The following is a 57,671-nucleotide window of genomic DNA, read 5'->3' as shown; positions in this document are numbered from 1 at the left end:
CCGACCAGCTCGTCCAGCGCCTCGTCGGTACGGCCCGCGATCGGCGACCCGATCGGGATGTCCGTCCCCGCGCCCATCCGCGTCAGCAGTGTCGCCAGCGCCGCCTGCAACACCATGAACAGGCTGGCTCCCTGCGTGCGGGCCAGGTCGGCCAATGCTCGGTGCAGGTCCCCGTCGAGCTGGAAGAGCACGGTGTCGCCGTCGGCACCACCGATCGCGGGCCGCGGCCGGTCCGTCGGCAGCACCAGCTCGTCCGGCAGCCCGGCGAGCGCGCCGCGCCAGAACTCGATCTGCCGCGACACCAGGCTGCGCGGGTCGTCCTCGGAGCCGAGGAGTTCGCGCTGCCACAGCGTGTAGTCGGCGTACTGCACCGGCAGTTCGGTCCACTGTGGAGCAGCACCACCGCACCGCGCGGTGTAGGCCGTCACGAGGTCACCCATGAGCGGGGCCAGCGACCAACCGTCACCGGCGATGTGGTGCAGCAGCAGGCACAGCACGTGCTCGGTCTCGGAGATCTCGAACAGCGTCACGCGGATCGGCAGCTCGGTCGCGAGGTCGAACGCGTACCGCACGGCCGCTTCGAGGTCGGCCGCGACGTCCGTGGCGGCGACGAACTCCACCTCCGGCACCTCGTCGAGGATCCGGCAGGTCCGGCCGGTGTGGTCCGGGAAGATCGTCCGCAACGACTCGTGGCGCGTGACCACATCACGGACCGCGGCCCGCAGCGCCTGCACGTCGAGCACACCGGTGAGCCGCAGCGCGAACGGCAGGTTGTACGTGGGGCTCGGGCCCTCCAGCCGGTGCAGGAACCACAACCGCTGCTGGGCGAACGACAGCGGCACGTCGCGGCTGCGGTCGTAGCGCACCAACGCGGGCCGCGCCCGTTCGCTGGACGCGATCGCCGCGGCGAGGCCGGCGGGCGTCGGCGACTCGAACAGGTCGCGCACCGTCAGCTCGGCGCCCAGCACCGCGCGCACCTTGCTGACCAGCCGCGTCGCGAGCAACGAGTGCCCGCCCAGCTCGAAGAAGCCGTCGTCCACACCGGCCACGTCCACGCCGAGCACCTCGGCGAACAGGCCGCACAGGATCTCCTCGACCGGCGTGCGGGGAGCACGCGACACACGGGTCTCCGGTGCGGGCAGTGCCTTGCGGTCGAGCTTCCCGTTGGGCGTCAACGGGAACTCGTCGAGCGTCACGTACGCCGACGGCACCATGAAGTCCGGCAACCGCTTCGCCACGTCCTCGCGGTCCACCTCGCCGACCACGTAGGCGACCAGGACCGAGTCGCGGACCACCACGGCCGCCTTGGAGACGCCGGGCTGCGCGGTCAGTGCCGCCTCCACCTCGCCCAGCTCGATCCGGAACCCGCGCACCTTCACCTGGTCGTCGGCGCGGCCGAGGAACTCGAGCGACCCGTCGGCACGCCAGCGCACCAGGTCACCTGTGCGGTACATGCGGGATCCGGCCGGGCCGAACGGGTCGGCGACGAACCGCGACGCCGTCAGCGCGTGCTTGCCGAAGTAGCCGCGCGCCACACCGTTGCCGGCGAGGTACAGCTCCCCCGCCACACCGGTGGACACCAGCCGCAGGTGCTCGTCCAGCACGTAGATGCGGGTGTTGGAGATCGTGCCGTCGATCGACGACGTCGCTGGCCAGTCCGCCGGGTCGTCCGGCAGCGTGCTGGTGGTGACGGCGTGCGTCTCGGCGGGGCCGTAGACGTTGTGCAGCCTGCGTCCCGGCCTGGCGAAGAACTCGCGCACCCAGCGGCTCAGCGTCAGCGCCTCGCCGCCCTGGAGCACGTCGGTGAGCGCGGGTAGCTCGGCGCGCATCTCGGCGGCCGCCTCGCACAGCGACTCGATCACCAGGTTGGGCGCGAACAACTCGTTGACCTCGTTGGCGGACAGCCACTTCACGAGCTCCTCGGCACTGCGCCGGACGCTGTCGGACGGCACGGCGAGCGTGCGGCCGGTGACCAGCGCGGAGAGGATCTCCTGCACCGAGAAGTCGAACCCGATGGCGGTGAACTGGGCGGTCGTCGTGCCGACACCGCCGGGGAAGCGGCTGGCGTGCCAGGTCAGCAGGTTCGCCAGACCGGACGTCGGCATCACGACGGCCTTGGGCTTGCCCGTCGAGCCGGACGTGTACACGAGGTACGCCGGGTGATCGCGGTGCAGCCGTGAGGTGCGGCAGAAGTCGGCCGGGTTGTGGTCGGGCTGGTCCGCGAGTGCGCTGTCCCGCAGCAGCTCCGGCGTGATCACGACCTGCGGCTGGGCGTCGGCGAGCATGTACTCGATGCGCTCGGCCGGGTACTCGACGTCGATCGGCAGGTACGCGGCACCGGTCTTGAGCACCGCGACCAGCGCGACGATCAGGTCGGCCGACCTCGGCAACGCCAGCGCCACCACGGTCTCCGGCCCGGCACCGCGGCCGATCAGCAGGTGCGCCAACCGGTTCGCGCGCTCGTTCAGCTCCTCGTAGGTGAGCTTCGTGCCCTCGAACGTCACCGCGATGGCGTCCGGGGTGCGGAACGCCTGCGATTCGAACAGCTTGGGCACGGTGACCTTGGGAACCTTGCGCACGTCACCGCGTCCGGCGGCGAGCAGCTCGGCCTGTTCGGTGCGCAGCAGGTCGAACGTCCGCAGTGGACGGTCCGGCGCCTGCGCGGCGAGCTTCAGCAGCCGGATCAGCTTGTCCGCCAGCGCCTCGACCGTGGCCCGGTCGAACAGGTCGGTGCGATACTCCAGCGCGCAGTCGACCCCGGCGGGGGCACCGTCGGAGGTGACGCGTTCGGCCAGGCTGAGGTGCAGGTCGAACTTCGCGATGCCGACGCCGATGGTCTCCAGGCTCGCGGCCAGGCCGGGCAGGTCGAGGTCACCGGACACGGAGTTCTGGAACGCGAGCATCACCTGGAACAGCGGGTGCCGCGACAGCGACCGCTCCGGCGCCAGCCGTTCCACCAGCTTCTCGAACGGCAGGTCCTGGTGGGCGTACGCGGCCAGGTCGGTGGCCCGCACGCGGCCCAGCAGGTCGCGGAACGTCGGGTCGCCGGACGTGTCGGTCCGCAGCACCAGCGTGTTCACGAAGAACCCGACCAGGTCGTCCAGCGCCTCGTCGGTGCGACCGGCGATCGGTGAACCGATCGGGATGTCGGTTCCCGCGCCCATCCTGGTCAGCAACGCCGCCAGGGCCGCCTGCATGACCATGAACAGCGTGGCCTGCTCGGACTTCGCGAGGTCGAGCAGCGAACGGTGCAGGCCGGTCGAGATGCGGAACCCGAAGGCGTCGCCGTCGTGGGACGCCACTGCCGGACGTGGCCGGTCCGTCGGGAGTTCGATCTGCTCGGGCAAGCCCGCAAGCGCTTGCTCCCAGTACGCCAGCTGCGGGTTCAGCACCTCGTCGAGCAGGTCGCGCTGCCACAGCGTGTAGTCCGCGTACTGCACGGACAGCTCGGTCCACTGTGGAGCCTCCGCGCGAAGACGTGCCTCGTAGGCCACGCCGAGATCGCGCGACAGCGGTGCCCACGACCAGCCGTCACCGGCGATGTGGTGCAGCAGCAGGAGGAGGACGTGCTCGTCGGCGCCGAGGCGGAACAGCCACGCCCGCACCGGCAGATCGGCCGCCAGGTCGAACGCGTGCCGGGCGGCCTCACGCACCGCGTCGGCCAGCTCGTCCTGCCGGACGTCCACGATTTCGAGCACGGGCTCCGCCTCGTCCAGGACGTGCTGGTACGGCTCGCCGTCGGTCTGCGGGAACAGCGTGCGCAGCGACTCGTGGCGGGCCACGACGTCGGCGAGCGCGTGCCTCAACGCCTCCGCGTCGATCGGCCCGGACAGCCGCAGCGGCAGCGGGATGTTGTAGGTGGCGCTCGGTCCTTCGAGCTGGTTGAGGAACCACAGCCGCTGCTGGGCGTGCGACAGCGGGATCCGCTCGCCGCGTTCCCGGCGGACCAGCGGCGGACGGGCGTTGCCCGCACCGCTCATCAGCACGGCGAACTCGGCAGGGGTCGGCGCCTCGAACAGGTCGCGCACGGCCAGTTCGACGCCTGCCGCCGCACGGACGCGGCTGACCAGCCTCGTCGCGAGCAGCGAGTGGCCGCCGAGGTCGAAGAAGTTGTCGTCGACGCCGACCTCGGGCAGTCCGAGCACCTCGGCGAACAACGCGCACACGACCTGCTCGTCGGCGTTGCGCGGGGCACGTCGTTCGGCCGAGCGGAACTCGGGTGCGGGCAACGCCTTCCGGTCGATCTTGCCGTTCGGGGTCAGCGGCAGCTCGTCGAGCACGACGAACGCGGAGGGCACCAGGTGCGCGGGCAGCCGCTGGGACAGGTGGTCGCGGACCGCCCTGACCAGTTCGCCACCGCCGAGCGCACGGGCGGGATCGTTGGTGTGCGGGCGGTTCGGCTCGGGCAGGTGCACGTCGGTGAGCACGCCGTCGCCGGTCGTGAAGATCGCGTCCAGCTCGGTGTCGCCACACCACGTGACGGCGGCGGCACCCAGCTCGTAGAGCGTCTCTGGATCGACGCCGATGCCCTCTTCGAGCCTCCCGTTCGGGATGCCGGTGACGCGGACCAGTCCCTCCAACGACTTCAGGTCGTCGAGGCTCGTCCACGGCACCGTGCGGGCGTCGCGCGCCGACACGACGTTGTCGATCTGCTTGTGCAGCACGACGTCGTAGCGGTGGCGGGTCAGCTCGTTGTGGAACGTGCCGCGCTGCACCCGCACGTCGACCGCGGACACCCCGGGGATGGTGGCGAAGTAGCTCGGGTCGACGAGCAGCTCGCGTTCGGGCGCGGGCATCATGCCGCGGCCGCGTTCGACGGCGGCGCGGAACTGCGGCAACAGCCTCAGGTTCCGGACGTCGCCGACGAACACCCGGCCACCGGGCACGAGCAGCCGCAGCGCGCCCTCGATGACCTCGGTGAGGTAGCGGGCGTTCGGGAAGTACTGCGCGACCGAGTTGATGACGACCGTGTCGAACGTGGCCGGCAGCCCGTCGAGCTCGTGCGCGGCCTTGGCGTCCAACGAGACCTTGCCCGCGAACTCGGGCCGCGCCGCGATCTGGGCCCGCAACGAGTCGATCACCGAGTGTGAGAAGTCCGTGCCGACGTATTCGTCGACGTGCGGCGCGACCTTCGCGAGGATCAGACCGCTGCCGACACCCAGCTCCAGCACGCGCCTGGGCCGCCACGCGAGGATGCTGTCGACCGTGGCCTGCCGCCACTCCCGCATCTGCTCCAGCGGGATGGGTTCGCCGGTGTAGCTGGAGTTCCAGCCGTCGAACGTCTCACCGAACTCACCGGACGCGACGTCGGAGTAGACCGTCTCGTAGGTCTCCTGCCACTCGTCGACCTGACCGGCCTCCAGCGCGAGGTCCTCCCCGCTCGACGCCACGAGGTAGCCGACGAGCTGGTCGGCACGGGCGATCACGGCCGCCTGCGCCACCCCGGGGCACGCCGACAGCGCCGCCTCGACCTCGCCCGGCTCGATCCGGAACCCGCGCACCTTGACCTGGTCGTCCGCGCGTCCGACGAACTCCAGCTCGCCGTTGGCCGTCCACCTCGCGAGGTCACCGGACCGGTACATGCGGGACCCGGCCGGGCCGTAGGGGTCGGCGACGAAGCGTTCGCCGGAGAGGCCGGGGCGGCCGAGGTAGCCCACTGCCACGCCCGCCCCGGCCAGGTACAGCTCGCCCGTCACGCCGACGGGCACCGGACGCAGGAACTCGTCCAGCACATAGGTGCGCGCACCGACGATCGGCGTGCCGATGGTGGGAACGTCCACACCGGACAGAGGCCAGCTCATCGTGGCGCAGACGGTGGTTTCGGTCGGCCCGTAGGCGTTGATCATCACGCGGTCGCGGGACCACGCGGCGACGACGTCCGGCGGACAGGCCTCACCGGCGACCACCAGCGTGCCGACGCCCGGCCACTCTCCCGGCGACATCACGGCGAGCGCGGTCGGCGGGAGGGTCACGTGGGTGATGCGCTGCTCGTTGACCAGCTTGGTCAGCGGGTCGCCCGGCAGCAGGCGGTCGGCGGGGGCCACGACCATCGTGGCGCCGGTGAGCAGCGACATGCACAGCTCCCAGAACGCCGCGTCGAAGCTGATCGAGGCGAACTGGAGGACGCGGCTGCCTGGGCCGACGGCCAGCCGTTCGATCTGGGACTGGACCAGGGCGTGTGCGCCGAAGTGGGAGACGACGACGCCCTTGGGACGGCCGGTGGAGCCGGAGGTGTAGATGACGTAGGCGGGCTGGGCCGGGTCGATGTCGACGGCCGGGGCGGTGGCAGGGAAGGCCGAGGTGTCCTGGGTGCCGTCCAGCACCACCACCGGCTTGGCGTCCGCGAGCATGTACTCGATCCGCTCGGCCGGATAACCGGGATCCACCGGCAGGTAGGCCCCACCCGCCTTCAGCACCGCGAGCTGTGCGACGACCAGCTCGACCGACCGCGGCATGCGCAGCGCGACCAGGTCGCCGGCCGCCACCCCGGTGCTGATCAGCAGGTGTGTCAACCGGTTCGCCCGCTCGTCCAATTCGGCGTAGGTCAGCTCGACGTCCTCGAACACCAGCGCCGTCGCGTCCGGCCGCTCCGCCACCTGCGCGGCGAAGAGCGCGGGAACCGTTGCGGGAACCGGACCTTCCGTGGCGCTCCACGAGGTGAGCAGCCGGTCGCTCTCCCCGTCGAGCAGCACCTCGAACTCGCTGAGCCGCCGCTGCGGCTTCTCCACGAGCTGGACGAGCAACGCCCGCAAACGCGAGCCGAACGCCTCGATGGTCGCGCGGTCGAACAGGTCGGTGTTGAACTCGAAGTCACCGACCAGCCCGCCCTCCGGCTCCTCGCGCACCGCGAGTGCCAGGTCGAACTTCGCGAAGTCGACCCGCACCGGTTCCTGCGCCACCACGAGTCCTGGGAAGTCCAGCTCGCCCGCCGGCATGTTCTGGAACGCGAGCAGCACCTGGAACAGCGGGTTCCGCGACAGCGACCGCTCCGGGTTCAGCACCTCGACCAGCCGCTCGAACGGCAGGTCCTGGTGCGCGTACGCGGCCAGGTCGGCCGATCGCACGCGGCCCAGCAGCTCGCGGAACGTCGGGTCGCCCGACGTGTCGGTCCGCAGCACCAGCGTGTTCACGAAGAACCCGACCAGGTCGTCCAGCGCTTCGTCGGTGCGGCCCGCGATCGGCGAGCCGATCGGCACGTCGGTGCCCGCGCCCATCCGCGTCAGCAGTGTCGCCAGCGCGGCCTGCAGCACCATGAACAGCGTGGCCTGGTGGTCCCGTGCGACCTGGGAGAGCAGGAGGTGCAGCGTGGGATCGACGGTGAACGGCACGGTCTCGCCGCGGTACCTGGCGACTTCGGGGCGCTTGCGGTCGGTCGGCAGGTCGAGCTCGGCCGGTGCGCCGCGCAGGTGCTCGGTCCAGTGCGCGAGCTGCGTGCTGATGACGCTGTCCGAGGACTCCTCGGAGCCGAGCAGTTCGCTTTGCCACAGCGTGTAGTCCGCGTACTGCACCGGCAGCGGTGTCCACTGTGGAGCGGTGCCGGAGCGGCGAGCGGCGTAGGCGGAGGCGAGGTCGCGCAGCAGCGGGGCGAACGACCAGCCGTCGCCCGCGATGTGGTGCAGGAGCACGCACAGCACGTGCTCGTCCGGCGCGATCTCGAACACCGTGACCCGGATCGGGGTCTCCAGCGCCAGGTCGAACGGGTGCCGCCCGGCCTCGGCGATCTGGTCCGGCAGTTCGGACTCGGTGACGCTGCGCACCTCGAACGGCACCACCGGGGCGTCGAGAACCAGCTGGAACGGCTCGCCCGACTCGTCGGGGAACACCGTGCGCAGCGTCTCGTGGCGCATCACCACGTCGTCCAGCGCGGCACGCAACGCCGTGACGTCGAGGTCGCCGGTCATCCGCAGGCCGAGCGGGATGTTGTAGGTGGCGCTGGGACCTTCCAGCCGGTGCAGGAACCACAACCGCTTCTGCGCGAACGACAGCGGCACCAGCTCGTCGCGCTCGCGCACGGTCACCGGCGGACGCGTGGTCGACCGTCCGGCGATCAACGCCAGCGAGCCCGGAGTGGGCGCCTCGAACAGCTCGCGCACGGTCAGCTCGGCGCCGACCGCGGCCCGGATCTTGCTCACCAGCCTGGTCGCGAGCAGCGAATGCCCGCCCAGCTCGAAGAAGTTGTCGTCGACGCCGACCTCCGTGCGGCCGAGCACCTCTGCGAACAGCCCGCAGATGATCTCCTCCGACGCCGTGCGCGGACGGCGGGACGGAGCGGACTCCGGCGCGGGCAGCGCGGCACGGTCGAGCTTGCCGTTGGGGTTCAACGGGAACTCGTCGAGCGTCACGTACGCGGACGGCACCATGAAGTCCGGCAACCGCTTCGCCACGTCCTCACGGTCCACCTCGCCGACCACGTAGGCGACGAGCACCGAGTCACGGGCGATGACGGCGGCCTTCACCACGCCGGGCTGAGCGAGCAGCACGGACTCGATCTCGCCCAGCTCGATGCGGAACCCGCGGACCTTCACCTGGTGGTCGGCGCGGCCGACGAACTCCAGCGAGCCGGAGGCGTTGACCCTGGCCAGGTCGCCGGTGCGGTACATCCTGGACCCCGGCGCACCGAACGGGTCGGCGACGAACCGCTGTGCGGTCAGGCCGGGCCGCTTCAGGTAACCCTGCGCCAGCACGGCACCCGCGAGGTACAGCTCACCGGTGACACCCTGCGGCACCACGCGCAGCGCGGCGTCGAGCACGTACGCCCGCGCGTTGCCGATGGGCAGGCCGATCGGCGGACGGTCGGCGCTGTCCTGAGGAACCGAGGCGGTCGTGACGACGTGCGTCTCGGCGGGCCCGTAGTGGTTGTGCAGTGCGGTGGTCCGGTGGATCTCGCGCACGCGCTCGCTGAGCACGAACGCCTCACCGGCCTGCGCGATGTCCTTCAGCGCCGGCAGTTCCACGCCCAGCTCGGCCGCGGCCTGGCACAGCGACTCGATCACCAGGTTGGGCGCGAACAGCTCGTTGACCTCGTTGGCGACCAGCCACCGCACGAACGCGGCGGAGTCGCGGCGGGTCTCGTCGGACGGCACGGCGAGCGTCTTGCCGGACAGCAGCGCGGACAGGATCTCCTGCGCGGCCACGTCGAAGCTCAGCGTCGTGAACTGGGCGGTGACCGTGCCGGGACCGCCGGAACGCTCCCACCGCAACAGGTTCACCAGCACGCTCGCCGGCATGACGACGCCCTTGGGCTTGCCGGTCGACCCGGACGTGTAGATCACGTACACGGGGTGCTCCGGCCGCAGCGGGCGGACGCGATCGACGTCGGTCGGGTTCTCGGAGCACTCGAACTCGGTGAACCACTCGGGAGTCAGCACGCACAGCGGTGCGGCGTCGGTCAGCATCGCCTCGATGCGGGCGGCCGGGTACTCGGGGTCGACCGGCAGGTACGCGGCACCGGACTTCAGCACACCGACCAGCGCGGCGATCATGTCCAGCGACCGCGGCAGCTGGATCGCCACGATCTCGTCAGGGCCCGCACCGGCGGCGATCAGCTTGTGCGCCACCTGGTTCGCGCGCTCGTTCAGCTCCGCGTAGGTGAGCTGCGCACCCTCGAACGTCACGGCGACCGCGTCCGGCGTGCGCGCGACCTGCGCCTCGAACAGCTCGGGCAGCGTCTGCGCGACGGCCTCGCTCACGGGCCCGGCGAGCAGCTGACCCCGTTCGCCGGGGAACAACACGTCGATCCGGCCCAGCGCGGTGTCGAGACCGGCGGCCAGCGACGCGAGGAGGTGCACGAACCGGTCGGCGAGCAGCTGCGCCGCCGCGTCGTCGATCAGGTCGGCGCGGTGGTCGAGCCGCAGCCGCGTGGTCTCGCCGGGGATGACGAGCAGGCTCACCGGGTAGTGCGTGGCGTCGTTGACCTCGATGCCGGTCATGTGCACGCCGGCCGCCGACGACCGCAGAACGCCCTGGTCCAGCGGATAGTTCTCGAAGACGACGACGGTGTCGAACAGTTCGCCGTGCCCGGCGACGCGCTGGATCTCGGTCAGCCCGAGGTGCTGGTGGCTCATCAGCCGCGACTGCTGGTCCTGCACCTCGTGCAGCACCTCGCGCACCGACGCCGCCGGGTCGAGCTTCACCCGCACCGGCAGGGTGTTGATGAACAGGCCGAGCATCGACTCGATGCCGGGAACCTCCGGCGGGCGGCCGGACATCGTCGCGCCGAACACCACGTCGGTGCGGCCGGAGACCGAGCCGAGCAGCATCGCCCACGCGCACTGCACGAACGTGTTGACCGTGATTCCCGCGGTTCGCGCGGCAGTCTTCACGGCGGTGTTCACGTCGGCGGGCAGGTCGACCGAGAGCTGGGTGGGCAGCGCCGACGCACGACCGCGGTCAGCGCCCGCGATCAGCGTGGGCTCCTCCAGGTCCTGGAGCGCGGCACGCCACGCCTCGCGCGCGGTCTCCTGGTCCTGCTGGGAAAGCCAGCTGAGGTAGGCGCGGTAGGGCGTGACCGGCGGCAGCACCGACTCGTCGCCACCCGACCCGTACAGCGCGAAGAGTTCCTGCGTCAGCAACGGCATCGACCAGCCGTCGATCAGGATGTGGTGCGTGGTCAGCACGAGCCGGTGCTTCTCGGGCGCGAGGCGGATCAGCGCGGCCCGCAGCAGCGGCGGCTTGGCGAGGTCGAACCGCCGGACGCGGTCCTCTGCGAGGTAGGAGTCCATTTCGGACTCGCCGAGCTCGGTCCACGGCACGCGCGCCTCGTGCGGCACGATCTGCACGGCGCGGTCGAGGCCCTGTTGCCAGAACGCCGCCCGCAGGTTGGGGTGGCGGCGCAGCAACCCGTCGACCGCGGCGCGCATGGTCGGCGCATGCACCGGCCCGTCCAGGTCGAAGATCAGCTGGACGTGGTAGACGTCGATGTCCTGCTCGTCGTAGAGGGCGTGGAACAGCAGCCCTTCCTGCAACGGCGACAGCGGCAGAACGTCCGCGATGGCCTGCTGCGTCATGTCGAAACCCTCCAGGCTGCTTCGAGTAGGTCGATCTGCTCCTGGCTCAGCGAGACCAGCGGGAGATCGGAAGGCGTGTAGCCGCCGGCCGACCCGGCGTCGACGTGCTTGACCAGCGCTTCCAGTGCGCGGAACCACGTGCGGGCGAGGTCTTCTGCGTCCTTTTCGGACAGCAGTGCCGCTGGCCAGCTCCAGGTGGCGCACAGCCGCTCGCCGCGGGTCACCGCGTTGAGCTCGACCACGTGTGCCAGCGGCATGGCCGGATCGGCGCCGTCACCGAGCGCGTCCGAGTCGACCTCGGCGAACCGGCCCAGGTAGTTGAAGGCGAACTGCGGCTGGGGCAACGCGGCCAGCTCCGGTGCGGTCCGCGCGTTGAGGTGGCGCAGCAGCCCGTAGCCGATGCCCTTGTCCGGCACCGCCCGCAGCTGCTCCTTGACCTTCTTGACGGCGTCCCCCATCGCGGCGCCGCCGGTGAACGCGTCGCGGCGGTCGACCCCGGCGAGGTCGAGCCGGACGGGGTGCATGGTGGTGAACCAGCCGACCGTGCCGGACAGGTCCAGCTCGTGGTCGCGGCCGTGGCCTTCGAGGTCGAGCAGGACCGCGCTGTCGTCACCGTTGCCGCGGCGACGCCGCCAGTCCGCGACGGCCAGTGCGAACGCCGTCAGCAACGCGTCGTTCACGCCGCCGTGGAACGCCGTGGGCACGGTCGTGAGCAGCGGCGTCGTGATCTCCTCCGCCAGTTCGAGCGTGAGGTGACCGGCGGTGCCCGCGGTGTCCCTCGCCGGATCGAGCGGGTCGGAGATGCGCGCGTCGGGACGGCAGATGTCCTGCCAGAGCTGGAGTTCCGGAGCGCGCCGGGATGCTTCCTCGGTCAGGAGCCGGGAGTAGCGGCGGAACGAGGTCGTCACCGGAGCGAGGTCCTGCGCGGTCAGGTCCGGGAGGATCACCCGCCACGAGACGCCGTCCACGACGAGGTGGTGGATCACCAGCAGGAGCCGGCTCTCCGCCGGGAAGAACACCGCCTGCACCATCACGCCGTTTTCCGGGTCGAGCCGGTTGCGCGCCGCCGCGGCCTCACTCGCCACATCCGCCTGCGCCACCCGGAGCACCGACCTGGCATCGACCGCACCGGGCTCCGGGACGTGCAGGGCATCGCCGGTGTACCGGGCCCGCAACATGTCGTGCCGATCCAGCACCGCCTGCAGCGCGGCGACCTGGCGCTCGACGTCGCCGGTCACGTCCACCCGGACCGTCTGGCTGAAGTTGTGGATCGGCCCACCGCGGTCGCGCAACCAGTGCATGATCGGCGTGAGCGGGACCTCGCCGGTCGGGTCGTCCTCGACGGCCTCGACCGGTGCGTCAGTCCGCACAGCGGCCGCGATCGCCGCGACGGTCCGGTGTTCGAAGACGTCCCGAGGCGTGATCACGAACCCGGCCTTGCGGGCACGGCTGACCAGCTGCACCGACATGATGCTGTCGCCGCCCAGCTCGAAGAACCCGTCGTCGACACCGACCTCGGCGAGCCCGAGCACCTCGCAGAAGAGCCCGGCGAGGACGCGTTCGGCCTCCGTGCGGGGTTCACGCGCGGTGGTCGTGACCTCGGGAACGGGCAGCGCCCGGCGGTCCAGCTTTCCGTTGGTGGTCAACGGAAGCCGGTCCATCATCACGATCGTGGACGGGACCATGTAGTCCGGCAGAACGGTCTTCAGATGCGTCAGCAGCTCGGTCTGCGAGGCCGTGCCGACGACGTAGGCGACGAGACGCTTGTCGCCCGGCCGGTCCTCGCGCACGATCACGGCCGCCTGCGCCACCTCGGGACGTTCGGTGAGCCTGGCCTCGATCTCACCGGGCTCGATCCGGAACCCGCGCAGCTTGACCTGGTTGTCGGCGCGGCCGACGAACTCCAGCTCGCCACCGGTCGTCCAGCGCACCAGGTCGCCGGTGCGGTACATGCGTGCACCCGGAACACCGAAGGGATCGGCGACGAAGCGTTCCGCGGTGAGGTCGCCGCGACCGAGGTACCCGCGGGCGAGACCGGCTCCGGCCACGTACAGCTCGCCGGTCACGCCGATCGGCACCGGCCGCAGCAGGCCGTCGAGCACGTAGGCCTGCATGTTGTCGAGCGGACGGCCGATCGGCACACGCGTGCCCACAGGCGAGGAGGTGCGGCGGCTCGTCGCGAAAGTCGTTGTCTCCGTGGGGCCGTAGCCGTTGACGACGGTGACGCCGGGGCACTCGGCCAGCACGCGGTTGACCGAGGCGGGAGACACGACGTCACCACCAGTCCACACCTCGCGCACCCCGGCGAAGCACGACGCGTGCTCCTCCGCCATCAGGTTGAAGAGCCCGGAGGTGAGCCACAGGCCGGTCACACCGGAGCCGCGGATCAGCTCGGCGAGCAGTTCGGCGTCGGTCTCGCCGTCCGGGGCGACGACGATCCGGCCGCCGTTCAGCAGCGGCACCCACAGCTCGTAGGTCGACGCGTCGAACGAGTGCGGCGAGTGCAGCAGCACGCACCGGTGGGCCTCACCGCGGAACGCGCGGTCGAAGGCGAGGCTGACGACGTCCCGCTGCGTCACGGCAACGCCCTTGGGCACTCCGGTCGAGCCGGACGTGTGCATCACGTACGCCAGCTGCTCAGGGTGCACCGCGATGCCGGGGTTGCGCTGGTCCACTTCGGACACCGGCGACACCGCGGCGGCGTCGAGGCCGTGATCGGCGCGGTCGGTGATCACGACCCGGCACCCGGTCTCGATCACCGTCGACCGCATCCGTTCGACCGAGTAACGCGGGTTGAGCGGCACGAAGAAGGCACCGGTCTTGAGCACCGCGAGCAACGCGACGACGAGCGCGGGCGACCGATCGAGCAGCACGGCCACGCCGGTCTCGCCGCTCACCCCGCGCCGCACCAGCGTGCGGGCCAGGCCGTTGGCGCGCGCGTTCAGCTCGCGGTAGGTCAGGAACTCCTCCCCCGCCGTCACCGCCACGGCGTCCGGCGTGAGTGCGGCCTGCCGCTCGAACAGCTCCGCGATCCCCGCGTCCGGCACCTCGGCAGCGGTGTCGTTCCACCGCGTCAGCACCGTTTCGCGCTCGGTGGCGTCGACCAGCTCGACCGAGCTGATGGGCTGCTGCGGTGCGCGTGCCACCGCGGCGAGCACGTCGAGCAGCCGCCGCGCGATCATCGCGGCCGTCTCGGGTTCGAAGAGGTCGTCGCTGTACTCGAGGAATCCGCTGATGCCGCCGGGACGTTCGGTCAGCTCGACGGTCAGGTCGAACTTCGCCACGCCGACGTGCACCGGGGCCAGCTCGCCGACGACGCCGTTCATGTCGGCGAACGCGCGGTCGTTGTTCTGCAGCACCAGCATGACCTGGAACAGCGGCTGCCTGGACAGCGACCGCTCCGGGCTGATCTCCTCGACCAGGTGCTCGAACGGGAGGTCCTGGTGCGCGAACGCCTCCAGGTCGGTCGTGCGCACCCGGTGCAGCAGCTCGGCGAACGACGGGTCGCCGCTCGTGTCGGTCCGCAGCACCAACGTGTTGATGAAGCACCCGACGAGGTCGGCGGTGGCGGCGTCGGTGCGGCCGGCGACGGGACTGCCGATCGGGATGTCGGTGCCCGCGCCCATCCGCGTGAGCAGCACCGCGAGCGCCGCCTGCAGCACCATGAACAACGTGACCCGGTGCGTGCGGGCGACGTCGAGCAATGCGTGGTGCAACTCGGACTCGATCTCCAGCGGGATCGTGCCGCCGGTGTAGCTCGTGACGGCGGGCCGTTGCCGGTCGGTCGACAGCTCCAGGCCCTCCGGCAGCTCGGCGAGTGCGTCGGTCCAGTACGACGCCTGCTCGGCGGCCGGGCCGTTCGGGTCGTTCTCGGCGAGCAGATCACGCTGCCACAGCGCGTAGTCCGCGTACTGCACCGGCAGCGGCGTCCACTGTGGAGCTTCGCCTCGGCACCGGGCGGTGTAGGCGTGCGCGAGGTCGCGGCCGAGCGGTGCGAGCGACCAGCCGTCACCTGCGATGTGGTGCAACGCCAGCAGCAGCATGTGATCCTGCTCGTCGATCACGAACAGGTGCGCGCGCAACGGCGGTTCCGCAGCGAGGTCGAACGGCTTGCGGGCGGCGGCCTTGAACGCCGCGATGACGTCGTCACCGACCTGTTCCACGAACAGTGGCGGCGGCGTCGTGCCGATGTGCTGGTACGGCACCCCGTCCACGTCCGGGAACGTCGTGCGGAGGATCTCGTGCCGCTCGGCCAGGTCCGCGAGCGCGGCCCGCAACGCCTCGGCGTCGACGGCTCCCGGCAGGCGCAGGCCGATCGGGATCGTGTAGGTGGGGCTTGGCCCGTCCAGTGCGCTGAGGAACCACAACCGGCGCTGCGCGGGCGACAGCGGCAGCAGCTCGGGGCGGGGCACGGCCTCCAGGGGCGGCCGCGAGCCCGGCGCGCTGTCCAGCAGCACGGCCATGCCGGCGACCGTCGGCGAGTCGAAGACCTGGGTGACGGTCAGCTCGGCACCCAGCTCCGCCCGCACCAGCCGGGCGAACTTGTCCGCCAGCAGCGAGTCGCCGCCGAGCACGAAGAAGTTGTCGTCGACACCGACGTGCGAGACCCCGAGCACCTCGGCGACGAGGCCGCACAGCACCGTCTCGCGCTGGTCGTCCGACCCGGTCCTGCCGCCGTCCAGCACGGGCGCGGGCAGTGCGCGGCGGTCGAGCTTGCCGTTGGGCGTCAAGGGCAAGCTGTCCAGCACGACGAACGCACCGGGCACGAGGTGTTCGGGCACGAGTTCACCGACGTGCCGCCGCAACACCACGGTGTTGACCGCGGCCTCTCCGTTCGGCACGACGTACGAGACGAGCATCCGGTGCCCCGGCCGGTCCTCCCGCAGCAGCACCACGGTGTGCGCGACGCCGGGATGCGTGGCGACCGCGGCCTCGATCTCGCCGAGCTCCACCCGGAACCCGCGGATCTTGACCTGGTGGTCGGCGCGGCCGAGGTAGTCGAGCGAGCCGTCCTCGCGCAGCCGGGCGACGTCGCCGGTGCGGTACATCCTCGATCCCGGCGCACCGAACGGATCGGCGACGAACCGGAGCGCGGTGAGCGCGTGCTGCCCGAGGTAACCCCGGGCGAGTCCGGCACCGGAGACGTAGAGTTCGCCCGCGACACCGGGCGGAACGGGTTGCAGCGCCTGGTCCAGCACGTGCACCCGCAGGTCCGGGATGCCGACACCGATCGCGCTGGCCGCACCGGGCACCGCGTCCGCCGCCTGGAGGGCGCGGAAGCTGACGTGCACCGTGGTCTCGGTGATGCCGTACATGTTGACCAGCCGCGGCGCGTCGTCGGCGTGCAGCTCGTACCAGTCGCGCAGCCGTGCCAGGTCGAGCGCCTCACCGCCGAACACCACGTACCGCAGGGAAAGCTCGCGCGGCTGTTCCCGGTCGGCCTCGACGAGCTGGTAGAACGCCGACGGCGTCTGGTTCAGCACGGTCACGCGTTCGCGGGCGAGCAGGTCGAGGAAGTCCGCCGGCGAGCGCGACACGTCGTGCGGCACCACGACGAGCTTGCCGCCGTACAGCAGCGGTCCCCAGATTTCCCAGACGGAGAAGTCGAACGCGAACGAGTGGAACAACGTCCAGACGTCGCCTGCCCCGAAGCCGAACCAGTGGTCGGTCTCGGTGAACAGCCGGACGACGTTGCTGTGCGGGACGACCACCCCCTTGGGCTGTCCCGTCGAGCCGGACGTGTAGATCACGTACGCGGGGTGCTCCGGATCCCGTGCCACCACGGGATCTGCGGTGGGCCCGGCGATGTCGACGGAGGTCAGCACGTGCCGCGGCTGGGCGTTCTCCAGCAGGTAGTCGATGCGGGCCTGCGGGTAGGACGGATCGACCGGCAGGTAGGCCGCACCCGCCTTCACCACACCCAGCAGCGCCACCACGAGGTCGATCGACCGCGGCAGCTGCACCGCGACGAGGTCCTCGGCCCCGACACCGCGTGAGATCAGGTCGTGCGCCACTGAGTTCGCGCGCTCGTTCAACTCGCGGTAAGTCAGCTCAGTGCCGTCACACGTCACGGCGACCGAGTTCGGGAACTCTCGGACGCGCTGTTCGAAGATGTCCGGCAGCGTCCGCGGAACAGGCACGATCTCAAGCGGCTCAACAGCACGACGCTCGCGCGAGGCACGCACGTCGATCCGGCCGATCGGCATGTCCGGTGACGCGTCCGCGAGGGTGGTGAGCAGCCCGATCAGCCGCTCGGCGTGCCCGGTGACCGCGGCCTCGTCGTACGCCGCGGGATTGGCGTCGACGTGCACCCGCAACGCGGAACCGCTGGGGTGCACGGAGATCTTGATGTCGTCGACCGGCCCGGTGGACAGCTGCTCGGCACGCACCCGCGCGCCCGCGAAGTCCAGCTCGTCGAGGTCGAACGGCATGATGTTGACGACCGGCCCGTACAACCGGCGGTCGTCCCCCACCAGCTTGAGCTCGCGGCGCATGTCCTCGACGCGGTGCCGCTGGTGCCGCAACGCCGAACCCATCTCGGCGGACACGTGGTCCAGCAGCTCGCGCACCGACATGTCCTGCCGCACGGTGAGCCGCAGCGGCAGCACGTTGGTCACCATGCCGGGCGCGTTCCTCGTGGCCCTGGCGACGCGGGCCGCCACGGGGAACCCGAGCACCACGTCGGCCGACCCGGAAACCCGGCTCACGTACAACGCCGTCGCGGCAACGACAGCGACCGGCCATTCTTCGTCTACAATGGACACATCGGCGGTGTGCCGGAGGAACGTGTTGCTCATCGGCGCCGAACGGCCGGACAGCGTGGCGACGTCCGGCAGGTCGCCGAGCTTCTCCATCCAGAACGCGCGATCCGCGTCGGAACGGTACGACTCCGCGGCAACGAGCTCGTGCAGCGGTGTGAACGGCTCCACGGCGGTGCCGGAGTAGTGCGCGGCGACCCGTTCGGTGACGAGCCGGAAACCGACACCGTCGAGCAGCAGGTGATGCGCCCGCATGTACCACAGGACGGCGTCACCGACCAGGAACACCAGCTGGGCGCACAGATCATCGCCGGTCAGCCCGCAGGCGACGGCGAGGTCCTGGCGCATCCAGCCCTGCGCGGCCTCCCGCGGCGCCGCGGCCCCCCGAAGGTCGATGACCTCGACGCGGACATCGTTGTCCACCAACGACTGCCGCACGCCACCCGCGTCGTCCGCGAACCGCACCTTCAACGCGTCCGTCTCGGAGACCGTCCGCTCGATCGCCGCCACCAGCGCGTCGACGTCCACGGCACCGGTCAGCTCCACGCACTGCGCGGCGTTGAAGCCGGGGTTCTCCGGGTCGAGCCTGCTCGCATACCAGACGCCGAGCTGCGCTGCGGTCAACGCGATCGCGGCCATCTCGCTCCCCCAACCGAAAGGTTCTTCCCCGTACGGCAAGGAGTCTGGCTTCCGACGTTGACAAGGCCCTGATACGGCGCTGACACGCACGACGCACAAAGTGAAGCGCCCCTGAGCGGGGGAATGCTCAGGGGCGCTTCGGCCGTGCAGGCGGGTGAAGGGGGTTTGTCACCCGCGGCGCACGGTCACCGGGAGGGTCTTGGCTCCGAACAGGCCTTCGCGGTGGTAGGTCACCTCCGCGCCAGGGGTGACCCGCACGTCGGTGAACGCGTCGAGCATCAGCTCCACCGCGATCCGCCCTTCGAGGCGCGCGAGCGGCGCCCCGAGGCAGAAGTGGATGCCGTGCCCGAACGCCAGCTGCTGGGCGTCCTTGCGGTCGGGGACGAACCTGTCCGGCTCGGAGAACCTGCGCTCGTCGTGGTTCGCCGACAACAGCCACGGCATCACCATGGAGTTCGCCGGAATCGTCACCCCGGCGATCTCCACGTCCTCGGTCGTGACGCGGCTCGCGATCGTGATCGGCGCCCGGAAGCGCATGACCTCCTCGATCGTCGCGGGGATGAGCGACCGGTCCGCCCGCAGCCTGTCCTGCAGGCCGGGGTTGTCCTCCATGCACAGCACGGTGTTGCCGAGCAGCATCGTGGTGGACACGTGGCCCGCCATGAGCAGCAGGCAGGCGAAGTCGATCACCTGCTTGTCGGTCAGCCGGTCGCCGTCGAGCTCGGCCTCCACCAGCTTGGTGAGCAGGTCCTCGCGCGGCGTGGCACGCCTGTCGGCCAGATGACCCCCGAGGTAGGCGCGCATCTGCTGCATCGGCGTGCGGACCAGCGCGTCGAAGTCGGCGTCGTCGTTCTCGAACTGCATCGAGACCGGGTCGTCGAACTCCTTGGACAGCATCTTCTCCGACCACTCGCGGAACAGGTCGCGGTCCTGGGCCGGCACGCCGAGCAGCTCGGCGATCACGATCACCGGCAGCGCGTACGCGAACTCCTCGATCAGGTCGAACTGGTCACCGTCGATCTTCTCCAGCAGCTCTCGGCCCAGCTCGACGACGCGCGGCTCCAGCTGCGCCACCATGCGCGGCGTGAACGCCTGGCTGACCAGCCTGCGCAGCTTGCGGTGCAACGGCGGGTCGATCACCGACAGGATGTCGCGCGACAGCGGGTCGAGGTCCGGCATGATCCGGCTGATGTCGGAGGAGAACCTCGCCGGGTCGGTCGTCACCGCCACCACGTCGTCGTAGCGGAAGACGTGGTGGACGCCGTACTCGTCCCGCCAGACCGGAGCCTGGTCGCGCATGTCGCGCAGCCAGCCGAGCAGCGCGGCTCCACCGTCCTGAGTGGACGGACGTGCGGTCACCTGGTGCATCTCGGGTCTCCTAGGCGTGTTGGGGGACGGTGACGGGCTGGGACTTCTCCGCACGGCGCAGGAGGAACCCGGCGAGCAGGCCGCCGCACAGGACGGCGAGCGCGCCGATCAGCTGGCTGCTCGACATGCCGGCGGCGAACGCGTCCCGCGCCGCGGCCGCGGTCTCCGGGTGACCGGCCGCCGCGGACAACGCGGCGGGCAGCGACCTGCCCGCGTCCGGGCCGAGGTCGGCGGGCAGCCCGCCGACGAACCGGGCGGTCAGCACGGCACCGAGCACGGCCACGCCGAACGAGGCACCGATCTCCTGCAGGGTCTGGTTGATGCCCGACCCGGTTCCCGCGCGCTCCAGCGGGATCGCGCTCATCATGGCGTGCGCGGCCACCGGCATCGCCAGTCCGACACCGAGTCCGATGAGCACCAGCCCGCCGAACGTCGGCAGGTACCCGATGGCGGGGTCGACCAGCGCGATCAGCGTCAGGCCACCGGAGGCGACCGTCATGCCCGCCGCCATCGTCGGGCCCTGGCCGAGCACCTTGCCGACCCTGGCGCTGAGCAGACTGCTGCTGATCAGCACGCTGATGGCGAGCGGCGCGATGCGGAAACCGGCCTCCAGCGGGGAGAAGCGCAGCACGAACTGCAGGTGCTGGGTCAGCAGGAAGAGCGAGCCGCCCATGCCGAACGCCGCGAGCACACCGCCCGCCGCCGCGCCGTTGAAACGCGGATTGGCGAACATCGACAGCTCCAGCATCGGGTTGTCCGTCTTGCGCTGCCACCAGATGAACACCGCGAGCAGCACGACGCCGACGGCGAACGTGCCGAGCACCCGCGAGTCCGTCCAGCCGTGCTCGGAACCCGAGATCACCGCGTAGATCAGCGCCGCCATCGACGCCGCGGACAGCACACCGCCGAGGATGTCCGGGTACTTGCCGACCGGGTCCTTGGACTCGGGCACCAGCAGGGCGACCGCGATGAACCCGATGACCGCGATCGGCACGTTGACCGCGAACACCGAGCCCCACCAGAAGTGCGCCAGCAGGAAGCCGCCGACGACCGGTCCGGCCGCGATGCCGAGCGACGACACCGCCGCCCAGATGCCGATGGCCTTCGCGCGTTCCTCGTTGTCGAACACGCGGACCAGCACCGCGAGCGTGCCCGGCGTCAGGAACGCCGCGCCGATGCCCATGACGGCCCGCGCGATGATCAGCTGGATCGGCGATCCGGCGAACGCCGCGACGAGCGAGCCGAGCCCGAACAGCGCCAGGCCGAACATCAGCGCGCGCTTGCGCCCGTAGCGGTCCGACAGGCTGCCCGCAGCCAGCAGCAGACCGGCCATGACGAGCGAGTACGCGTTGATCATCCACTGGATGTCCGAAGTGGACGCTCCGAGGCCGGAGCTAAGCGACGGCACCGCGACGTTGAGCACGGTGTTGTCCAGCACGACCACGAGCAAAGCGAGACAGAGCACGGCGAGAATCGCCCAGCGCTGCGGAAGTCGTTCGGTTTTTTGCACGGCAAATCTCCAAGTAAGGGCTTTTTCGACGCGATTGCGCCCCAGGCCGCAGAACGTCGTGCGCGCACGCCAAAGACGCCTGAGCTGCGGAAACGTGGGGATGCGAATGGCACGCCAAAGAGAGAAAGGACGAGGCGCAAGCCATTGAGAGGGGACGCCTGCGAGCGAGGCGGCGTCGAAAGAGACCTTAGTAGATCATGGAACTCATGATGCCACACTCTCCGCATTCGCACAAACACCGGGTGCGGTGGCCACCTGATCGGCGGAAACGAACCCCGTCGAGTCGAACACGGTCAGGTGCCGGCGGTGTTGTGCGGCCACGGCGGGTGAGGCGCACAGCCGCGCGATGCCCGGCCCGACCTGCGTCTCCCGCAACGACGCGCACTCCCCCGCGGCACGGGCGCGCTCGACGTGGTCGGGTGACACCATCGCGCGATCCAGCAACGCCCTCGGCAGTCGGCGACCAAGAGTGCTGATCGCGTTGACGTGCAGATGCCCGCGCGGATACCAGTACGGCAGCTCGGGGCCCGGCCCGACCACCGTGATGATGTCCGCGCCCGCCACGATGTCCTTCGGCTCCGCGACGGTCACCCCGTCCAGGTCCGGAACCTCCTGTCCCACCAGCACGTCCGTGAAGGTGAAGAGCCGGCTCAACGCGTGCAGGTGCACCCGCACCTCCGGCGTGCTACCGAAGAGCCCGAGCACTGAGCTGTTCGGCCGCGCGAGCAGTCTGCTCGCGACGGCGGCCATCGCGGCCGTGCGGGTCGGGCTCGCGGCGTCCGGCACCGCCGTCACCGGCGCCTGTTTGCGTCCCGCCGCGAACAACGCGCTCTGCGCGCTCGCGATGGCCCTGTCCATCAACTCGTCATGCTCGAGGCTCCACATCACACATCAAACTCCCCCGGTGGTAGGTGAGCAGAATGGTGCGGGATCCGGCTGACACGGCGCTGACAAACCAATGACGAGCAGCTGGCGCAATAGGGGAAGACAGCTAGTCTGACATGCCGTGAGCGAGATTCCCGGAACCAAGGAAGAACTCCGCGTCCTGATCGCGGAGAAACTGGAGGTCGACCCCGGTGAGATCGCCGACGACGACGATCTGATCGAATGGGGACTCAACTCCGTGACCGCGATGGGCCTGGCCGGTCAATGGCGTCGCGCCGGCGTGGAGATCGACACGAAGTCGCTGGTCAAGGACGTGACCGTGAACGGGTGGTGGGCACTGCTCGCAGCGGCCTAGGCGAGTGCTCGAACAGTGCTCGACAACGCTGAGACGCCCACCGGACGTCAGCTACTTTCGCCAGCATGAAATTCGGAATCAACTTCTTTCCAGTCGTCGATCCCGACGCCAAGACTGCCACCGACTACTACGACGAGAGTCTCGGACTCGTCGAACTGGCCGAAGAGCTCGGATTCGAGCACGCGCAGACGGTCGAACATTATTTCTCACCGTACGGCGGTTACAGCCCGGACCCCGTGACGTTCCTGACCGCGGCCGCCGCGCGGACCAGCCGGATCCGCATCGCGACCGGCGCCGTCATCGCCGCGTTCACCCACCCGGTGAAGCTCGCGGGCAAGCTCGCGATGCTCGACCACCTCTCGCACGGCAGGCTCGACGCCGGTTTCGGCCGGGGCTTCCTGCCGGACGAGTTCGCCGCGTTCGGCATCCCGATCCACGAGAGCCGCGCCCGGTTCGCCGAGACCGTCGAGGCCGTCCGTCGCCTGTGGACGGAGGAGAACGTGGTGTGGGACGGCGAGTTCCACCAGTTCGGCCCCGTCACGATGCTGCCGCGCCCGTACCAGGCGCCGCACCCGCCGATCTTCGTGGCGTCCGCGACGAGCCCCGAGTCCTGCGCCGCGTCCGGCTCGGCCGGCCACCACCTGCAGGTCGTGCCGTCGGTGACGTCACGGGAGACGTTGCAGGACAACATCTCCCGCTACCGCGCCGCCTGGCGGGACGCCGGTCACGCGGGCTCACCGCGCATCCAGATCAAGTACACCGCCTACCTCTCGGAGAACCGCGCCGAGGCGCTGGAGGCCGGCGAGACGTACGAGCGCAACTACATCGAGAAGATGGCCGGTGCGATCGCCTCGTGGGCCAGCACGCGCAGCGACCAGTACCCCGGTTACGAGAGCTTCGTCGACAAGGTCGGCGCCTACGACTTCGCCGCCTCGTTGCGGGACAACAAGGTTCTCGCCGGCACGCCGGACGACGTCACCGAGCAGATCGCCACGATCGCCGAGTGGTTCGGTGACGACCTGTGCGTGAGCCTGCAGTTCAACCCCGGCGCGATGCCGATCGCCCAGTCGCGCAAGGCGATGCACCTGTTCGGTGAGCACGTCATGCCGGCGTTCAGCGGCTCCCGTGTGCTGGAGGGCGCGCGATGAACCTCGACGCCGACGTCGCGGTCATCGGCCTCGGCGCGTGGGGCTCGGCCGCGCTCTGGCAGCTCGCCGCGCGCGGGGTGTCCGTGCTCGGCGTCGAGCAGTTCCAGCCCGGCCACGCCCACGGTTCCTCGCACGGCACCACCAGGATGTTCCGCACCGCGTGCCTGGAGCACACCGGACTGGTGCCGCTCGCCCAGCGGTCGCTGACGCTGTGGCACGAGCTGGAGAACGCCGCTGGCCGCCCGTTGTTCGACCCGACCGGCGGTCTGCTGATGGGTCCCGCGGACGGGCACGTCGTGTCCGGCACGATCGACGCGGCCCGCACGCACGGCATTCCCGTCGAGGTGCTGGACAACACCGCGCTGGCACAGCGTTTCCCGGCGCACGCGAACCTGCCGGCCGGCCACGTCGGCGTGTGGGAGCCCACCGCGGGCCTGCTGGCCGCCGAGGACACCGTCCGTGCCGCCGTCGAGGTGGCGCAACGGTTCGGCGCCAAGGTCTTCACCGGCACCAGGGTCACCGAGATCGACCTCGTCGCCGACGGCGTCGTCGTCCGCACGCCCGCGCGCGACCTCCGCGTGCGCCAGGTGGTCGTGACGACGGGACCGTGGGCGACCAAGCTCGTTCCCGGACTGCCGCTCGACCCGGTGCGCATGCCGATGACGTGGTTCCGCCCGACCGGCGACGCGGAACCGTTCGCGCTCAAGAACTTCCCGGTGTTCATCCGCGAGCTCGGCCACGACGGCGCGATCTGGGGCCACGGCTGGTCCGACGGAGAGACGCACGACGTCAAGCTCGGCCTGGAGGACGGCGGCCGCGACTTCCGGTCCATCGACCCGGACCACGCCGGCCACGCGGTGACGCCCGGCGACTGGAGCAAGCTCACCGGCCTGCTCACGGACGCGGTGCCCGGCCTGACGACTCTGCCGACGTCGGTGACGACGTGCATGGTGACCCGCACGCCCGACAAGCAGTTCCTGCTGGGCAGGCCCGGTGGCGACCGGCGACTGGTGCTCGGCGTCGGCTGCGGCGGACACGGCTTCAAGCACGCGAGCGGCATCGGGGAGGCGCTCGCGGACATCGTGCTGGGCAGGGACACCCGCTGCCCGCTGACCTTCACCGACCCGGACAGGTTCCGCTAGCGGACAGCCAGATGGGGGAGACTGTGCGACTTCGAATCCTGGGCCCGGTCGACGTCTACGACGAGACCCGCGGCAGGAAGACGACCCCGAACGGGACGAAGCAGCGGGCGTTGCTCTCGACCCTGATCGTGCGGCAGGGGCAGACGCTCTCGATGGACCGCCTGATCGAGGAGCTGTGGGGCGACGTCCCGCCGGGCAACGCGACCAACGCGCTGCAGGCCCACATCGCCCGCCTGCGCCGGTTGCTCGGCACGGCGGGCGGTGCGGCCGACATCGTCACCGACCCGCCCGGCTACCACCTCCGCCTCGGTCCACACGAGACGGACGTGGACGAGTTCCACCGGCTGTCGGGGCTCGCCCGCGAGATCACCGCGGAGGATCCCGAACGCGCTCTCGAGCTGTTCCGCCGCGCACTGGGGCTGTGGCGCGGCGCCGCGTTCGAGGGCTGCGTGACCGGCTCGATCCTGGCGGGCGAGGCGGCGTTGCTGGAGGAGCAACGCCTGACGAGCGTCGAGGGGATGTTCGACGCGCACCTGCGGACCGGCAGGCACGGCGAGATCGTCGGCGAGCTGGAGGAGATGACCGCGGCGCACCCGTTGCGCGAGCGGTTCTACGACCAGCTGATGGTGGCGCTGTACCGGTGCGGGCGGCAGTCGGAGGCGATCGGCGCCTACGACCGCGCCCGCCGCAACCTGTTGCGGGAGCTGGGGGTCGAGCCCGGTCCCGCGTTGCGCGGGCGGATGCAGGCGGTGCTCGCCCACTCCCCCTCACTGCTGCCCGGCGGCCGCGACCAGCTCACCCAGGAGATCGACCAGCTGCGCAGCCGGATGAACTCCCTGGTGCAGCAACAGGAAGCGCTGATCCGGATGGTCAGCCAGATGTCGGCCGCCGTGGGACTGAGCGCGTAGACGCGAGAGGAAGGACGACCATGCTCCAAGGATGTGTGCCGTGGCCTGACCAGGACGCGGCACGGTTCACCGACGCCGGCTACTGGCGCGGCGAGACGCTCGGCGCGCTGCTGCGCGACTGGGCCGCCCGGCACGGCGACAGGACCGCGCTCGTGTGCGGTGACCGGCGGATCAGCTACCAGCGGCTCGACGCGTGGGCCGACCGGCTCGCCGCCGGCCTGCGGGCGCAGGGCATCCGCTCCGGCGACAGGATCGTCGTGCAGCTGCCCAACGTGGCCGAGTTCGTCGCGCTGTGCTTCGCCATGTTCCGGCTCGGCGCGCTGCCGGTGTTCGCACTGCCCGCCTACCGCGCCAACGAGATCAGGCACCTGTGCGAGCTGTCGGGCGCGATCGGCATCGTCGTGCCGCGCGAGCACGCCGACTACGACTACGTGGCCTTGGCGAAGGAGATCGCCGGTGTGGTTCCGGCGATCGAGCACGTGTTCGTCGCGGACTCGTTGCCGGAGGCCGACCCGGTCGCGCTGCCCGAGCCCGACCCGCGCGACGTCGCGTTCTTCCTGCTGTCCGGCGGCACCACGGCGCTGCCGAAGCTGATCCCCCGCACGCACGACGACTACGCCTACCAGACGCGGATCACCGCCGAGATCAACGAGCTCGGACCGGACAGCGTGTACCTCACCGTGCTGCCGATCGAGTTCAACTTCCCGTGGGGCTGCCCCGGGATCATCGGCGTGTTCCAGGCCGGTGGCACGGCGGTCATGGCCCTCACCCCGGAGCCGGAGCCCTGCTTCGAGCTGATCGAACGCGAGCGCGTCACGATCACGTCGGTCGTCCCGACGATCACGCACCTGTGGCTCGAGGCCGTGCCGCACAGCAACCGCGACATGAGCAGCCTGGAGATCATCCAGATCGGTAGCGCGAAACTCCACCCGGAGGTCGCGGCACGTGTCCAGCCCGCGTTCGGTTGCCGTCTGCAACAGGTCTTCGGCATGGCGGAGGGCCTGCTGACGTTCACCCGCGCCGACGACCCCGAGGACGTCGTGCTCACCACCCAGGGCCGTCCGGTCAGCCCCGCCGACGAGATCCGCGTCGTCGACGAGTCCGGCAACGACGTGCCGGTCGGTGTCGCGGGCGAGCTGCTCACCCGTGGCCCGTACACGTTGCGCGGCTACTACAACGCGCCCGAGCACAACGCGAAGGCGTTCACGTCCGACGGCTTCTACCGCAGCGGCGACCTGGTGCGGTTCACCGAGTCCGGCCACATGGTCGTCGAGGGCAGGGTCAAGGACGTCATCAACCGCGGCGGCGACAAGATCTCCGCCACCGAGGTCGAGGCCCACCTGACCGCGCATCCCAACGTGGCCCAGGCCGCGGTGGTGGCCGTCCCGGACCTCGTGCTGGGCGAGAAGACCTGTGCCGTGATCATTCCCGACGGCGCCGCCCCGAAGCTGCCCCAGCTGCGCAAGCTGCTGCGGGAGCGCGGGCTCGCCGACTACAAGCTGCCCGACCGCGTCGAGGTGGTCGAGTCGTTCCCGCTGACCGGGCTCGGCAAGGTCGACAAGAAGTCGCTGGCCGCCACGATCGCGGGAGGCTCAGGTGGACGGTGACTTCATCGTTCCCTTCGCCCGCAGGGGAAGCATCGTCGGCGCCGACGAACTGACCATGATCACCGACCTCGTGCGGTCCGGGGACGTGCTGTCCGCGGGTGGCCTGCGCGACCAGTTCGAGGCGCGGTTCGCCAAGCACGTCGGCTCGCGCTACGCGTTGTCCGTGACCAGCGGCACCGTCGCGCTGGAGCTGGCCATCGAGATGCTCGACCTCGCGCCCGGCGACGAGGTGATCGCGACGCCGCAGACGTTCCAGGCGACGCTGCAACCGTTGCTGGACCACGACGTCCGCGTGCGGTTCTGCGACGTCGACCCCGAGACGCTGAACCTGGACCCTGCCCTGCTGCGGTCCCTGGTCACCGACCGCACCAAGGCGATCCTGCTGGTGCACTACGGCGGCTACCCGGCGGACATGGACCGGATCATGGCGATCGCCCGCCCGCGCGGCATCACGGTGATCGAGGACGCCGCGCACGCGCTGGGCACCGGCTACTTCGGCCGGCGTCCCGGCGCGCTGGGCGACATCGGCTGCTTCAGCTTCCACTCCACCAAGAACATCACCACCCTCGGCGAGGGCGGCATGATCACCCTCGAGCGCGACGACTGGGCCGAGCGCATCGACCGCCGCCGCAACAACGAGGCGGACGGCATCTACGTGCCGGAACCGGCGGAGGAACCGTTCCTGCTGCCGTGGATGAAGTTCTCGGCGGACGTGTACCGCTGGACGTGCGTCGGTGTGCGCAAGCCCGGCACGAACGCCACGATGGCCGAGGCCGCCGCGGGTGTGGGCCTGGCGCAGATGGACAAGCTGGACGAGCTGGTGGAACGCCGCCGCTGGATCGCCCGCAGGCTGGACGACGCCATCGCCCGTTTCCCCGGCACGCGGATCCAGCAGGTGCCGGACGGCGTCGAGCACTCGTACCACCTGTACACGTTCTTCGTGGACCACGGCCGTGACGACCTGGTCCGCGCGTTGCACCGGCGCGGAGTCGAGGTGCAGCTGCGGTACTTCCCGCAGCACCTGACGCCGGAATGGCGCTGGCGCGGCCACACCAGCGGGGAATGCCCGGTGGCGGAACGACTCTGGTTCACCTCGCACATGAACCTGCCGTGCCACCCCGGCCTCTCCGACGCCCAGGTCGACCACCTGGTCGCCGCCGTCGAGGCGAGCCTGCACGACCTGCGCCCCACCCACCAGCGCGCCAGCTGAGGAGTTGTCATGCCCTACATCGACGTGAAGCTGTTCGAGAGCAGGCTCACCGAGGCGACCGAGAAGGAGCTGATCGACCGCATCACCGCCGCGGTCGTCGACACGTTCGGCGAGGAGATCCGCGAGCAGACGTGGATCTCGCTGACCGGCATCCCCGGCCACCGCTGGGGAGTGGGCGGCGTCCGCCACTGACACGACAAAGGGGGAGGCACCGGGAGTTTTCCCGGTGCCTCCCCCTTTTTTGGCTCTTATTCGCGAGTGCGCAGGGAGGCCACAGCGGCGATGCCCGCCAGCACCACCGCGCCCACCAGAGCGGTGGCGTGCCGATCCCCTGCCGCCCCGAGCAGCACACCGGCGACGGCGAGGCCGACCGCGCCGCCGAGCTGCTGGGCGCTCGTGACGAGACCACCGGCGACACCCGCGTTCTCCGGCGCCACACCGGCCACCGCGAGCTGTGCCGTCACCGGCAGCACCGTGCTGATGCCGAAGCCGAAGACGACGAGACCCGGCAACAGGGCCCAGTAGCCGCCGAGCAGCACGCCACCGGCGAGCAACAGCCCGCCCAGCGCCACCACGAGGGTCGCGAGCAGCAGCAACCGTTGCGGCGCAATGCGCTGAGCCAGCTTCGCGGCGGTCTTGATGCTGGTGAACGAACCCAGCGCGAACGGCACGTAGGCAAGACCCGCGAGCACCGGCCCGAAGCCCAGCGTCCGCTGCAGCTGCAGCGTCAGCGTGAAGAACACCCCGAACAGGGCACCCGTGGCGAGCACGCCGGCGACCAGCGCGGCCACCCGGACCCTCGACGACAGCAACCCGGCCGGCACCAGCGGTGTGGTGCTCTTCTTCTCCGACACCACGAACAACGCGAACAGCACGGCCGCGAGGCCCAGGAACCCGGCGGTCCTGGCCAGCGAGTGCGCCTCGGCAAGGCCCAGCAGCCCGTAGACGGTCGCCGCGACAGCCCCCGTCAGCAGCACCGCGCCCGTCAGTCCAATTCGGACATCCCGGCCCGCCGTCGCGACGCCCTTCGTCAGCAGCGGCAGCAGCACCAGCGCGACGGCGGCCACCGGCAGGTTGATGTAGAACACCCACCGCCACTCGAGCAGCCCGGTGATCAGGCCGCCGAGCACGACGCCCGAGAGGCCGCCGGTCACCGCGACGCCGCCCCAGATGCCGAACGCCCGCCCGCGCTCGGCCGGGTCGCGGAACACCACGGTGATCAGCCCGAGCACGGTGGGTGAGGTCAACGCCGAGCCGATGCCCTGCACGAACCGCGCGGCGACCAGCTGCCACGGTTCCTGCGCCACACCGCAGGCCAGCGACGCCACCGCGAACAACGCCGTGCCGGCCACGAAGGTGCGGACCAGGCCGATGCGGTCGCCGATCCGGCCCGCGGCCACCAGCAGGCCGCCGAACGCGAGGATGTAGGCGTTGACGATCCACGGCAGTGTCGCCGGCGTGAACCCGAGATCGCTCTGGATGCTCGGCAGCGCGACGTTGACCACCGTGTCGTCGACCATGAGCATGAACTGCACCAGGCAGACCACGCCGAGGATCTTCCAGCGGTGCGCGAGCACCGCCGAGTTCGTGGTCGTCGCCTCAGTCATGACACAAACCTTCCGCTGATCTTCATTTGAGCCCTATCAGTTAACCGGCCCACTACCTCAGAACCCTCGCGTTCCGGTCGAGGTTCGCTCGAACCGCCGGTCACCGCCTCGAGTACTGCTCGACGTCCGCTCGAACGGGCATGTCCAGCACCAGCGGCGGCTGCGGTGTCCACGGAAAACCGGTCCGCAGGTGCACCTCGGGGATGTCCGGCCCGACCACCTCGACGGCCGCCGCCAGCAACGTCGACGCCATCGGTTCGAGCTCGACGAACTGCCAGCGTCCGCCCAGGTCGTCGCGCGGCGGGCGGAACGAGCGCAGCCGTTCGCCGTCCAGGGCGAAGGCGAACGAGTCGAACGGCAGGGCGAGCCCCAGCCCCCTGGCCTTGGCGTAGGCCTCCTTCAACGTCCAGAGGCGCAGCACACCGCGCCGCCGTGCGCCTTCCGGCAACCCGGCGAGCCACTGCTGTTCCTCCGGCGAGAACGCCTCCGAGACGGCGTCGATCGTCATCACGTCCTCGCGGTCGAGGCGTTCCACGTCGACGCCGACCCGCCGGTGGCTCGTGACGCCGATGACGTTCACGCCGCGGGTGTGCGACAGGTTGAAGTCGATGCCCTCGTCCTCGAACGGCCAGCCTCCGACGGGCGGTTCGAGGAACGGGCGGCCGCGGTGGCTGCGCCAGAAGCCCAGCTGGTTCTCCGCGACACCGGTGTGCAGGGCCAGCACCCGCCGCACGAGGGCGTGGGCGACGAGGTACTGACCGCGGTCGTGGTCGAACACGAACCGGCGCGCGGTCGCCCGTTCGCGTTCGTCGAGCCAGCGGCGTTCGAGGTCGACCGCCTCTGCCTCGGACAGGTCCTCGTTGCGGCACAACCACAACTGCACGGAGTCACCGACGATCAGCCGTTCAGCCGCCGTGGTGGGTGCCATCGCCGACCGCCTTCCGCACGTCCGAGACGATCCGGTCGACGAACTCCTTGACGTACGACCGGAAGTAGAAGTGGTCGCCCGGATAGAGGTGCAACCCCAGGTACCGCGTGGTGTGCTCGCGCCAGTCGTCCAGCCGCTGCGGGCGGACGACGACGTCGCGGTCACCGCCGAACGCCGAGACCGGCACCGGCAGCACCGGCGAGCCGTCCGCCGGGCGCCAGGTCTCGACGAGCCGGAGGTCGGTGCGCAGCATCGGTTCCAGGAACTCCCACCAGTCCGGGTCCTCCAGCACCTCGCGGGGCGTGCCGCCCATGTCGGCGAGCGAGCGGCGCAGCTCGGCGGCCGGCATCAGGTGCCGGGTGCGCAGGTCGAGGCCGCCGTCCGGCCTGGGTGCGGCCCGTGCGGAGAGTCCTAACCAGTCCGGCTGGCGCAGACCGTCCGCCACCAGCCGTTGCGTCAGCTCGTAGCCGGCCAGCGCGCCCATGCTGTGTCCGAAGAGGACGAACGGGCGGTCCAGCAGCGGGACCATGTCCTCCAGGAAGAACGAGACCAGGTCGGCGACCTCACCGATCAGCGGCAGGTCCGACAGCCTGCCGCGGCCGGGTGCCTCCAGCAGGCACACCTCCCAGTCGGCGGGGAAGTGCCGGACCCAGTCGCGGAACAGCAGGTGCGACCCGCCCGCGTGGTGCAGCAGGAACACCCGGCGGGTGGCGTCGGGCACCGGCTGCGGGCGGAGCACCGAACGTGTGGTGTGCGTGCTGATCATGCCGCGACCTTCACCTTCCTGATCTGGCGCACCATGCTGGTGAGCGTCGTGCCGCCGATCTCGACGAACTGGGCGTCGTCGCGTTCGGTCAGCGGTCCGATGGACTCCGCCCACCGGACCGGGTGGTCGATCTGCCTGATGAGCAGCTCCGCGATCCCGTTCTGGTGGTGCGGTTGCGCGGTGTGGTTGGAGATCACCGGGAACCGCAGGCGGCCGAACGCGGTGGCGCGCAGCACCGGTGCGAGCTCCTCGGCGGCGGGTGTCATGTAGCGCGAGTGGAACGGGCCGCTGACGGCGAGCTTCTTCGCCATGCGCGCGCCCGCGTCCTCCAGGATCGTGCCGAACTCGGCGAGGTCGTCGAGCGGTCCGGCGAGCACCGTCTGCTGTGGAGTGTTGAGGTTCGCGAGGTCGATCGTGTCGAAACCCGCGCGCAGCAACAGGAACCGGATCAGCGTCTCCTCCAGGCCGACCACCGCGGACATGCCGCCACCGGTGATCCGCGCCATCGCGGCGGCGCGGGCGTCGACGAGCTTGAGTCCCTCGGCGAAGGTGAACGCACCGGCGGCTTCCAGCGCGTTGTACTCGCCGAGGCTGTGGCCCAGCGCGAGGTCGGGCGGTGCCGACTCCTCGAGCTTCATCCGGTACGCCAGCGCGTTCACGACGTACATCGCGGGCTGGGTGTACCTGGTGTTGCCGAGCAGGCCGTCCGGGTCCTCCAGGCACAGCGTCCGCAGCGAGTAGCCGAGCAGGTCGCTCGCCTCGCGTTCGAGCTCCGGGTACCTCTCGAACTCGGTGCGGCCCATGCCGACCCGCTGGGCTCCCTGGCCGGCGAACAGGAAGATCCTGGTCATCGCTTGTTTCCTTCCCTGTGTCGGCGCACGGTCGCCGCGACCGCTCGCGCGAGCCGCTGTGCGTTGTCCCCGGTCAGCAGCGAGACGTGGTTGCCGGGGGTGATGTGCACGGTCAGCTCGGGGCAGAGGTCCTCCCAGCCGAGACCGGGCTTGCGGTAGTACTCGGCGGCGGCGGCGAAGTCCGCGTCACCGCCGAACGTCGTGTCGGCGGCGCGGAACAACGCGACCGGGCCGGTGTACGGCTGAGGTTCGTGCCGTTCGACCGCCGCGAGCGTGGTCGCGAGCAGCGCGTACGGATCGCCCTGGCCGGTGCCGGTCATCCAGTCCGCCACCGCAGCCAGCTCCGTGAGGTACGCGGCACCCTCCCCGGTCGCGGGACGCTCCGGGTCGTGGGCCTGCACCTGGCGCAGGAAGCTGTTGTCCGCCTGGGTGTCGGTGACCTCGCCGGTCGGCGCGGCGGCGTCGATGAGCAGCACCAGCGGGGTGCGTCCGGTCGCCTGCTGCACCAGCCTGGCCAGTTCCTGGGCGAGTACGCCGCCGCCGGAGAACCCGCCGAGCACGATCGGTGCGTCGGTGAGGCGGGGCAACAACATTCCGAGGTAGTCCTCGGCGAGCTCCCGCACCGTGCGCGGATCGGGCTCGCCCGGCACGTCGATGCGCGGGTCCCTGATGCCGAACACGGCCTCGGGTCCGTCGTAGCGGCGCGCGAACTCGGCGTAGCACGCGACCTGCCCGCCCGGCGGGTGGATCAGGTACAGCACCGGTTCCAGTCCCGGGCACAGCGGCACGAGCGGTGAGCGGGACGTTGTGGTGTGCCCGCCGAGTGCCGCGGCGAACGCGGCCGCCGTCGGATTGGTCAACAGGTCGTCGAGCCGCACGACGGTGCCGCACCGCTCGCCGACCTCTCGCAGGAACCGGCCGGCCAGCAGGGAATGGCCTCCGCACTCGAAGAAGTGGTCGGACGGCTCGACTTCACTCACGCCGAGAACGTCGCGCCACACCTGCCGCACGACCTCGGTGAGCGGGTGCTCCGGCCACTCGGTGATCGCGGACGTGCTCAGTACCTGCGGACGTGGTGCCACGACGGGAAGTTCGCCGAGGCCGTCGACGAGCTCGGCCACGGTGAGCCGGTCGAGACGGTCCAGCCGGGCCAGCACTTCCAGCCACAGCTCGGCGATGCGCTGCGCGGACTCCGTGCCGATGATCGTGCGGTCGTGCACGACCGTGAGCACGACGTCCTTGTCGTCGTGGTGCAGCAACAACGTGCACGGGTACGCGGTCTCGGCCCCGACGACAGTCGGCTGCTCCACGGCGATGCCCGCCTCGTCCAGCAACCGGCCGACCTCGCCGAGCGAGCTGGGGTAGTTCTCCACCACCAGCAGGCTTTCGAACAACGGGACGGTGCCTGGCCTGCCGCTCCAGTCGTGCACCTGGCCCGTGGACACCCACTCGAACGTCGCGGTGTCGAGCGCGGCCTCCCGCACCCTCCCCACGAGGTCGAGCACCTGTTCGTCCGGCCGCACTTCGACCGTGAGCGGCAGCGTGGTCATCAGCAGGCCCGGAATCCGTTCCACGCCGGGCAGATCGATGCCACGGCCGGACAACGTGACGCCGAATCCGACCGAAGCGGCCTGGCCACCGGCGAACCGCCACAGCAACGCGGCCCACACCGTTTGCAGCACGGTGTTCTCCGTGGCAGCCCGTGCCGAGACGACAGCGCGCAGCTCGGCCAGCTTGTCGGCGGGAAAGCGCACCTCGACTCGTCCGATGCCGTGCTCCGGCTCCGGATTCCCGGTGATGCCGGGCGCGGTCTTCACGTCCAGGCCGCACAGCCGGGACGACCAGAACGCCTCCGCGTCGGTCGTGTCCTGCGCCGCGAGCCACCTGGCGTGGGTGCGCGCGTCGGGCTCGTCCGGCTCGATCGGCCGCGGGTGGCCCAGGTAGTGCAGGTAGAAGTCCTCCAGCACCAGCGCTGTGCTCCACCCGTCGAGCAACGCGTGGTGGAAGCTCAGCAGGATGCGGTGCGCCTGCCCGTCCCGGAGGAGAGCGAGCCTCAGCAGCGCGGGCTCACCGAGGTCGAACCCGCGAGCGCGGTCTGCGGCCAGGAGGTCTTCCCACGTGGTGTCGTCGTGGACCCGGACCTCCGGTTCGACGTCCGGGTGCACCAGCAGGCAGGGCGTGCCGTCCCAGTTGAACGACGCGCGCAGGGCCGCGTGCCGACGTGCGGTGTGGCGCCACGCGGCCGTGAACCGCTCGACGTCCAGCGGCCCGTGCCACACCCAGCTCATCTGCTCGACGTACCGTCCCGTGCCGCGGCGGGCGAGCGAGTCGACTAGAACGCCGTACTGCTGCGGGTTCAGCGGCACCTGCTCCGGTTCCCGGTTGGCGGTCAGCTCGGAGATCGCCTTCGTCAGCTGTTCCAGCAACGCTTCCACGCCGTGCTCGTCGACGCCGTCGTGCTCGGCGGGAGCCCAGGTGGCGCCGAGCCGGAGCCTGCCGTCGCGGACGATGCCGTACAGCTCGACGGTGTGCGTGCGTTCGGCGCGCGGAGACCGTTCGCCCGGCACCGCGCCGTCGACGACCGTGAACCGCTCCCCCGCCGCCGTCGAGTCGATCTGGCCGAGGTAGTTGAAGCACACCAGCGCTTTCGGCAGATCGGGACGCACGATCCCGAAGGCGACGCCACCATCGGGAACCGCCGCGAGTTCCTCGCGCACGGCGGCGAGGTGCTGTGCGGGCTCCGCCGTGCGGTCGACGCCGAGCACCACCGGGTACAGCGCGGTGAACCAGCCGACCGTGCGCGAGACGTCGCCGGTCGCGGTCTGCCTGCCGTGGGTCTCCACGTCGAACGTGACGGTGCCGCAGCCGCGCCACCGGGCCAGCGCGAGCGCGACGAGCCCGGTCAGCACGTCGTGCACGGGCATGTCCGTGGTGAGCAGCTTCGCGGTGGTGTCCTCGCCGAGGATCGTCTCGGTGCGGCGGGTTTCGGCTTCGAGGGTGGTGGACGTGCTGGTGAGTCCGTCGATCGCCTGGCGCCGACGGGCCACCGACCGCCAGTAGGCGGCCGTGGCCTCGTCGGCGGCCAGCCCGGCGAGCCAGTTCCGGTAGGACTGGCCTTCCTCCGGCAACCGCGGCAGCTCGCCCTGTTCGAGCGAGGCCACGGCGAGGTCGAGGTCTTCCAGCAGGATGCGCCAGGAAACCCCGTCCACCGCGAGGTGGTGGACCACGAGGAGCAGCAGGTCCGTGCCGCTCGCCGGGTCGTGGAGGAGGCGGGCGCGCACGAGTTCCCCGTCGTCGGGGCTGAGTGAGCGCTGCACCTCGGTGATCGCGCGGTCGCGTTCCTCCTGGGAGGCGAACTCGACCGCGTCGAACACGCGCTTCGGGTCGCCCAGTTCGGGGTGAACCAGGGTCAGTGACTGGACCGCCAGGCTCAGCACCAGCCTGTCGATCGGCCGGGTCAGCTCCAGCAGCACCGACTGGTTCCAGTGGTGCCGGTCGGTGCGGACCGTGTCGAAGAACCACTCCTGGATCGGCGACCACTTCGGTGCCTCGGCAGGGGTGATCTCGACCTCGGTGCCCAGGGTGGCGGCCAGGTCGGCGAGGACCGGGCTGCGGTGGAGTTCACGGACGTCGAGCTTGAGTCCCTTGCGGCGCAACGCGGACACCAGCCGCATGGCGAGGATGGAGTCGCCGCCCGCGGTGAAGAAGTGCTCCTGGTCGCTCGCCGGGGCGCGGCCGAGCACGTCGGCCCAGGCGGCCCGCACGACTTCGAGGGCCGCGGTGCCGGCCTGAGCGCGGACGAGTTGCACCGGAGCGGGTGCGGGTGTGGTTGCCGGTGCGGGCAGCTGCTTGCGGTCCGTCTTGCCGCTGGGCAGCCGCGGGAACTCCGCCAACGCCACCAGGTGCGTCGGCACCATGTACGGCGGCACCCTGTCCACCATCACCGCGCGCACCGCGTCGACGTCCACATCGGACGGTGTCACGTACCCGACCAGCTGCGCGTGGCCGTCATCGTGGCGGCGCACCACCGCGACCGCGTCCCGCACACCGGGCGCGGCCAGCATCGCGGCCTCCACCTCGCCCAGCTCCACCCGGAAGCCGTTGAGCTTCACCTGGTGGTCGAGCCGCCCGAGGTACGACAGCCCACCGGACGGCAGCTCCCGCACCAGGTCACCGGTGCGGTAGATGCGTTCGGTCACACCGTCCAGCTCGATCTCGCGGAACTGCTCGGCGGTGCGCTCGGGGTCGTCGTGGTAGCCGTCCGCGAGCGCGTCCCCTGCCAGGCACAGCTCACCGGGAGCACCGGCCGGAACGGGTCGCAGGCGTTCGTCGAGGACGTGGCAGCGGATGTTGTCGAGCGGATCACCGATCGGAACGTCGGCCTGGGTGGTCCAGCGTCCCGACGGCGCGCTGGCGTCGAACACGGTGGCGTACACCGTGGCCTCGGTCGGGCCGTAAGCGTTGTAGAGCTTGGCTTTCGTGACTTCCTGGCACGCGCGGCGCAGGTGGTTGGTCAGCGCCTCCCCCGCGCTCACGACGGCGCGCAGGGCTGTGTTGCGGCCGAACGCCGGGCTGTCGGCGAGCAGCCGCAGCAGCGCGGGCACGACGTGCAGCAGCGTGACACCGTTGCGCCGCAACGTCTCCGCCATCACGTCGGGGTCGCGCTGCTCGCCGTCGGGCACGACGACGAGCAGCGCCCCGCACACCAGCGGTACGAACAGCTGGTGAAGCGTCACGTCGAAGCTGAGCGTGCCGGAGAACGCCATGACGTCGTCCGGCGTCACCTCGAAGTAGCGCCGGCTCCAGGCCAGGTGGTTGACGAACGCGCGGTGCCCGACGACAACGCCCTTCGGCACACCGGTCGAGCCGGACGTGAAGAGCACGTAGGCGGGCTCATCCGCGCGGTTGCCCGGCTCGATCGGCGGACCGGCGAGATCGGTGAGCTGAACCCCTTGCACGCCAGCGGGTGTGGCTCGATCGGACTCCTGCCTGATCACCAGAGCGAGCTCGGCCCTGCGCGCGATGTCGTCCAGCCGGTGATCGGGATGAGCCGGATCGAGCGGTACGAAAATTCCGCCCGCCCGCAACACCGCCAGCACGGCCAGTACCTGGTCCGCACTGCGCGGCAGCCACAGCCCGACCGTGTCGCCCGGCTGAACCCCTCGCGCCCGCAGTCCGGCAGCCAGCTCGGCAACCTGCTCGTCGAGCTGACGGTAGGTCCATTCGCGGGTGCCTTCGCGCAACGCGACCCGGTCGGCGAACTCCGCTGCCGCATCCCGGAGGAGCTGGTCGACATCAGCCTCGCGATCGAATTCGCGCGCCGTGTCGTCCCTTCGCACGGCCACATCGGCCAGGTCGCCGACAGCGACGTCCGCGACCACCATCGAGTCCACTGTGGATACAAGCTGTGCCGCGAACGCCTCGATCGTCTCGGGAGCGAGCTGATCGGTGGCGTACCGGAGCCGGCCGCGCAGCTTCGAGCCGTCGGCGAACATCTCCAGCGTCAGGTCACCCACCACGGGCTGGTGGATCTCCTCCAGCAGCCGGATCCGCAGACCGGGCACGCGATCGCCGAACGCCTCGCGGTCGTACCAGCTCTGGTAGGTGAACACGCAGTTGAAGACCTCACCGGTCCCCGCGAGTTCGGCGATGCGCGGGAACGGCAGCGCGGCATTGTCGATCGCCCGCGCGAGTTCGGCCTGCGACGCGCGCACGTAGTCCGCCGGAAGCAGGTCCGCGCTCTCCGGCGACCGCACCGGCACGGTGTTGACGAAGCACCCGACCACGCCGTCCAGCCGGGGATCACGCCGGGTGCTGACCGGCACCGCGACCGCGACGCGTTCCTGCCGGGCGTACCGGGAAAGAGTGCGCTGGTAGGCCGCGAGCAGGACCGCGAACACGCCGACGCGGTTGCGCCGCGCGAACGCGTTGACCGGTCCCGCGTCGATCTCCAGCTCGACGTCGGCGGTTCCCGGTTCGCCCGCGCCGTCGGAAGGCAGCTCCACGAGGCAGCCGCCTTCGACGACCTCGCGCCAGTAGTCGCGCAGCGGCTCCTGGTCGACGGCGGGAACGACGTAGACGTCCGGATCCGTCGGCTCCTCCGCGAGCGAGGTGCCGGAACGTTCGGCCGAGTAGTGCCGCCACAGATCCGCGACGACGACGCCGGAAGCCTCGCCGTCGAGCACGACGTGGTGCACCACGAGCATCAGGTAGTGCCGGTCCGGCGCGGCGGTCATGAGGACCGCGCGCGACATTCCGGTGGTGTCGATATCCAGCGGCGCGACCGACTCGGCGTGCAGCAGCGCGACGGCCTCGTCCCCGCTCAGCCCGGGAACCTCCCGCACGGACAACGGAACGGTCCGCCGCGGGTCCGCGTCCATCGTGAGATCCGCGGGGATCGCGGTCAGCACCGGGTGGCGGCGCACGAGTGCCGCCAGCGTCCGTTCCAGCGCTGGCACGTCCAGCTCACCGACGAGCTCGAACGCGATCGGCACGTTGTAACGCGCCGAATCGGGCTCGGTTCGGTGCACGTACAGCAGTCCGAGCTGCTCCTCCGACAACGGCAGCGCGGTCACTGGTTACCTCCGAAGGCGGCGACGGCGAGGTCGGCGATGTTGTCGGTCTCGAACAGCGTTTCCAGCGGCAGATGCCCACCACCCGCGGCGGTCACGCGGGCCGCGATCCGTTGCAGCTGCCTGCTCGTCACGCCCAGCGCGAGGAGGTCGGCGTCCGGCGGCAACGACGTCTCGGCGATGCCGGTCTCGGCGCGGACGATCTGCACCAGCCGGTCGAGCGCGACCGACACGTCCGGTTCGGGTGCGGCGACCGCCTTGCCGCGCAACCGCAACGGCGTCGGCGGCAGCGACACCCGGCGGACACCGGGTGCGACCGGCCAGTCGGCCTCGTTGCCGTCGAGCCACCAGCGGGCCTGCGGCGAGGCCTCGCCGACCACGCGGTCACCGCCGCGGATGGCCTCGGACAGCTGCCGCAGCCGTTCCGCCGCGTTCGCCCGCGTGGCAACGACAACGGCACGTTCCTCCCGCGTGACCCTGCCCTCGCGCAACGTCCGCACGACCGACGCGAGCGGCAGGTCGTCGATGACGCCGGCCAGCGACTCGGCCAGTGCCGCCAGGTTCGCCGGGGTGTCGGCGGACAACGGCAGCAGGTGCTCCTCGTCGTCCTGCGGCTGGGTGAACACGGGCGGTTCCTCGATCACGAGGCAGCCGTACGAGCCGGTGCCCGCGAAACCGTTGATCAGCGCGCGCTTCTTGAGCTCGCCGTCGGCGTCCGGGAGCGGCTGCCACTCCACCGCGCTGCGGGCCAGCTCGACGGACGGCACGCTCAGCACGTTGGGGTTGGGTTCGGACGTGAGCCGCGTCGGGTGGATCCGGCCGGCGCGGAACTGGCAGATCACCTTGCCCAGCTGGGCGAACACCGACGACGCCTCGAGGTGCCCGACGGCGGGCTTGACCGACCCGACCACGACGGGCTCGGTGAACACGTGGCCGAGCCCGGCGACCTCCAGCGCGTCCGCGAGCGCGGCACCGCTGGCGGCGGCCTCGACGTAACCGACGGCGTCCGGCGACACACCCGCGTCGTCCAGCGCGGCCCGCACGGTCTCCTCCTGGCGCTTGCGGCTGGGCAGCCCGAACTGCCGGGTCGTGCCCGAGTGCCGCACCGCGCCGCCGCGGATCACCGCGTGCACCGGGTCGCCGTCGGCAAGCGCTTGCGAGAGCGGCTTGAGCAGCACCGCGCCCACGCCCTCACCGACGATCCAGCCGCTGGCGCGGTCGGTGAAGGCGCACGAGTCGGTCTCCTCGGCGACGAGCCCGAGTTCGGACAGCACGTCGAGGTGGTCGGGGTGCAGCACCAGGTTGCTGGCGGCCGCGACAGCGCTCGTGCACTGTCCACTGCGGATCGCCTTGACCCCGGCGTCGATCGCGGCGAGGCCGGAGACGCAGCCGCTGTCCAGCACGACACTGGGCCCGGTGAGGTCGAACGCGTGCGAGATCCGGTGTGCGAGGCTGCCGCGAGTCGCGTGCGTGCCCGCCTCGCCGCCTGCCCGGCTGGTGACGCCGTACAGCGCGTGATCAGCCCACATCGCGCCGACGAACACACCGACCGGGCCACTTCCGGCGAGCCGTGCCTTCGTGACGCCGGCGTCTTCGAGGCACCACCGGGTGGTGGTCAGCAGGAGTCGTTCCTGCGGGTCGATCGCGGCGGCCTCGGCCTCGGTGATGCCGAACTCGTCGCCCTCGTAGGAGGTGACGTCGTCGAGGTAGCCACCGACCGTGGCACCGGCTCGTTTCGCGTTGAGGCGCAACGGGTTCCAGCGCTGCTGCGGCACCGGCCCGATGGCCGTGCCGCCGTCGGCGAGCAGGGCGTCGAGCTCGGCGAGCGAGTCGGCGCCGGGCAGCTTGGCCGCGAACCCGATCACGGCGATCGGTTCGGTGTCACGGACTTCGGGTGTGGTCTCTCCTGACGTCAGGGCCGCGCGGCGCCGCGTGTCGTCGGTGCCGAGCGCGCCGCCCCACAGCGAGACCAGCAGCTCCTGGTCGTCGTCGAGCTGGAAGTGCCTGCGGACGCTGCCGAAGTCCATCTCGCCGACCGGGCACATGCCCAGGCCGTGAGCGGGCGCGGCGGTCATCAGCAGCTGCGAGATGTGCCCCGCCTCCAGGCCGGAGTACTTGACCGCGAGCCGTTCGCCGTACGCGGGCGCGATGGCCGCAGGGGTCGACACCAGGAAGATCGCGAACGCCGCCCCGCCGACGAGCGCGCGGTTGTGCTGGACCTGGGTCTGCTCGGTCACGCTGAACCTGGAGTCGACGCGGACGAGCGTCCGTTCGCCGGGGTGCACGTAGTACAGGCCGCCGTCGATCCCGCTCACCCTGTCGTCGCGCACGTACACGTAGACCTGCACCGGGTAGAAGCCGCCCGCGGACGGGTAACGCCGCTTCACCCGTCCGTCGACCTCGCCGGACACGGTCAGCGCGACCAGGTCCAGCAACGCCTTGGCGGGCAACGGTTCCGCGGTGAAGTCGCGGAACGAGGAAGCGTCGAACAGGTCGAGCGGTGCCGGCGAGGTGAGCGGGAGCCGCGGCACGTCGTCCGCGATCCTGCGTTCGGAGATCTTGGCTTCCTTGAAGGCTTTCTTGGCCTCCGGGTCGAACGCGATCCGGATGTCCGCGGACTTCGGCTGCTGCTTCTCCGGCGCCGCACCGAGCCCGGCCGCGATGCCGCGCGGGGTCGGGCTGTCGATCAGCACGTCGACCGGGACGTCCGCGCCGTGCCGTTCCGACAGCGCCTGGGCCAGCCGGATCATCGTGAACGACGTGGCGCCCAGGTCGAACAGGTCGGCGTCCAGGCCGATCTCCTCGATGCCGAGCAGCTCGGCGGCGACCTTCGCGATCACCGCGGCGTCGAACCCCTGCTCCTCCCGCGGCGCGGCCACGCCGCCCAGCACCGCGACAAGTCCCGCGACCGTGGGCGTGTCGATCAACGCGTCGACCGGCACCGACGCGCCCGTGACCCGTTCGATCTCCTGCGCGATCCGGATGGCGGTGAACGAGGTCGCGCCGAGGTCGAACAGGTCCGCGTCCGGCGCGACCGCCGAGACGTTCAGCGCGCTGGCGACGATGCCCGCCACCGTGGCGAGCAGATCGCCACTCGCCGGCTCGGTGCGGAACAACGAGGTGGCGACCTTGCGGTCCAGCTTTCCGTTGGGCGTCAACGGCAACGCGTCCACGAACCGGTAGAGGTTGGGCACCATGTACGACGGCAGCACGTCCTTGAGCGCCTGCCGGAGCGCCGACACCGACGGTGCCGCACCGGAAGCGACGCAGATAGCGGCCAGGTTCGGCTCGTCGTCCTCACCGGTCACCGGCAGCACCCGCGCGTCGGCGAGGCCACCGCGCGACACCAGCGCCGCCTCGATCTCCTCCGGCTCGATGCGCAGGCCGCGCAGCTTGAACTGGTTGTCGATGCGGCCGAGGTAGCGGATCTCGCCGTCCGGCGCGACCATGCCGAGGTCGCCGGTCCGGTACAGCCTGGTGGCGTACGGGGTGGAGACGAACCGTTCGGCGGTCAGCTCCGGCCGGTTGTGGTAGCCCAGCGCGACGCCGTATCCGCTGATGCAGATCTCGCCCTGCTCACCGGGCGGCACCTCCCGCAGCGACGAGTCGACGATGTGGATGCCGATGTTGTCGATCGCGTGTCCGATGGGAACGGTCGGCTCGTCCCAGTCCTTCCGGCACGGCCAGTGCGTGACGTCGATGGCCGCCTCGGTCGGGCCGTAGAGGTTGTGCAGCTCACTGCCGCCGAGCACGTCGAAGAACGACTTCATGGTGCCGAGGGGTAACGCCTCCCCGCTCGCGAAGACGTACCGCAGCGAGGTGCACCGGCTCGCCGACGGCTCGCGCAGGAACATCCCGAGCACGGACGGCACGAAGTGCGTGATCGTCACCGACTCGGCGCGGATCAGCCCGGCGAGGTAGCTCGTGTCCACGTGTCCGCCCGGCCGGGCGACGACGATCGACGCACCGACCATGAGCGGCCAGAAGAACTCCCACGCCGACACGTCGAACCCGTACGGCGTCTTCTGCAGCACACGGTCTTCCGCGGTCAGCGGGAACGCCTTCTGCATCCACACCAGCCGGTTCGTCACGCCGCGGTGCGAGTTCGGGCAGCCCTTGGGCAGTCCGGTCGAGCCGGACGTGTAGATCATGTAGATCGGGTCGTCCGGCGTGACCTCGACGCCGGGCGCCGTGGCCTCCTCCTCGGCGAGCAGCGCCGCATCACGGTCGGGGCAGATCACGTGCGCTCCCGCCGCGACCTCGGCCCGCGCGCCGTCCGCGATCATCAGCCGCGCCCCGGAGTCCTCGACGAGGTACCGGACCCGGTCAGCCGGGTTCACCGGGTCGACCGGCACGTACACGCCACCCGCGCGCACCACCGCGACCAGCGCCACCACCAGGTCGGCCGAGCGGTCCATGTGCACGGCGACGTGGTCGCCCACCTGGCAACCGTGCCGGATCAGGTGCCGGGCCAGCTGCGCGCTGCGGCGGTCGAGCTCCGCGTAGCTGATCGTCTCGCCGTTCCACCTGATCGCGGGCAGAGCCGCGTTTCGCGCGAAGCTCTCCTCCAGGTGCTCGGTGATCGTCCACTTCGGAGCACCGACGAGCGAGCGCAGCCTGTTCTCGTACGACGCGAAGAGCTCGTCGAGCCTGCTCGCCGGCAGTGCGTCGGCGGCCGCGTCCCACTGGCAGACGACGGTGTCGCCGACCAGCAGCGGCACGTTGTCCAGCCCGACCTGCGCGGTCTGCGACTGGCTGACCCTGATCTCGACGGCGTCGCTGTGCAGATCGGCGGGCACGTCCGGCACGCGCGTGAACACCAGCGGCAACCGCAGCGCGCCCTTGGACCGGAACACCCGCTGCCGCAACTGCCCGAGTCCGGAGCGGGCCGCGCCGCACTCCAGATCAGCTTTGACGCGCGCCCAGATCTCCCTTGCACGGTCGTCGAACCGCGTCGGCAGCGTGTCGTCGACGACGAGCCAGGCGAGCCCGGTGAAGTCGCCGATGATCTGCGAGGTGCCCGCCGGGCGGTCCCACGACACGACGACGGTCGTGAACGGCTCGGTGAACTCCTCCCGCAACGCGTCGGTGTAGGCGGTGAGCAGCAGCATGTCCGCGGGCACGCCGATCTCTTCCGCGCGCTTGCGCAACGCCGTCCAGTCCATGTCGAACCGGCGATGCGTCCGTTCACCGCTGTCGGCGATCGGCGGCCCGGACGGCAGCGTCGCGAACTTCCCGGCCCACCGCGCTCCCGCCGCCTCGCCCTCCGCGCTGTTCGAACGTGCCGCGACGCCGCGCAGGTACTCGGCCAGCCCGCCGGCCTCGCTGCCGAGGACGTCGGTCCTCCCCGCTGACAACGCGAAGAGCTGCCCGAACAGCAACGCGAAGCTCTGCGCGTCGGCCAGCAGCGCGTCCAGCGCGGCGTGCAGCACGACGTCGCCGCCGGGCAGCAGGCTCGCCTCCAGCGCGTACATCGGGAAACCACCGAGGCCGAACGGCGTGTCACGCATCCGTTGCGCGACTTCGGCGAGCCTGCGATCCGTTTCGCCGACGCTGCACCCGGTCAGGTCGTGCCGCACGATCTCGTACGGCGGCACCTGCGCGCGGATGCTGAGCGTTCCGTCCGGCTGCACGGTGCCGCGCAACGCCGGGTGGTGGCTCGTGAGCGTCCGCCAGGCCTGTTCGAGCCGGTCGACGTCGTGCCCGCGCAGCCGGAACTCCTGGTACACCCTGGTTTCCGCGGTGCCGGCCAGATCTCCGGCCCTGCCGACGAGGTAGGCCGACTGCACCTCGGTCAACGGCAGCCCGGTGACGTCCTCGTCCTCGAACAACGCCTGCGTGGCGACTTCGAGCGTGGCAGCGCCCTCACGTGCGATCCTCCGCAGGACGTCGGCCAGCTGCCGGAACGCCTGCTCGGTCCGCGCCTCGTCGAGCACGCCGATCGCGATGTCCCACGACAGCACCAGCCCGCCGTCCTTGCCGGGCTGCACGCACTGTTCGATGTGGACACCCGGCGTGTGCGTGATGGTGGAGCTGTCGTCGACCCGTGCCGCCCAGCCGCCCGCGCCCTGCGTGAGACTTCCGAGCAGGCTCGTGAACACCACCGGAACCGCTCGCCCGGTGCGGCCGCGGTCCTGCCGCACCCATTCGCGATGTGCCCGCACACCGCTGACCGCGGAGTTCTCCAGGTCGCTCCAGAGCTGGCTCTGCACGGCGTGCGTGCGCTCGCCCAGCGTCCCCTTCTCCTCGGGCGCCAGGAAGATCGCGGTGGAGATGAACGGCCCGACGAGCCGCGCCACGTCCGCGTGCACCGGCGTGCGGTTGTACGTGGTGAGCACCACCGGCCTCGCCTCGCCGAGCGCGGCCGTGTAGAGCGCCAGCAGCAACGCCGACGGCGTGGCCTTGGCCGCGCTCGCCACCTGCTTGATGCCGGTCCACTCGGCTTCGTCGAACGTCACCGAGAGCCGCCGGCGCGCCCGGTCGTCGCCGTCGGGGTCCGTGGTGAACGGAGCAGCCAGGTCGAGCTGAGCCGTCGAGAGCTTGTCCCGCCAGTACTGCAGCGCCTTCTCCAGCCGCTGCGGCGGCACCGCGGTGGCCTTCACGTAGTCCTGGAACGTGATCGCCGGCGCCGTGACGCTGGTGTCGCCGTCGTAGACGGCGTTCCACTGCTGCAGCAACAACGACACGCTCGGCCCGTCCGCGACGAGCTCGTCCACGGCGAAGAACACCCTCGCGCGTCCGCCGCCGAGCAGCGCGACCCTGATCGCGAACAACGGCCAGACGCTCGGGTCGAACCCGGCGCCGGAAGTGCCGTGCCGCAACCGTTCCAGCTCCCCTGCCGGATCTTCCGATGCGCTCAGGTCGGTGACGCCGACCCGGTACCGCGGCACCTCGGCGGCGATGGACTGCGTCCCGTCCTGGCCGACCGTGACCCGCAGCATCTCGGTGTCGCGCACCAGGCGGTTCCACGCCTCTTCCAGCCGTGCCACGTCGAGATCGGTGACCTCGAACTCCAACTGCACCTGCGTCCCCACCCCGGCACCGAGCCGGCGGCCGACGTAGAAGGCCTCCTGGATCTCCGTCAGCGGGAACGAGTTCTCGTGTGTCATCGCAGCTACCCCCGGTGCGCCGTGATGCGGTCAGCCAGCTCGACGAGCGGCCGTTCGGCCAGCTCCGCCAGCGGGATCGACATCCCGAACTGCTCCTCGATCTCGAAGCGCAGGTTCATCAGGTTGATCGAGTCGACGCCCAGCTCGGGCAGGGCGCGCTCGCGGTCGAAGGTGCCGACGGCCTTGGGCTCGGCCAGTGCGACGAGCCGCTCCAGCACGGACGGCACGGGTACCTCGGGCAGAACCTCCCGGTGCACCACAACCGGAACAGGCTCCTCGACCACGTGCTCGCGGTCGGAAGCGCCGACGGCCTGCATGGGCACCTCGCGGTCGGTGAACCACAGCGGCCTGCTCAACAGTGCGGACGGCGGCACCGGCACTACCCGCTGCGCCCGTTCCCACTCGATCTCCAGCCCGTCCAGCCACAACCGCGCGAGCTGCTCGAGCCTGCCGTTGTGCCACAACCTCTGCAGGAACTCCCGCGTCTCCGGCGCGCCGGCCAGCGCGTGCGACCCGCGCGCCTCGCGCAGATCGCTGACCTGCGCGGCATTGAGCCGCTCCGCGAGTTCTTCGCGCGCGCCGGCCACCACCGCGATCCGGCAGGGCAACGCCGCCCGGCCGGTGCGCAGGGTGGCCGCGACCGCCGCCAGGTCGACCTCGTCGTTGCGCACCCAGTCGGCGATGCGGCGAGCCGAAGCCCGTGCGTGGTCCGGTGTCGGCCCGGAGACCACGAACAGCTGCGGTCCCGGCGGTTCCGCCACCACGTCCGGCCGGACGTACTCCTCGACGATCACGTGCGCGTTGACGCCACCCGCGCCGAACGAGCTGATGCCCGCCCTGCGCGGTCCGTCCGAAGGCCACGGCTCCGCGGCCTGCTGGAGCGCGAAGCGAGTGGACGCCAGGTCGAGGTTGGGATTGACCGGATCGGCGTGCAGGGTCGGGACGAGCGTGCGGTGTCGCAGTTGCAGCAACACCTTCGTCAGTGCCGCGATGCCCGCGGCCGACTCGCCGTGGCCGATCGCCGACTTCACCGAGCCGAGCGAGCAGCGCGGGCCGGTGCCGTAGGTCTGCGTCAGGCCGGCCAGTTCCACCGGGTCGCCGAGCTCGGTGCCCGTGCCGTGGGCTTCGACCACGGTGATCGTCGCGGGGTCGATGTCCGCGCTCTGCAACGCCTGCCGCAGCACACGGGCCTGGGCAGCAGGGCTCGGCGCGGTGTAGCCGTTGGTGCGGCCGCCGTGCGAGACCGCACTGCCGAGCACCACGCCGTGGATGACGTCACCGTCGGCGATGGCGTCCGCGAGAGGCTTCACCAGCACAGCGCCCGCGCCCTCGCCCGGCCCGAAACCGGCACCGCCCGCGCCGAAGCTGCGGCACCTGCCGTCCTCGGCGAGGAAACCGGACTGCCGCAGCATCCGGAACCGCGACGGGTGCAGGTACAGGTTCACGCCGCCGACCAGCGCCGCCGCGCACTCGCCGCGCCGGATGCTCTCGCACGCCTGGTGCAGCGCCACGAGCGACGACGAGCAGGCGGTGTCGACCGGCTGCGACGGGCCGTGCAGGTCGAACAGGTACGAGACCCGGTTCGCGAGGCTCCAGTAGTGACCGGTCGGCATCGTGCGGCTGCCGCGCGCCCACTCCTCGGCGCCGAGGAGCTGGTAGTCGCTGGACGTGATGCCGACGAACACGCCGACGCCGCGTCGTTGACCGTCCGGCGCCACGAGGTTGTTCAGCCGGTCACCCGCATAACCCGCGTCCTCCAACGCTTCCCACGCGACCTCCAGGAACAACCGTTCCTGCGGATCGATGAGCGCGGCGTCGTGCGCGGACAAGCCGAAGAACTCCGGGTCGAACCGGTCGATCCCGCTGAGGAAGTGCCCGCGCGCGTCGGACGGGCCGAACCGGTCGGCGGGCAGGTCGCCGACGGTGTCGACGCCGCCGATCAGGTTGCGCCAGAACGCGTCCAGGTCGGGCGCGCCCGGATACCGCCCGGCCAGCCCGACGATCGCGAAGCGGTCGTGGGCCTGCTCGGTCCTGGAGACCGGCGCCGGAGCCTCCGCCGGCGCGGACAGGTGCGCGACCAGCTCACCGAGATCCCGAACGCCGTAGATCACCTCGGGCCCGAGCGGCGCCACGTCCCTGCTGAGCTGCGCCACCACCGTGCGGATCATCAACGAGTCCAGCGCGAGCGACTCGATCGTCGTGCCCATCCCGAACTCGTGCGACGGCTTCCCGAGCGCGGCCACGAACGCGTCGATCACCTTCTGCGCCACCTCGGGCGCACGCACGACCGGACGCTCGGCAGGCCGCTCACCGATCAGGCCGTGCTCCCGCAGATGCGCACGCCACTTGTCCTTGTCCCCGTGGAACACCGACACCACAGGCCCGGTCTCGGACTCCGGCGCGGCCAGCAGCCGCTCCAGCGCGTCCAGCCCGAGCGGCACCGGCAGCGGAACCATCCCGACCTGCTGCTCGACGATCACCCGCACCGGCTCCGGCACCGACATCCCGCCGCCGGACCACAACGGCCAGTCGACGGACAGCGTCCGGCCCGACCGCTCGCCCCGCGAGACACGCGCGGACCGTTCGACGGCGAACCCGTCCAGGTAACCGTTGCCGAACGCGTAGTCGGTCTGTCCGAGGTTGCCGGTCAACGCCGCAACCGACGAGAACAACACGAAGAAGTCCAGCGGCAGGTCAGCGGTCGCCGCGTCCAGCGCCCGCACCCCGTCGACCTTCGGCGCGAGCACAGCGGCCAGGTCCTCTGGCTGCTTGCGGCCCAGGAACGCGTCCCGCACCACCCCGGCGGCGTGCAGCACACCGTGCAACGCGCCTTCGGTGTCCAACACCCCGCGCACCAACGCATCAACGTCCTTGCGAGAGGCCACATCGGCCTGCACGTAACGGATGCCGTCGCCGGGCGACGAGTGCGCAGACCGGCCGCAGACCACGACCTTGGCGCCGTACCGGTTCACGAGATGGTGAGCGAGCGCCAGCCCGATGCCGCCCATCCCACCGGTGATCAGGTACACGCCACCACGCCGGAAGCTCGATCCGTCCACAGAGGACAGGCTCAGCGGCTCAGCGGTCGTCACGCAGGAGGCCGAGATCGTGGCGCGCGGATTCTCCTGGCGCACCGACCGGACGAACGCCTCGGCACCCGCCACGAGCGCCGAGTCACCGGCCTCCACCACCACGGCGGAGCCTGCGGCCAACGCCGACCGCACCTCCAGGAACCCGTCGACGATCGCCTCGTGCGACGGCGAGTCGAACCGCACGACAACCCCGTCGCCGCTCGCGGCACCGACCGAGCGCACCGGGCGCCAGTAGTCCACCGACCCTTCGGGCCTGGCGACGTCGTGGCGGTCCTTGGCGAACGGATAACCGGGCAACGCGAGCCGCAGGTGCCGCTCGGGCGGATAGACCGAAGCCCAGTCGACGTCCTCCCCGCGCAGGTAGGCCTCAGCCAGCGCCACGAGGACCGGCGGCCCCGACAGCTCCGGCTCCCCCGCCAGCGCCACCAGCAACGCCGCCCGATCACGAACGATGAACGCGGCCCGGCACTCGTGATGCGTCCGTGCCACAGCGAGGGTGTGGGCGACGTCCGCGACGGAAGCCCCCGCTCCGGGCCCGGCCAGCCAACTCCGCAGCTCCCGCCGCGCGGCGACCAGCCCTTCCGGACGCTTCGCCGACAACGTGATCACCACAGGTCCGTCCGGTGTGGACGGACGGCGAGCAGGAGCCTGCTCGACCACGACGTGCGCGTTGGTCCCGCTGAACCCGAACGCGCTCACCGCCGCCCGGCGCGGCCGGGACACCGGCGCCAGCGTCGTCCGCTGCGAGGCCACCGCGAACGGCCCCTCGGCCAGCGGCACCGCAGGGTTGGGCTGGGCCTGGTGCAGCGTCGGCGGCACCTCACCGCTGTTCACGACCCCGATCGCCTTGACCAGCCCGGCCAGCCCCGCCGCGGCGGAGGTGTGCCCGACGTTGGTCTTCACCGACCCGATCGGCACGCTCCCGGCAGGCAGCCCGGCCGGTCCGAAGACCTCGTTCAACGCCCCGACCTCGATCGGGTCGCCCAACGGCGTTCCGGTGCCGTGGCACTCGACGTAGTCGACCGAAGCCGGCTCGATGCCGAACCGCTCATACGTCTCCGAGATCAGCGCGGCCTGCGACCGACCGCTAGGCGCCGTGATCCCGTTGGTGCGCCCGTCGGAGTTGATTCCGGTCGCGCGAATCACCGCGTGCACGGGGTCACCGTCGGCCAGGGCACGCGACAACGGCTTCAGCACCACGACCGCACAACCCTCACCGGGCACGATTCCGTCCGCACCGGCGTCGAACGCCCGCTCACGCCCGGTCGGCGACAGCATTCCCGCGCCGCTCATGAACACGTACGGCAGCTCGGTCAGGTAGAGCGTGACCCCGCCGGCGACCATCAGATCGGCCTCGCCCAGCCACAGCGACTGGCACGCCAGGTGCAGCGCCACCAACGACGACGAGCACGCGGTGTCGACGGTCGCCGTGGGTCCGCGCAGGTCCAGCTCGTAGGCCAGCCGGGCGGCGAGCATCGAGTTCGAGTTGCCCTGCATCACCTGTGGCAACCGGGAGTGCTCGCTGTCGCGTTCGATCCGGTTCAGGTAGTCGTTGAGCATCACGCCCGCGTAGACGCCACACCGTGCCCCGGCCAACGACTCCGGTGGCAGCCCCGCGTTCTCCAGGGCACGCCAGGACTCCTGGAGGAACAGCCGGGCCTGCGGGTCGGTCAGCTCGGCCTCGCGGGGCGTCATGCGGAAGAAGTCGGCGTCGAACGCGGTCGCGTCCTCGATGAACGCGCCCCACTTCGAGACGGTGCCACCGACCGCGGCGGGATCGGAGTTGTAGAAGCCGGTCCAGCGGTCGGCGGGCACCTCGGTGACGAGGTCGGTACCGTCGAGCAGCAGTTTCCAGAACTCGTCGGCGTTCTCGGCACCGGGGAAGCGTGCGGACAGGCCGATCACGGCGATCGGTTCGCGCACGGCGGCTGGTTCTGCGGCTGGTTCTGCGGCCGGTTCGCGCATCGCGGCCAGCCCCGCAGCGGGATCGCGCACGGCAGCCGGTTCACGCACCGCGGCTGGTTCCCCGGCCGGTCGGCGCACCGCAGCCGACCCCGCAGCCGGTCCACGCACCGCGGCAGGTTCCCCGACCCGCCCCTCGACCGATTCCTCGACCGTCTCAAGTGCCCGCAGCTGCGCCGACGCGGCCGCCAGGTCGAGCTCACCGGCGCCGACCCTCGTCAAGATCTCTCGTGCGTCCATGTTCCCTCGCGTCATCGGGCACCCCCGTAGGCAGCGGTGATCCGCTCGGTGACCTCGGGCAGGTGGAACGAGACGCTGTGCATCTCGACCTCCCTGGCGATCACCGGATCCGTGCGCTCGATCAGCGGCGCGGCCAGTTCCTTCTTCAGCAGCTCCAGCGATGCCCGCGGCGCCTGGGCGACGGTCGCCGCCAGCTCACGCGCGACGGCGGGCACGTCCGCGTGCCGCACCACCCGCGCGGGCACACCGCGCTCGCGCAGCTCGGCGCCCCGGTAGTTGCGGCCGCTGTACAGCATTTCCGTGCCGAGCACCGGCCCGAACTTGGCGGGCAGCAGGTGCGTGGCGCCCATCCCCGGTGTGAAGCCGTACCGCATGAAGTTCGCCGCGTAGACCGAACGCTCCGACAGCACCTGCATGTCCGCGTACAGCGCGAGCACCAGGCCGCCGCCGATCGCGTGTCCCTGCGCGGCCGCCACGACCGGCAGCGGGCAGCGGGCGAACACGCGGAAGAAGTCGTCGGTGTCGAACGTTCCCTTGCCCTGCGCGAAGTTCAGCAGCTCGTGCTGCGACCCGCCCGCGCAGAACAGTTCCGGCATGCCCTCGACGAGCAGCACGCGGGTGCGCGGGTCGGCGACCGCGCGGTCCACGGCGGACACCAGGCCGGACGACAGCTCCGGGCCGAACGTGTTGCGGCGAGCCTCGTCGGCCATCGTGACGACGGCGACCGGCCCCTCGAAGTCGAGCCCCACCACGCTCATGACGCCACCAGCGCGTTCTTCAGCCCCGACATCCGCTCACGGACGCCGGGAGCCGCGAGCCGGTCGAGGAACGCTCCGGCCGCCACCGCGCCGAGGTCCTCGGGCCAGCCGAAAACCGAGCTGCGGTACGACTTCAGGGCGCTCACCGTGCCCCGGTCGATCCGGCGCAGGCTCACCAGCAACGGCCGCAGCAACTGCTCGGCGCTGTCCCCGGACCGGTCGGCGAGACCGATCCGCACCGCCTCCGCGGCGTCGAACTCGGTGGCCAGCAACGTCGCCGTGAACGCCTGCTGCTCGCCCGTCCGCCGCGCCACGAACGGCAGCGCCATCGCGGGCACCAGCCCGAACAACGCCTCGGTCAGCCGGAACGTCGCCCGCGCACCAGCCAGCACGACGTCGCACGCCGCGGCCAGCCCGACACCGCCCGCCGTCGCCGCTCCGTCCACAAGGGACACCGTGACCAGCGAGCTGGAAGCGAGCCGCCGCAGCAACGTCCAGTACGGCAGCTCGTCCTCCCCGGCGTGGTCCTCGTGCGAGGCGGAGAGGTCCATGCCCGCGCAGAAGTCCTCACCCAGCGCGGAGATCACGAACACCCGGCAGTCGGGAGCGGCCTCGGCCGCCGTCAACGCGGCGGACAGCTCGCCCAGCAGCTCGTCGTCGATGGAGTTGCGGCGCGCGGGCCGGTCCAGGATCACCCGGACGTGCCCGCCACCGCGTTGCACGAGAGTCATCGCTGGTCACCGCCCAGCCACACGTACTCGCGGTGGTGGCCGCGGACGTCGGACAGCACCAGCCGCGACCGGTTCGCGAGCTGGGTCTTGACGATCTGCGGGAAGCGGTCGAGGTCGAAGGCGAAGTCGGGCGTGCCGAACTTCAGCTCGGCCGTGGCGACGAGCAGCTCGTCGTACTCCTCCATCGCCAGCTGGTAGCGGTCGGCCAGCGCGCCGCCGATGTTCATGGCGCGCACCGCCCGCTGCGACTCCGGCGAGACGACCACGCTGTAGAACTCGGAGGCGGCACCGGATCCGTAGGAGAACACGCCGACGCGCAGCTCGCGGTCGATGCGGGCGTTCGCGACGGTGCTGGCCAGCGCGAGGAACACCGTGCCCGCGTAGATGTTGCCGACCTCGCGCGGGAACATGATCGCCGGGCCGAGCCTGCGCGTGAAGTCGGCCTCCAGGTCCGCGGGTGACATCTTCTTCAAGCGGCGCAACACGGTCCGGTGCGCGCCCTTCACCATGCCGGGGAACGGCGTGTGCATCGCCAGCAGGTCGAACGAGTCGACGATGTCGGCGCCCTCGACCTTGCTCGCGTAGTCGGTGAAGGAGCCGCGCAGGCAGTCGATGTAGGTCAGCAGCGACAGGTCGACGTCACCGGCCTCGGCCTCCGGCGTCGGGCGGCACGTGTCCATCACCTCGTAGCTGTGGAAACCGTTGGCACCCCAGTCGAACTCGGCCACGACCGGCGTGTCGCTGATCAGCATCGCCATCGCGCCCGCGCCCTGGCTCGGCTCGACGTAGGTGTGCGGCACCGGGCGGGCCACGTCGCTGGAGATCACCAGCGCCTTGGTGCCCTCGCGCGGGCTCGCCGCCACGACCGAGGCCGCCATCTGCATCGCTGCCGTGCCGCTGTAGCAGGCCTGCTTGGTCTCGAAGAGCCGGCAGGCGCGGCTCAGGCCCAGGTGGTCGTGCACGTAGGTGGCGAGCGACTTGCCGAAGTCCACTCCGGACTCGGTGCCGACGATGAGCAGCTCGATGGACTCGCGTTCGGAGTCGGTCAGCGCGTCGACGATCGGTTTGGCCGCGTTGACCGCGAACGAGACCGCGTCCTCGCAGTGCAGCGCCACGCTCTTGCGGTTCATCATGAGGTTGTCGAGGCGGCTGGCGTCCAGGCCCCGCGCGTGGAACAGCGTGGGGACGTCGACGAACGTCTCGCCGCAGTAGGCGTTGATGGCCTCGATGCCGACCTGCTTCATGTTGCGTGCTCCCGATCTCAGGCGGCCCGGACGAGGACCGAAGCGTTGATTCCGCCGAAGGCGAAGCTGTTGGACAGCGCGGTGCGGACGGACTGGTGCGCCGCGGTGCGCCCGGCGAGCCGGATGCCGTCGATCGGCCTGCCGAGGGTGGGGTTGGGGTGGACCGCGTTCGCGCCGAGCTGGACGACGGTGGCCACGAGCTCGACCAGGCCCGCGGCGGAAAGGCAGTGCCCCACCAGGGGTTTCGTCGAGTTGACCAGTGGTGTCGAAGCGCCGAACACCGTGCCGATCGACCGCGCCTCGGTCTCGTCGCCGAGCACGGAACCGGTGCCGTGCGCGTTGACGTAGTCGACCTCGGCGGGATCGGCTTGGCCGAGGGCCGCCCGCATCGCCCTGACCTGGCCGTCGCTGTCCGGCTCGGTGCCGCGCCGCGCGTCGAGGCAGTGGCCGTGGCCCGCGATCTCGGCCAGCGGCGTCCGCGCGATGCTCTCCCGTTCCAGGACGATCGCGGCCGCCGCCTGCCCGTAGACGAAGCCGGACCGTTCCTCGTCGAACGGCCGGCACGTCGCGTCACCGCTGATCATGGCGCCGGTGCGGCGGAACGCCTCGAACTCCGCCGCCGACAGCTCGGCCAGCGGCGCCACGACGAGCACCTGGTCGAGCCAGCCCGCGGTGATCATGCGCGCGGCCTGGATCACCGCCAGGGTGCCGCCGGCCGACCCGCCGCCGAGCGCCCAGCCCTCACCCCGGATCCCGGTCAGTTCGCTGACCACCCCGACCACGTCCACGTCGAGGTGGGTCAGCGCGTACGACGCGCGCAACGCGCCCGGCTTGTCGCGGTGCCGCAGCACGGTGTCCGCCTGGTGGCCGAGCGGCTGCCCGCCCGCGACGATCAGCCCTGCGCGTTCTCCCAGTCGCCGCGCGGTTTTCAGGGCGACGCAAGCGGCGGTTTGCGCTGGGAGTGCGGCCCGGTGGGCGACCTGCTTCAGCCGCCTGCCGGTGACCTCGTCGAGGTGCCGTCCAGCCCAGTCGCCGAGGTCGAAGCTCAGCCGTGCCCCGTCCGCGTCCGCGACCCCGCTGCGTCCTTCGAGCAGAGCCGACCGGAACGCGTCCAGGTCCTCGGCGACGGTGCAGAGCACGGCCGCCGAGGTGATGAAGACGCGTTCGGGGGTCATGAGTGCGCCTGGAGTGCGACGACCAGCGAGCGCAGGTCGTGCACGTCCTTCATCGCCGAGGCGGGCACGGTCACGCCGAGCTCGTCCTGCACGCCGATCACCACGTCCATCCGGTCGATGGAGTTGGCGCCCAGGTCCTTCATGCTGCGGTCGAGCTGGATGCGGCTCTCGTCGAGGTCGGGCAGCACGTCCACGAGGTGGCGGCGGACGACGGCGAAGATCTCCTGCTCGGTCATCGGGTCTCCTTCAGCAGGGCGAGCGCCTGGTCGACGGAAAGCTTGTTGTCCCGCACGGCGGCGAGCACCGCGTCCACATCGGACGGTTGGGTCACCGGTGCCGCGCCGAGCAGACCGGCGACATGCGCGGCGAGCGTCGTGACGGTCGGGTGGTCGTAGAGCGCGCCGGCCTTGACGTCGAGGCCGTAGGTGCGGTTGACGAACGCGATCAGCTCGACGCCGAGGATCGAGTCGACCCCGAGGTCGTTGAACGTCCGTGCCACGTCGACCTCGTCCACGGTGCTGTAGAGCACCTCGGCGAGCTGGGCGCGCAGGGTGGTCGTGATCTCACTCGTGCGGTCCGGGGCGGCCGCGGCGACGGGCGCCGGTGCCGGTGCCGGTGCGCCGCCCGTCAGGCTCGACACGTACCCGGCGAACGACGCCGGGGTCGGGTGGTCGTACAGCGACGTCGCCTTGACCGCCAGGCCGAAGCGGGCGTTCACGGCACCGACGAACTCGACACCCAGGATCGAGTCCACGCCCAGGTCCTGGAACGAGCGCTGCGGATCCAGCTCACCCGGCCCCAGGTACAGCACCGACGACAACATCTCGGTCAGCACGGCGTCGACAGGACCTGCCGTCACGGCGACCTGCGCGACCGGCGCGGCGTGCGGCACAGGCTCCCTGACCGGTGCCGGCTTCTCGAGCACGCGGAGCGTGATCTTGCTGCTCCTCGGCATGTACTCCCCCTTCGGACGGTTGATGTTCAGGTCGCGGGCGTACTGCAGCGCCGCGAGAGGTTCGAGGGACACGCTGGGGCAGACCAACATCCCCGACGCGGCCAGCAGCGCCTGCTCGAACGGCGGCCGTGCCACCGGCTCGGCGGGCTCGGCCTCCGTGACCGGCAGGCCGAAGTCGCGCAGGTCGGTGCGCTCCACCGGGTCCAGGTCGTCGTCCAGATGCCGGATCTGCAGGTCGTACCAGCAGCGCACCCGCTCGAACGGGTAGTGCGGCAGCGGAATCCGCCTGCCGTCCGGCGCCCCGCAGAGCGCGAGCCGGTCGACCGGAACGTCCAGCAGCGGCGCCTCACCGCTCGCCACCTTCTCCAGCCCCACCACGAGTTCCGCGAGATTCGCCGCCTGGACCGCGCACCTCCGAGGCAGGTCGACCCGACCGACGGCGAACGTGTACGCCACGTCGGCGAGGTCCGGCTTCGCGGCGATCACGTGGTCCCGCAACGACTTCGCGTACGCGGCCAGCGCGCTGTCGGTGCGCGCGGACAGGAACACCGTCACCGGACCACCTGCGTGGCTGCGCGCGGGCCGTTCGGGCGCCTCCTCCACGACGATGTGCGCGTTGGCACCACCGGCACCGAACGAGCTGATGCCCGCCCGCAGCGGCCCGCCGGACCGCGACTCCCACGGTGCAACCGACTGCTGCACCGCGAAAGGCGTGGCCGCGAAGTCGATCTCCGGGTTCGGCGGCGACGAGTGGATCGACGGCACGAGCGTGCGGTGCCGCAACTGCAGCAACACCTTGTGCAGCGCCACCACACCGGCCGCGGACTCCAGGTGGCCGAGGTTCGACTTCACCGAGCCGACCGGCACCTCACCGGAGGTCACGCCGTCGCGCGCGAACGCCGTCGTGAGCCCGCGCACCTCGATCGGGTCGCCGAGCGACGTCCCGGTGCCGTGCGCCTCCACGTAGTCGATGGCCGACGCGTCGAGCCCGCCGTCCCGCAACGCCTTGGTGATCAGGTCGGCCTGCGCCCGCGGGTTCGGCACGGTGTAGCCGTTCGTGCGGCCGCCGTGGTTCGCCGACGTGCCGCGGATGACGCCGTGGATGTGATCACCGTCGGCAAGCGCTTGCGCCAGCGGCTTGAGCA

The 57,671-nt window shown here is 71.0% G+C and carries 24 protein-coding genes and 3 pseudogenes (2 of these 27 cut by a window edge); 7 read left to right on the top strand and 20 right to left on the bottom strand.

Going from position 1 to position 57,671, the window contains the following annotated elements; all coding sequences use genetic code 11:
* The 5 genes from IEZ09_RS12850 to IEZ09_RS12830 form a co-directional block, all read right to left on the bottom strand.
* On the bottom strand, positions 1 to 11,006 hold the 5' portion of the coding sequence (locus IEZ09_RS12850) for a non-ribosomal peptide synthetase (protein ID WP_189253881.1). 2,947 nt of this gene lie to the left of the window's left edge; 11,006 of the gene's 13,953 nt are visible here — the first part of the coding sequence; it begins with the start codon at positions 11,004 to 11,006; the stop codon falls past the left edge of the window.
* The gene (locus tag IEZ09_RS12845; RefSeq protein ID WP_189253880.1) at positions 11,003 to 18,403 is read right to left on the bottom strand and encodes a non-ribosomal peptide synthetase; all 7,401 of its coding nucleotides are present in this window, start codon (positions 18,401 to 18,403) and stop codon (positions 11,003 to 11,005) included. Before IEZ09_RS12845 ends, IEZ09_RS12850 begins: the two co-directional genes overlap by 4 nt.
* A 168-nt stretch (positions 18,404 to 18,571) precedes the next feature.
* Entirely contained in the window at positions 18,572 to 19,762 is a 1,191-nt protein-coding gene (locus tag IEZ09_RS12840; protein WP_229812495.1) for a cytochrome P450, read from the bottom strand.
* Positions 19,763 to 19,781: 19 nt separating this feature from the next.
* Entirely contained in the window at positions 19,782 to 21,281 is a 1,500-nt protein-coding gene (locus IEZ09_RS12835; RefSeq protein WP_189253878.1) for an MFS transporter, read from the bottom strand.
* Between the two features lie 204 nt (positions 21,282 to 21,485).
* Positions 21,486 to 22,166 (bottom strand): hypothetical protein, encoded by a 681-nt coding sequence (locus IEZ09_RS12830; protein ID WP_189253877.1) that lies wholly within the window; start codon positions 22,164 to 22,166, stop codon positions 21,486 to 21,488.
* Positions 22,167 to 22,287: 121 nt separating this feature from the next.
* On the opposite strand from IEZ09_RS12830, the gene IEZ09_RS12825 reads away from it, so the two are divergent.
* The 7 genes from IEZ09_RS12825 (at position 22,288) to IEZ09_RS12795 (ending at position 28,728) form a co-directional block, all read left to right on the top strand.
* A complete protein-coding gene (locus tag IEZ09_RS12825; RefSeq protein WP_229812494.1) occupies positions 22,288 to 22,521 on the top strand; it encodes a phosphopantetheine-binding protein in 234 nt (77 codons plus the stop codon).
* Between the two features lie 65 nt (positions 22,522 to 22,586).
* Positions 22,587 to 23,669: an LLM class flavin-dependent oxidoreductase gene (locus tag IEZ09_RS12820; protein ID WP_189253876.1), complete on the top strand. Its 1,083-nt coding sequence runs from the start codon at positions 22,587 to 22,589 to the stop codon at positions 23,667 to 23,669.
* Positions 23,666 to 24,811 carry an N-methyl-L-tryptophan oxidase gene (gene solA, locus IEZ09_RS12815; protein WP_189253875.1) on the top strand — a complete coding sequence of 382 codons (1,146 nt, stop codon included), beginning with the start codon at positions 23,666 to 23,668 and terminating at the stop codon, positions 24,809 to 24,811. The genes IEZ09_RS12820 and solA overlap by 4 nt, the downstream gene beginning before the upstream one ends.
* Positions 24,812 to 24,834: 23 nt before the next feature.
* A complete protein-coding gene (locus tag IEZ09_RS12810) occupies positions 24,835 to 25,719 on the top strand; it encodes an AfsR/SARP family transcriptional regulator (RefSeq protein WP_189253874.1) in 885 nt (294 codons plus the stop codon).
* 20 nt (positions 25,720 to 25,739) lie between these two features.
* Entirely contained in the window at positions 25,740 to 27,326 is a 1,587-nt protein-coding gene (locus tag IEZ09_RS12805) for a (2,3-dihydroxybenzoyl)adenylate synthase (RefSeq protein WP_189253873.1), read from the top strand.
* On the top strand, positions 27,316 to 28,536 hold the full coding sequence (locus IEZ09_RS12800; protein ID WP_189253872.1) for a DegT/DnrJ/EryC1/StrS family aminotransferase: 1,221 nt from the start codon (positions 27,316 to 27,318) through the stop codon (positions 28,534 to 28,536). The genes IEZ09_RS12805 and IEZ09_RS12800 overlap by 11 nt, the downstream gene beginning before the upstream one ends.
* 9 nt (positions 28,537 to 28,545) lie before the next feature.
* The gene (locus tag IEZ09_RS12795; RefSeq protein WP_189253871.1) at positions 28,546 to 28,728 is read left to right on the top strand and encodes a tautomerase family protein; all 183 of its coding nucleotides are present in this window, start codon (positions 28,546 to 28,548) and stop codon (positions 28,726 to 28,728) included.
* Between the two features lie 56 nt (positions 28,729 to 28,784).
* On the opposite strand, the gene IEZ09_RS12790 is transcribed toward IEZ09_RS12795, so the two are convergent.
* The 15 genes and pseudogenes from IEZ09_RS12790 to IEZ09_RS12730 form a co-directional block, all read right to left on the bottom strand.
* The gene (locus IEZ09_RS12790; RefSeq protein ID WP_189253870.1) at positions 28,785 to 30,143 is read right to left on the bottom strand and encodes an MFS transporter; all 1,359 of its coding nucleotides are present in this window, start codon (positions 30,141 to 30,143) and stop codon (positions 28,785 to 28,787) included.
* Between the two features lie 100 nt (positions 30,144 to 30,243).
* Complete coding sequence (locus IEZ09_RS12785; protein WP_189253869.1) at positions 30,244 to 31,071, bottom strand: 4'-phosphopantetheinyl transferase family protein; 828 nt, start codon at positions 31,069 to 31,071, stop codon at positions 30,244 to 30,246.
* Complete coding sequence (locus IEZ09_RS12780; protein ID WP_189253868.1) at positions 31,049 to 31,837, bottom strand: thioesterase II family protein; 789 nt, start codon at positions 31,835 to 31,837, stop codon at positions 31,049 to 31,051. The genes IEZ09_RS12785 and IEZ09_RS12780 overlap by 23 nt, the downstream gene beginning before the upstream one ends.
* Complete coding sequence (fabD, locus tag IEZ09_RS12775; RefSeq protein WP_189253867.1) at positions 31,834 to 32,688, bottom strand: ACP S-malonyltransferase; 855 nt, start codon at positions 32,686 to 32,688, stop codon at positions 31,834 to 31,836. The genes IEZ09_RS12780 and fabD overlap by 4 nt, the downstream gene beginning before the upstream one ends.
* Positions 32,685 to 35,045, bottom strand: a pseudogene (locus tag IEZ09_RS48245) (condensation domain-containing protein); the annotation flags it as partial. The gene fabD and the pseudogene IEZ09_RS48245, both read right to left, overlap by 4 nt.
* Positions 35,046 to 35,132: 87 nt before the next feature.
* Positions 35,133 to 36,062: pseudogene (locus tag IEZ09_RS48240) on the bottom strand (condensation domain-containing protein); the annotation flags it as partial.
* Positions 36,063 to 36,278: 216 nt separating this feature from the next.
* A pseudogene (locus IEZ09_RS48235) lies at positions 36,279 to 39,263 on the bottom strand (non-ribosomal peptide synthetase); the annotation flags it as partial.
* On the bottom strand, positions 39,260 to 46,369 hold the full coding sequence (locus IEZ09_RS12765) for a non-ribosomal peptide synthetase (protein WP_189253865.1): 7,110 nt from the start codon (positions 46,367 to 46,369) through the stop codon (positions 39,260 to 39,262). The gene IEZ09_RS12765 and the pseudogene IEZ09_RS48235, both read right to left, overlap by 4 nt.
* 5 nt (positions 46,370 to 46,374) lie before the next feature.
* Entirely contained in the window at positions 46,375 to 51,678 is a 5,304-nt protein-coding gene (locus tag IEZ09_RS12760; protein ID WP_189253864.1) for an SDR family NAD(P)-dependent oxidoreductase, read from the bottom strand.
* Positions 51,675 to 52,421 carry a polyketide synthase gene (locus IEZ09_RS12755; protein ID WP_189253863.1) on the bottom strand — a complete coding sequence of 249 codons (747 nt, stop codon included), beginning with the start codon at positions 52,419 to 52,421 and terminating at the stop codon, positions 51,675 to 51,677. Before IEZ09_RS12755 ends, IEZ09_RS12760 begins: the two co-directional genes overlap by 4 nt.
* The gene (locus IEZ09_RS12750; protein WP_189253862.1) at positions 52,418 to 53,152 is read right to left on the bottom strand and encodes an enoyl-CoA hydratase-related protein; all 735 of its coding nucleotides are present in this window, start codon (positions 53,150 to 53,152) and stop codon (positions 52,418 to 52,420) included. Before IEZ09_RS12750 ends, IEZ09_RS12755 begins: the two co-directional genes overlap by 4 nt.
* Positions 53,149 to 54,396, bottom strand: a complete 1,248-nt coding sequence (locus tag IEZ09_RS12745) for a hydroxymethylglutaryl-CoA synthase family protein (protein WP_189253861.1) — start codon at positions 54,394 to 54,396, stop codon at positions 53,149 to 53,151. The genes IEZ09_RS12750 and IEZ09_RS12745 overlap by 4 nt, the downstream gene beginning before the upstream one ends.
* Positions 54,397 to 54,413: 17 nt before the next feature.
* Positions 54,414 to 55,571 carry a beta-ketoacyl synthase N-terminal-like domain-containing protein gene (locus IEZ09_RS12740; RefSeq protein ID WP_189253860.1) on the bottom strand — a complete coding sequence of 386 codons (1,158 nt, stop codon included), beginning with the start codon at positions 55,569 to 55,571 and terminating at the stop codon, positions 54,414 to 54,416.
* Complete coding sequence (locus IEZ09_RS12735; protein WP_189253859.1) at positions 55,568 to 55,807, bottom strand: phosphopantetheine-binding protein; 240 nt, start codon at positions 55,805 to 55,807, stop codon at positions 55,568 to 55,570. The genes IEZ09_RS12740 and IEZ09_RS12735 overlap by 4 nt, the downstream gene beginning before the upstream one ends.
* A protein-coding gene (locus IEZ09_RS12730; RefSeq protein WP_189253858.1) for a beta-ketoacyl synthase N-terminal-like domain-containing protein crosses the window boundary here: on the bottom strand, positions 55,804 to 57,671 show its 3' portion. It continues 4,675 nt past the right edge of the window; only the last 1,868 of its 6,543 coding nucleotides appear in the window; its start codon lies off the right edge, out of view — the gene reads right to left on this strand; its stop codon occupies positions 55,804 to 55,806. Before IEZ09_RS12730 ends, IEZ09_RS12735 begins: the two co-directional genes overlap by 4 nt.

Origin of the sequence: Lentzea flava, assembly GCF_014648475.1 — a bacterium.
GTDB lineage: Bacteria > Actinomycetota > Actinomycetes > Mycobacteriales > Pseudonocardiaceae > Lentzea > Lentzea flava.
Note: the sequence above shows the minus strand (reverse complement) of the source record. Positions and strands in the feature narration are given on the sequence as shown.

Excerpts from the sequence above, each read along its gene's own strand:
- IEZ09_RS12845 (WP_189253880.1), bottom strand. The coding sequence starts at position 18,403 with ATGGCCGCGATCGCGTTGACCGCAGCGCAGCTCGGCGTCTGGTATGCG.
- IEZ09_RS12830 (WP_189253877.1), bottom strand. The coding sequence starts at position 22,166 with ATGTGGAGCCTCGAGCATGACGAGTTGATGGACAGGGCCATCGCGAGC.
- IEZ09_RS12820 (WP_189253876.1), top strand. The coding sequence starts at position 22,587 with ATGAAATTCGGAATCAACTTCTTTCCAGTCGTCGATCCCGACGCCAAG.
- solA (WP_189253875.1), top strand. The coding sequence starts at position 23,666 with ATGAACCTCGACGCCGACGTCGCGGTCATCGGCCTCGGCGCGTGGGGC.
- IEZ09_RS12805 (WP_189253873.1), top strand. The coding sequence starts at position 25,740 with ATGCTCCAAGGATGTGTGCCGTGGCCTGACCAGGACGCGGCACGGTTC.
- IEZ09_RS12795 (WP_189253871.1), top strand. The coding sequence starts at position 28,546 with ATGCCCTACATCGACGTGAAGCTGTTCGAGAGCAGGCTCACCGAGGCG.
- IEZ09_RS12790 (WP_189253870.1), bottom strand. The coding sequence starts at position 30,143 with ATGACTGAGGCGACGACCACGAACTCGGCGGTGCTCGCGCACCGCTGG.
- IEZ09_RS12785 (WP_189253869.1), bottom strand. The coding sequence starts at position 31,071 with ATGGCACCCACCACGGCGGCTGAACGGCTGATCGTCGGTGACTCCGTG.
- IEZ09_RS12780 (WP_189253868.1), bottom strand. The coding sequence starts at position 31,837 with ATGATCAGCACGCACACCACACGTTCGGTGCTCCGCCCGCAGCCGGTG.
- fabD (WP_189253867.1), bottom strand. The coding sequence starts at position 32,688 with ATGACCAGGATCTTCCTGTTCGCCGGCCAGGGAGCCCAGCGGGTCGGC.
- IEZ09_RS12765 (WP_189253865.1), bottom strand. The coding sequence starts at position 46,369 with ATGACACACGAGAACTCGTTCCCGCTGACGGAGATCCAGGAGGCCTTC.
- IEZ09_RS12760 (WP_189253864.1), bottom strand. The coding sequence starts at position 51,678 with ATGACGCGAGGGAACATGGACGCACGAGAGATCTTGACGAGGGTCGGC.
- IEZ09_RS12755 (WP_189253863.1), bottom strand. The coding sequence starts at position 52,421 with ATGAGCGTGGTGGGGCTCGACTTCGAGGGGCCGGTCGCCGTCGTCACG.
- IEZ09_RS12750 (WP_189253862.1), bottom strand. The coding sequence starts at position 53,152 with ATGACTCTCGTGCAACGCGGTGGCGGGCACGTCCGGGTGATCCTGGAC.
- IEZ09_RS12745 (WP_189253861.1), bottom strand. The coding sequence starts at position 54,396 with ATGAAGCAGGTCGGCATCGAGGCCATCAACGCCTACTGCGGCGAGACG.
- IEZ09_RS12740 (WP_189253860.1), bottom strand. The coding sequence starts at position 55,571 with ATGACCCCCGAACGCGTCTTCATCACCTCGGCGGCCGTGCTCTGCACC.
- IEZ09_RS12735 (WP_189253859.1), bottom strand. The coding sequence starts at position 55,807 with ATGACCGAGCAGGAGATCTTCGCCGTCGTCCGCCGCCACCTCGTGGAC.